Genomic DNA, 53,417 nt, shown 5'->3' on the forward strand with positions numbered 1-53,417 from the left:
TCGCGCCAATGATAGTGAGCTTCCGCTCGCGAAAGTAGGTCAACGCCAGACTCCCTCTCTAAAAACCCCCTCCGGATATCCGGTGGGGGTTTTTGATTTGCAGATCACCAACGAAAACCGGCAGTCTCGGGCTTTGCCAAGGCCTCATTTGCCTATTCAGGCCCCGGGGTCGATGAAGGTCAGCAGGTCGCTTGCAAAGCGTTCGCGCTGCCATTGGTGCGGCGAGTGATCGGTGCCTTCATAGACGTGGAGTATTGCGTCGGGAATCTGGCTGGCGACGAATTGTGCCGTGTCCAGGCGGTAGAAATTGCTTTCGCCGCCATAAACGAGCATTGCCGGGATGTCGATTTTCGCGAGTACGTCGCGATAATCGGCCGCGGTAAGGCTGGCCCAGCAGTCGATCAGCGGACCGGCTGCCTGGGCGCGCAGCGCCGCACGTGACTTTTCCCAGCCGCTTGCGCCGGCGAGGTACTTTTCACGGGCCCGCCCATTCAGGCCGAAGGCCGTCAATTTGAGTACGGCCTCGGCGAAATCCTCTTTCAGCCACGACATCATTTCTCTCGAACGGGCCTCGTCGAAATCTCCGTAGATGCCGTGCGCCCAATGCGGGTCGGTTACCAGCTTGGGTGACTGGTCGATGAAGCAGACGCGCGACAAGGCCTGGGTGCCGAAGTCGCGTATGTATTGCCAGAGTGTCAAGGCGCCCATCGAGTGGCCGACGGCCGTGGCATTTTCGATCTGGTAGTGCTCGATCAGATTGGCCAGGTCACGCGCCATGCGCTGGGCCGTTGGCGCTGCCTTGCCGTCGAGATCGTGGCCGCCGTGTCCGCGAGCATCCCAGCGATAGACCCGGTGCCGGGCATTGAGCGCCCCGAGGAAGGGAAACCATTCCTGGTGACTGGATGTCCATCCATGCAGCATGATCAATGGCGATCCCTCTCCGGAGGTCTTGAGGTGGATTTTCGCGCCGTCGTCGGCCAGGAAATGGGTCATGGTCGTGGAAGTCCTTGGGGGTCAGCAAGTATAATGCGTGCCGACAATACGGAGGAGTATGGCGATGTTTGACTGGAGAGACTACGGAAACGGGATCGTCGCATTCGATGCCGGTTACGTTCGCCCGATTCTGGCTGCCATCCACATGGTGGTCGAAGAGGGACGGGTCGCGTTCATCGATACCGGCAGCAACGATGCCCTGCCCAATGCCCTGGCGGCGCTCGGCAAGCTGGGCCTGGACGTGTCGGCGGTCGATTATGTCATCCTGACCCATATCCATCTCGATCATGCCGGCGGCGCCGGCAGCCTGATGCGCGCTTTCCCGAATGCCCGCCTGGTGGTTCATCCGCGCGGCGCCCGGCACATGGCCGAACCGTCCAAGCTGGTTGCCGGCGTGACGGCCGTCTATGGCGCGGAATACGTGGCGCGCGTCTATGGCGACATCCTGCCGATTCCTGCCGAGCGCATTGTCGAGGCAGGGGACGGTCACGTCATCTCCCTGAATGGCCGCGAACTGCTGTGCCTGGATACGCCGGGACATGCCCGCCACCATATCTGCATTGTCGACAAGAAGGCCGGGGCGGTGTTCACCGGCGACATGTTCGGCCTGTCCTATCGCGAACTCGATGTCGATGGCCGGCAGTTCATCTTCCCGACGACGACGCCGACGCAATTCGAGCCGGAAGAGATGCGGGCGTCGATCAATCGCTTGCTGGCCCTGCGGCCGGAAGCGATGTACCTGACCCACTACAGCCGGTTGCCGGACGTTCAGGCCCAGGGCGCCGCGCTGCTGCGTCATCTCGATGCCCTGGTCGCGCTGGCCGAGGCGGAGAAGGATGCCGGGGCCTTGCGGCATGAGCGGATCAAGAAGGGCATGAGCGCCTATCTGCTCGCCGAAATCCGCAAGCATGGCTGCCAGTTGTCGGAGGCGACGCTGCTCGATATCTGGGCGACCGATCTCGAACTGAACGCCCAGGGCCTGTGCGTCTGGCTCGACGGCCGCAAGTCCTAAACGTAGCGCCGTCGCCAGAACAGCAGGAGCATGATGGTGGCGATCAGCCCCATCAGCCCCAGGGCATAGAAGAAACCATCGGGGGCTTCGAGCCAGGGCATGACCTTGAAGTTCATGCCGAAAATGCCGGCGATCAGCGTCGCCGGCATGAAGATCGTTGCGACGACGGTCAGCGTACGGACTTCGAGGTTGACGCGGTGGCTGACGGTGGACAGGTACACATCCAGCAGGCCGGTCGCCAGGTCGCGAAGGTCTTCCAGCGATTCGAGGATGTGCACGGTGTGATCGTAGACATCGCGGATGTAGAGCTGGATGTCGGCCCGAAAGAAATCTCCCGCGTCGCGATGTAGCGTCCCGAGCACTTCCCTGAGCGGATGCAGGTTGCGCCGGAGCTGGGATACGCAGCGCTTGAGCTGGTGGATGCCTTCCAGCGTGGCCGGCCCTGGATGGCCGAGGATCTTGTCCTCGAGGGCTTCCGCGTAGTCGTTCAGCTGCTCGATGACGCCGAAGTAGCTGTCGACCACGGTATCGATCAGGGAATAAGCCAGCATGTCGACGCCGCCCTTGCGCAGGATGCCCTGGCCGCTGCGCAGGCGCTGGCGGATGGGCTCGAAGGTTTGCGACGGGCGTTCCTGGAAGGTCAGCACGTAGTCCCGGCCGATGACCAGACTGATCTGGTCCTGGGCCAGTTCGAGCGAGTCTGTCTTCAACTCGTAGCGATGAAGGACCAGGTAGAGGTAATCCTCGTAGCTGTCCAGCTTTTGCCGCTGCGCGGTGTTGAGGATGTCTTCCTGAACCAGCGGGTGCAAGCCGAAGGTCGTTCCGATGGCCGCCAGGTCCGCCGGGGCGCTGGCGCCGTACACGTTGGCCCAGCGCGTGGCGTGCAGGCGGGGCTGCTGGGACAGGGCGGCGGCGTCGTGCAGGCTGCCTTCGCGCAGGCCTTGTTCGTCGAAATCGATGAACGAGAACGCGGCGTGGCTCGTTTTCTTCTCGCCGATATGGACCAGCGTCCCCGGGGGAAGTCCGGCCTTGCGCGAGCGCAGCTTGCGGGGTTTGTTCATGCCTTGGCGATCAGGTTGATGACCTGGGCGGCGGCCGTCATCCCGAAAATGGCGGTGATGCACACCGACGAGCCGAAGCCGGCGCAATTGAGGCCGGCCGGACCGCGCTCGGCATCGCAGGCGGCTGTGCTGTCGGGATAGCGGAGGGGCTCGCTGGAGAAGACGGCCGGCACCCCGAACCTCTTCCCCGTGTCGCGCGTGAAACCGTGGTCGCGGCGCAGGCTGGAGCGGACCTTCGCCAGCAGCGGATCCTGCACGGTCTGGCTGAGGTCGGCTACGCCGATCCGGGTCGGATCGACTTGCCCGCCGGCGGCGCCGGCGACGACGATGGGCAGCTTGTGGCGGTGGCAAAAGGCGATCATCGCCACTTTGGCTCGCACCTGGTCGATCGCGTCGATCACGGCGGTAAAGCCGCGGTCCAGCATGCTTGCCACGTTGTCGGGGGTGACGAATTCCTCGATGCAGTGGACCTCGCATTCCGGATTGATGGCGCGAATGCGTTCGGCCATGGCATCGACTTTGGCCTTGCCGTAGATGTCGCCCAGGGCGTGTATCTGGCGATTGGTATTGGATTCGGCAACCATGTCGAGGTCGATCAGCGTGATCCGGCCGACGCCGGTCCGGGCCAGCGCTTCGGCCGCCCAGGAGCCGACGCCGCCGATGCCGACGACGCAGACATGGGCCTGGCGCAGCGCCTCGGCACCGGTCGGGCCGTAGAGGCGGGCTACGCCGCCGAAGCGACGTTCGCGGTCAATGTTCATCAGGCCTCGATGGTCTTGCGGATGACGGCGTTGAACGGGGCGATCCACTCCGGCGCGAACTGGTTGTCGCAGGCGTTGATCTCGGCGATGGCGCGCAGAACCGAGCGGTTCTTGCCCCGGTGGATGTGCTTCAGCATGACGGCCTCGAAGGCATCGACGATGGCCAGAATCTTGGCGCCCGGGCAGATGTCGGCGGTGGACAGCTTGTTCGGGTAGCCGCCGCCATCGGGCATTTCGTGGTGCTGGGCGACCATGTCGGCGGCCGCTTCCCAGCCCGGCATGCGCAGGAGCAGTCCGGCGGCGAAGCCGGGATGGTTGCGCAAGGCGATCTTGTCCTCCGGCGACATCTTGCCCATCTTGAGCCAGATCGACTCCGGCAGCAGCATCATGCCGACATCGTGCAGGTAGACCGCCGCCTCAAGCTGCAACGGGTCGACGATATTCTGGGCGGCCTTGTTGGTTTCCAGCGCCAAGCGGAGGATGCGCATCGTCCGCCCCTTGAACAGCGGCGAGCGGCCCTCGAACTGCAGCGCCAGCGAGCGGAAGAACTGCAGGTCGGCGCTGGCGTTCTTCTGCTCGTCCCGGGGCGCCGAGCTCCTCGGGGCCCGGCTGGAGATGTCGGGCAGCACCGGCGGGAAGCCGGTGACGGCTTCGATCAGGTCGGCGCTGCTGGCATCGATCTGCCCGGCAATTTCCTGGGCGACCTCCTCCAGCCCCTGGACGAGGACCGGCAGGCGCAGGTTGTCCAGCGGTTTGTTCAGGATCAGGGAGTCGGTGGCCAGTTCCAGTCGGTCCACCGCCAGCAGGATCAGCTCGGCCAGCAGGTCGGAGAAGGGAATCTCGCCTTCCCGGAAGCGCGCCATCATGGTTTCGATGGGATGGGCGATGGCGACGCCAAGCTCGAACTTGCACAGGGCGGCGTCACCCTTGATGTTATGCACCGCCCGGAACAGGCTGGCGGTAATGTCGCGGTCGTTGGGCGTCTTGCGCAGGCGGGCGACATCGCGTTCGATTTCCGGGGCACGGTCGGTCAGCGCATCGGCGAACTCCTCGAGCAGTTCTCGATCCTGAATCACTGGTGCGACGATCGAACTCTTGTCCATGCCCCCTCCGCCTGTTTTGATCTAATCGCAGGAGTTTAGCAAAGTGGCGTCGAAACAGCGTGCATCCTTGATTTGCCGACCTTGACTGGGCACCGCCAGAACCCTAAGATTCCGCGCTTCTTCAAGGAATTACCTGCCGTGACTCTGGAACAGCTTTATGCCCTGATCGGGCCCGACATGAAGGCCGTCGACGCGGTGATCCGCGATCGCCTCTATTCCGATGTGGCGCTGGTCCGGCAGGTTGCCGAATACATCATCGGCAGCGGCGGCAAGCGCATGCGTCCGGCGCTGGTGTTGCTGGCCGCCGGCGCCCTGGGTTACGAGGGCGAGCGGCATCATGAAATGGCGGCGGTCGTCGAATTCATCCATACCGCCACGCTGCTGCACGACGACGTGGTCGACGAGTCGGCCCTGCGCCGCGGCCGCGATACCGCCAATGCGATGTTCGGCAACGCGGCCAGCGTGCTGGTCGGCGACTTCCTGTATTCCCGCGCCTTCCAGATGATGGTGGCGGTGGACAACATGCGGGTGATGCAGGTGCTGTCGAACGCCACCAACATCATCGCCGAGGGCGAAGTGCTGCAGTTGATGAACTGCCACGACGCCGACGTCGACGAAGCGCGCTACATGCAGGTCATCCACTACAAGACGGCCAAGCTGTTCGAGGCGGCAGCCCAGCTCGGCGCCATTCTCGGCCAGGCCTCCCCGGAGGTCGAGCAGGCGCTGGCGGCGTACGGGATGCATCTGGGCACCGCCTTCCAGCTGATCGACGACGTGCTCGATTACTCCGGGCAGGAAGCCGATACCGGCAAGCATCTCGGCGACGACCTGGCCGAAGGCAAGCCGACCTTGCCGCTGATCTACGTCATGCAGCACGGCACCCCGGCGCAGGCCGCCTGCGTGCGCAAGGCCATCGAGGAAGGCGGTCGCGACGACTTCCCGCTGGTGCTCGACGCCATCCGCCAAAGCGGTGCGCTCGACCACGCGCGAGCACGCGCGCTGCAGGAAGCCGAATTGGCCAGATCAGCAATTCAGTGCCTGGGGGATTCCCACTTTCAAAAAGCTCTGCTACAATTGCCGCTCTTTGCAGTTGAGCGGAATCATTAGCCAGTTGCAAAAGAACCTCGGAGTGTAGCTCAGCCTGGTAGAGCACTGCGTTCGGGACGCAGGGGTCGCATGTTCGAATCCTGTCACTCCGACCAATTGGAACCCCAGTAACTCAATGAGTTACTGGGGTTTTTCAATTCCGGCGACGGTTTTCGCTGCATTGACGCCGCAGCCGGCGAGCCCGGCTCAGGACTCGTCGGCGATCCAGTTCTTGCGCGGCGGCAGCTTGATTTGCGGAATCGGGCCGCGCTCGGCGGCGATCACCTTGTCCATGACTTCGTAGAGTTCCTGGATCAGCTCCGCGCCGAAAGCCTGTTCGATCACCTTGTATTGCTCGACGATCAGCGGCCCCAGTTCGGCCACCAGCTTTTCCGCCCTGGGCGTCATGCGGACGATGACGCGGCGCTGGTCTTCCTCCATGCGCGTGCGGGTGACCAGCCCCATGTCTTCCATGCGCGACAGCACGCCGGTCAGGCTGGGGCTGAGAATCTGGCAGATCTCGCAGATCTCGCGCGGCTCCAGTTGATCGTATTCGCCGATGGCGCGCAGGATGCGCCATTGCTGCTCGGTCAGGCCGAAATGGGTGATGATCGGGCGGAAGTGGCAGAGCAATTCTTCCCGGGCGCGCAGGAAGAGCTGGGGAAGGTTGCGATAGGCGAGTTTGCGGGACATGACGGCAATTCCGGAGTGGTGCGGGAGCACATGAAGAGCCCCGATCATAGCAGCAACATGTCTAATATGTTAGAGAGTCCGGGGCGCGGCCCGCGCAGCGCGCCGTCCGTACGGTCTTCCGGCTTGCCATGAGGTAAGCTGACATCCTTCTTGGTGGAGCGCTGAGGGCACTCATGACGGCGACGGCGGTTCAGGCGATTCCGGACATCCATATCGGGCGGGTTTACGACCAGCGCGACCCGGAGTGCGAGATCCATTACGAGACTTTCGGCCGGCTGGCCGATTTCTTCGGCCGCAACACGCCGCCGCACCGGCACTACTGCTTCTTCCAGGTGCATCTGCTGGTGCGCGGCAGCATCCGCCTCAACCTGGATGGCGAGGTCTATTTCGGCCAGGCGCCGCTGGTCATCTTCACGCCGCCGACCATTCCGCATTCCTTCTATTCCGAGGAGGATACCGACGGCCATGTGCTGACCGTCCGCCAGGAGGTCGTTCGCGCCTGGTACAAGGCGATGCCCGGGCAGTGGCCGGAAGCCCTGCTGCGCCAGCCGGCCTTCGTCGAAATGTCCGGCCTGCCGCCCGAGTTCGCGGCCGACTTCGACGGCATGCTGGCCTCGGTCGCGCTGTTGCAGCAGGAGTTCGCCCGCGATGCCCGGGGCCACCTGGCGCTGTTGCAGGCCCTGGGGCAAAGCAGCTTCATCCACCTGAGCCGCCTGCTGGTGGCGCACGAACCGGTGTCGGCGCAGCGCCCGGAGCGCAGCGAGGACCTGCGCATCTTCCTCAACTTCTGCGACTTGGTCGAAGCCCATTTCCGGGATCACCTGACGCTCAGCGAATACGCCAGCCGGCTGTCGGTGACCGAGGCCCGCCTCAACGACATCTGCCGGCGCATGGCCGAGCGGCCGTCCAAGGAAGTGGTGCATGAACGCCTGCTGCAGGAGGCGCGCCGCCTGCTGCGGTATTCGGCGGTGCCGATCACCGAGATCTGCTACCAGCTCGGCTTTGCCGATCCGGCCTATTTCTCCCGCTTCTTCACCAAGCGCACCGGGGTGCCGCCCAGCCAGTTCCGCCGCGAGGGGCAGGGCTGAGCAGGCCTGCTTACGAAAAGTACAAGTCATTTCCCCAAATGTCCATTCATTAATATCTTAGTAAAAGATTTAATGTCCCTCATCAGAGAACTGCCGCAAGGCGGTCGAGGAACGAGGAGCGAGACGTGGCGGAAGGCAAGTTCGACATCACCCGCAAGTTCGTGCGCGTCATGCGCACCCTGCCCAACGGGCTGATCGAATTCGAGTTCGCCGTTGGCGACCCGGACGTGGCGGCTGAACTGGTCATGCCCAAGGCGGCGTTCGACGAATTCTGCCAGGCCAACCAGGTCGAACTGTTGACCGATGCCAAGCCCGAGCCGGCCGACGCCGATGCTTCCGACGCCGATTTCAACTGGAACCTGCACCAGGCGACGCACCAGCGCTTTCGCTAATCATTTGGCTTTCCGGTGCGGCCAAGCGCACCGATTGGGGATTTTAAGGAGACAAGCATGGCAATCGATTTGAGGACGGTGAGCATCACGCCGCTGCGCCAGACCTTCGGCCACCTGGCCCGCCGCATGGGGGCCGACAAGCCGGCCTCGCGCTACATCGAAGCGACGATGGACCTGCAGCCGGTCGAGAACTATCACTATCGCCCGACCTGGGAGCCGCAGTACGACATCTTCGACACCACCCGCACCGCGATCACCATGAAGGACTGGTACGCGCTGAAGGATCCGCGCCAGTACTACTACGGCGCCTGGACCCTGGCCCGTGGCCGGATGCAGGAAGTGGCCGAAGGCGATTTCGACCTGGTCGATGAGCTGGGCCTGGCCGCCGCCTACCCGGCAGCCGGCAAGGAGCAGGCGCTCAAGGTCTTCCTGCCGCTGCGCCATGTCGCCTGGGGTTCCAACCTGAACAAGGCCTACGTTTCTTCGTATGGCTACGGCATCGCCATTTCGCAGGCCGCCTGCTACGCCAGCATGGATCAACTGGGCGTTGCCCAGTACGTGACCCGCCTCGGCGTCGCCTTCGACGACCTCGACGCATTGGCCGCCGCCAAGAGCGCCTGGCTGGAAGGCGCCGAATGGCAGGAACTGCGCCGCTATGTGGAAGACCTGATGGTCGAGAAGGACTGGTTCGAAGTGCTGGTCGCCCAGGATTTCGCCCTCGAAGGCCTGCTCTATCCGCTGATCTACGAGCGCTACAACGAGAAGCTGAACGCCGCCTACAGCCCGGTGTTCTCGATGCTTACCCGCTTCCAGCGCGAATGGTTCGGCGAAACGACAAAGTGGCTGGATGCTGTGCTGAAGTCGGCCGGCGCCGACAACCCCGGTAACAAGGAACAGCTGGCCGCCTGGATCAAGAAGTGGCGCGACCGCGCCGTCGTCGCCCTCAAGCCGGTCGCCGCCCTGGCCTTCGGCGGCGAAGCCGACGCCATCATGGCCGAACTGGTCCAGAACCTGAACGCCCGCGCCGCCAAGGCCGGCATCGCCCTGTAAAGGAAATCGCATGTCCAACGCATTCATCGCCTTCCAGAAGAACGACGACTCCCGCTGCATCGTCGAGGCCATCCTCGAGGACAACCCGAACGCCATGGTCGACGACCAGCCGTCGATGGTGAAGATCGACGTGCCGAACCGCCTGGTCATCAAGCGCGAAACCGTCGAGGAAAAGATGGGCCGCTCGTTCGACCTGCAGGAGCTGCAACTGCACCTGATCACCATCTCCGGCAATCTCGACGAGACCGACGACGAATTTACCCTGAGCTGGAACTCCTGATTCCAGCTAGCAAGGAGCGAACACCATGGATATGAAAGCAAGCAAGAAGCTCGGCCTCAAGGAACGCTACGCACTGATGACGCGCGATCTGGCCTGGGACACGACCTACCAGAAGCCGGCAGACGTTTTTCCGCAGACCACCTACGAAGGCATCAAGATTCACGACTGGGACAAGTGGGAAGACCCCTTCCGCCTGACCATGGATGCCTACTGGAAATACCAGTCGGAAAAGGAGCGCAAGCTGTACGCCATCCTCGATGGCTTCAACCAGAACAACGGCCACCTGTCGGTCACCGACGCCCGCTACATCAACGTGCTGAAGCTGTTCCTCGGCTCGACCCCGCCGCTGGAGCTGATGGCCGCCCGCGGCTTCTCGATGATGGGCCGCCAGATGAACGGCGCCGGTCCGCGCGTCGCCTGCCAGATGCAGGCGGTGGATGAGTACCGTCACTTCCAGACGCAGATCCACTCGATCTCGAACTACAACAAGTACTACAACGGGATGGACGAGTTCGCCCACCAGCAATCCCGCATGTGGTACCTGTCGGACGGCAAGTCCTTCTTCGACGACGCGATCACCGCCGGCCCGTTCGAGTTCATGGTCGCCATCGGCTTCGCCTTCGAATACGTGCTGACCAACATCCTGTTCGTGCCTTTCATTTCCGGTGCCGCCTACAACGGCGACATGGCGGCGATGACCGTCGGCTTCTCGGCGCAGTCCGACGAAGCGCGCCACATGACGCTGGGCCTCGAGTGCATCAAGTTCATGCTCGAGCAGGACCCGGACAACCTGCCCATCGTCCAGCGCTGGATCGACAAGTGGACCTGGCGCGGCACCCGCAAGCTGGCCTCGGTCGGCATGATGATGGACTACATGCTGCCCAAGCGCATCATGAGCTTCAAGGAAGCCTGGGAAATGTACGTCGAGGAAAACGGCGGTGCCCTGTTCAAGGACCTGGCCCGCTACGGCATCACCATCCCGAAGTGCTTCAGCCAGACCATCGAGGAAAAGGAACACGTCTCGCACCAGTCGTGGATCGGTTTCTACATGAAGCCGCAGGCGACGCCCTTCCACACCTGGATTCCGACGCCGGACGAAATGGACTGGCTGTCCGAGAAGTACCCCAACACCTTCGACAAGTACTACCGTCCGGTGCTGGAATTCTTCGACGCCCAGGAAAAGGCCGGTAACCGCTTCGACAACAAGACGGCGCCGATGAACTGCCAGGTCTGCGTCAGCACCATGAAGTTCAACGAGCCGGGCGACCCGATGGAAATGTGCTTCCGCGAGTCGGTCTACCAGGGCGAGAAGTTCCACACCTGTTCCGACCACTGCAAGGAAATCTTCGACAACGAGCCGGAGAAGTACGTCCAGACCTTCATCTCCTCGCACCAGGTGCTGCAGGGCAACTGCGAGCCGGAAGGCGTGGATACGAATGCGGCGGGCTTCAAGCCGGGTCAGGACATGCTCGGCTACTGGAAGCTCGACAAGCGCGCCCTCGGCGACTTCAACGGCTCCGAGGACCAGAAGAACTTTGCCGCCTGGCGCGAGCAAGCGACCAAGAACTAAAAGGAGACAGCCATGACCATGTTGAAAACCCTCGCTCCGTACGAGTTCAAGTCGCGCGACGCGGTCGAGAACTACAAGGGACGCCAGCTGCTGTACGTGAACTGGGAACGCCACCGCATGTTCTCGCGTCCCTTCGTGCTGGCCATGAAACCGGAAACCCCCTTCGCCGCCGTGCTCGACGAAATGGCCGCCTGCTTCAGTTACCACCCGGACTGGCAGCACATCGACTGGGACAAGGCGATCTGGCAGAACGGCAACACGCCCTTCACGCCGGACCGCGCCAAGACCCTGGCCGAGAACGGCATCGGCCACAAGGACCTGATCCGTTTCCGGACGCCGGGCCTGGATGGCATCGCCGGTACCGGCTACTAAAATCAACGGGGCGCCGCGCCGGTCGCGGTAGCCCCGACCAGACCTGCAGAGAGACCAGAACATGAGCTACGAACTGACCATCGAGCCGCTCGGCCGCAGCATCGAAGTCGAGGACGGCCAGACCATCCTCGACGCCGCGCTGCGCGCCGGCATCTACCTGCCGCACGCCTGCGGTCAGGGCTATTGCGCCACCTGCAAGGTGTGCATCACCGACGGCGAGGTCGATCACCAGAACGCCTCCAGCTTCGCGCTGATGGATTACGAGCGCGAGGAAGGCAAGGCGCTGGCCTGCTGCGCGACGCTCGAAGCCGATACCGTCATCGAAGTCGAGATGGAAATCGACGAGGACGCCCGCGATATCCCGGTCAAGGATTTCCACGGCACGGTCAGCCGCATCGAGAACCTGACGCCGACCATCAAGGGCATCTGGCTCAAGCTGGAAAACGGTGAGGCACTCGATTTCCAGGCCGGCCAGTACGTCAATTTCAACCTGCCCAACGACCTGGGCCACCGCGCCTTTTCGTTGGCCAACGCGCCGTCGACCGGCGACGAGATCGAACTCAACATCCGCATCGTGCCCGGCGGCGCCGGCACGACCTGGATCCACAACGAGCTGAAGGCGGGCGACAAGGTCACGGTTTCCGGCCCCTACGGCCGCTTCTTCGTGCACAAGTCGGCCGAGGTGCCGTCCTTGTTCATGGCCGGCGGCTCGGGGTTGTCCAGTCCGCGCTCGATGATCCTCGACCTGCTGGAGCAGGGCTGCGCGCAGCCGATCACGCTGGTCTATGGTGCGCGCAACCAGGGCGAGCTGTACTACCACCAGGAATTCGTCGAGCTGGCCGCCAGCCATGCCAATTTCACCTACGTGCCGGCGCTCAACGACGAGCCGGCCGACAGCGGCTGGGCCGGCTTCCGCGGTTTCGTGCACGAAGCGGCCAAGGCTCATTTCGACAACGACTTCCGCGGCAACAAGGCCTACCTGTGCGGCCCGCCGGTGATGATCGAGGCCTGTATCACGACCCTGATGCAGGGCCGCCTGTTCGAGCGCGACATCTACACCGAGAAGTTCTTCTCGGCCGCCGATGCCCAGCAGGTGCGCAGCCCGCTGTTCAAGCGGGTGTAATCCCTTTCCTCTGCACCACCCCGTTCAAGGCCGCGTTCGTCGCGGCCTTTTTTGTTTACGGGGAGAGCGTGCTGCGCAGCCAGTCGGGCAATGCCCCGGGGCATTCCAGGAAGGCGGAAAGGTCGAGCAGGCGTCGGGTGCCGCCGCTTTCCAGCACGAAGGATGGAAAGCCGTCGGCGCCGACCTGGCTCATGAAATGGCGCGTCTCGCGGATATGGCGGTGCACCGGCTCGCCACGCTGCTCGGCCAGGGCGCCGGCGAAGGCGTCGGGATCGAGCCCGATCGCTACCGCCGCGGCGAGCAGGGTCGATGTCTCGGCAATGCGCCTGCCCTCGACGTAATGGGCGACTTGCAGGCGTTCGACGAGGTCGAGGCCGCGACCGGCCAGGCGCTCGGCGGCCAGCATCGCGGCGATGGGCGGTTCCGAATCGAAGACGGCGGCGCTGTCGCGCAGCAGGTCGTCGAAGTAGGCATCGCCGAAGAATTGCCCAGTCAGCGCGGCAATGCGCCGGTCGTGCTGCATCACGTAATCGCGCAGTTGCGGGGTGACCTGCTGGCGGCCGCTGCCGCTCATCATGCCGCCGCCGTGGGGGCGGACGGCGACGATGCCGCGGGCTGCCGCGACCAGCGGCGCGGCGCCGTAGCACCAGCCGCACAGCGGGTCGTAGAGATAGTGCAGGACGGGCGCGCTCACCATTTCATCTCCCCCTTGTTGACCTTGGCGCCGATGTCGAGCGAGAGGTCAGGGGCGATGTGCGGATAGGCCCGCTGCATGGCGGCGATCAGCTCGGCGGCGTTGCCGGCCCTGGCGGCCTCGGCCTCGAAGCGGCGCAGGTAGTCGCGGGTATAGCGGACGGTGCCGACATCCAGTGCCGTGCCCGGCGTCATGTGCCCGGGAACCACCGTGGTCGGCTGCAGGGCCTCGATGTCGTCGAGCTGGGCCAGCCAGGCCTGGCGTTCGGAGGGTTTCTGCGTATCGGCGGTCCACACGTGCTGGTTGCCGAAGACGGCGATGTTGCCGGCGATGGTGCGGATGGCCGGAATCCACACATAGGGGCGGTGGGCCAGTTCGCCCTGGGTGCCGCGCAGTTCGACCTTCTCGCCGTCGACGCTCAGGGTGGTGCCGGCCAGGGCGTCCGGCACGATCGGCTGGCGCGGCGCGTTGGCGCCCATCTTCGGCCCCCAGAAGGCCAGCTTGCCGGCCAGCTTGGCCTGGATTTTGTCGCGCACGGCCGGTGTGGCCACCACCCTGGCCTGCGGGAACACTTCCTTGAGCGCTTCGGCGCCGAAATAGAAATCGGGGTCGGCGTTGCTGATCAGGATGGTCTTCAGGGCCTTGCCGCTGTCGAGCACGTTGGCGGCGATGCGCAGGGCGTCGGCGCGGGTGAAGCCGCTGTCGATGACCAGCGCTTCGCTCTTGCCGCTGACCACTACGGCATTGACGTTGAAGCTGCGGGCGTCGGCGTTGTAGACCTTGATGTCGAGCGGTGCCGCGCCCTGGGCGGCGGCGCCGGAGGCGGCGACGATGCCGAGGGCGAGGGCGGGGAAGAGGCGGCGGGCGAATTTGCCGATCGGGTTCATGGTGATCTCCTTGCGTTGTTTGGGGCGAAACGAACTTTAGGTTTTGCGGAATGGTTGATAAAGTCCGTATCGGTTGAATATTTATTGCATGGATCGGTGAAATGGACAGGCTGACGGCGGTACGTGTGTTTGTCGAAGTGGTCGATCGCGGCAGCCTGACCCAGGCGGCCGACCGGCTGGACATGTCGGCGGCGATGGTCAGCCGCTACCTGGCGGCGGTCGAGGCCTGGTTCGACGCCCGCCTGCTGCACCGCACGACGCGCAAGGTCAGCCTGACCGAGGCCGGTGTGGCGGCCCTGCCGGCTTGCCGGCAGCTGCTGGAAATCGCCGAGGACGTGCAGCATCTGGCTGCCGCCCGCAGCCGCACCCCGGCCGGGGTGTTGCGGGTGACGACCGCCAGTTCCTTTGCCGATGCCCAGCTGACGGCCGCCCTGGTCGACTTCCAGCGCCGGCACGAGCAGGTCGAGATCGTGCTGTCGGTGTCCGACAAGGCGACCGACCTGGTCGCCGAGCGCGTCGATCTGGCGGTGCGCATCACCAATGCGCTCGATCCGGCGATGATCGCCCGGCCGCTGGCGGTCTGCCGCTCGCTGCTGTGCGCATCACCGGACTACCTGGCGCGCCACGGCACGCCGCGCACGCTGGCCGATCTGGGCGAACACCGCTGCATCGCCCATGCCTTCGGGGTCGGCCGCCATTACCGCTTCGGGCAGGCTGGGCAGATGCGGGAGGTGCCGGTGCGCTGGAGTTTCCATACCAACGAAACGGCAGTCCTGCGCCGGGCGGTGCTGGCCGGGGCGGGCATCGGCATGCTGCCGACCTACTATGTCGGGGATGCCTTGCGCCAGGGGCGATTGGTCCGCCTGCTCCCCGACTGCGAGCCGGAAACGCTCGGCATCCATGCCATCTACCTGTCGCGCCAGCACCAGCCGCTGGCCTTGCGCCTGCTGGTGGATTTTCTCGCCGAACGCTTCGGCGGTGCCATCGCGCCCTGGGACTCCGCTCTGGCCGGCTGAGCGCAGCGATGCCCGCGCTGGTGCGTGCGCGCACCGGAATGCGGCAGGGCGACGCCGGTCGCCTTTTTTCCGGCGCCAGCACATCGCCATGAAATCAGTCGCTTGACGCTGTTTTGCGCCGCCGGCCGGGGGCGGGCATGGGCCTTGCTCACCTGCTATGGGCAGGCATCGGGTTTCTCTAAGAGTAATTCGTTGACTAATACGTATTATTGGCTAATATATTCGTAAAATAGCGACCTTGTCGAAAAAGGCGCCCCGACGGAGACCAGACATGAACCATCTTTGCGAATCGGCAACCGGGCCCAGCCTGGTTTCGCGTCGTGCGCTGCACAACGGCGACGTCGACCTCCAGGCGCGGGCGCTGATCTATGAGAACTGGGACCAGCGCTACGACCAGTTGTCGGGTGGCCGTTTCGACGGCTCGATGCAGGAAATCCGCTTTCCGTCCTTCACGCTGATTCGCGAAACGAGCAACCGCGTGCTGTTGCAGAAGGGCTGCACGCCGCAGGGCGTGTACGCCATCGGCACGCTGCTCACCCTGGGCGAGAGCGGCTATCACTGCGGCGAGCTGATGGCGACGCGCACCGCCGCGCTGCTCGAGCCGGGCACCGAGTTCGAGATCCGCACGCCGGAACGCTTCGACCTGGTCGCCGCCGTCTTCTCGCCGCGCGACCTGGCCACCAACCTCGACGGCCCGGTGCTCGACTACCTGGAGCTGGAAGCCGACCTGCGCCGCTCGTCCAAGACCATCGGGCCGGCCAACGCCGGTCCGCTGACCGATTTCCTGCAGCGCGTCCATGACTGCGCACAGAACGCCGCGGATTTCCTGATGATCCCCTCCAACCTGCATCAGCTGGAGGAGGAGTTCTACAGCCTGCTCATCGAAACGCTGCGCTTGGCGCGCGGCCCCGAGGTGCATGCGCTGTGTCCCAACCGCGAGCGCATCGTCCGCCGTTTCCGCGCCCTGCTCGATGCCTCGCCGGAGTCGGCGCTCAGCATCGTCGACATCTGCGACGAGATCGGTGTCACCCGTCGCACGCTGCAGAACGCGACGCAGGAAGTGTTCGGCATTTCGCCGCAGCACTACCTCAAGGCCATCCGCCTCAACGCCTTCCGCCGTGCCCTGAAGCTGCGCGAGCCGCAGCACGAGTCGATCGGCGACGTGGCGGCGCGCTGGGGCTTCTGGCACCTGTCGCAGCTGGCCCAGGATTACCGCAAGCTGTTCGGCGAGCTGCCGTCGCAGACGCCCTGCATCCACGTCTCCTAGGGACGACCGGGGGTCATTCCAGCAAGACCCCGTTGCGGCTCACCACGCTCAGGCCGACCGGGACGGACAGCGTTCTCCGGCCGTTGGGAAAGGCGACCGTGAAATCGTCGATGTGATATTCGTTCTGGAGCAGGGCCCGGGCGAGGGCCTGCCTGTCGGCGACGCCCCGCTCCGCCAGCTGGGTCAGCAGGCGACCGACCAGGTAGATTTCCAGTTGGCTGTATTCGTAGGGCAGGTTGAACGTCGCAAACGATGAGATAGCCTTCTGGTACGCCTTCGCCAGCCTGGACTTGGCCAGGTCGGGGTTGGGCATGCTGTGGGCAACCAGCATTCCGGTCGATATGCCCTGGGTCTGCTGGAGCCAGCGGAAGGGCTCGACGGTCGACAACGCCGCCGCCAGGGCGCCGGGTTGCCGTTGCCGCAGCGAGCGGCTCGCCGCCACGGCATCCGCGTTGTTCAGGAAAAAGACATGCGCCTCGTCCGGCCGGCCGGTCGCACCCGGGAAGGCGGGCGTTCCTGCTGCCTTGCCGGGCTGGTGCCGGGAAACCGCCAGCTTGTGGGCCTCGAAGACGGCGGCCACGTCGGGGGCGTAGCCGGCCAGCTCCTCCGATAGCCACAGATGCACGCTGCGCGCGCCGAGCGTCCCGAGCTGGCGGGCGATCGCTTCGGCCTCCGCGGCGTAGGGCGTGTGAAAGCAGAAGGCGAGGGATTTTTCCCGGCACACCGCCGCATTGGCATTGACGGCACCCAGCAGCGGCACCTGGTGGCGCCGGGCGACGGCCTCGACGGCGGCACATGCCGCCTCGCCGACGCAGCCGACCAGGGCCTGGACCTGGCCTTGGACTATGAGTCTTTCGGCGTTCCTGGCGGCGGTCGCCGGATCGCCTCCGTCGTCCATAAGCTCCAGCCGGATGCGTTTGCGCAGCGCGGGACCGGCCTCCATCAGCGCGACCTGGAGCCCGTCCTGGACCATTTGTCCCTGTTCCAGGCGCGGCCCGCTCAAGGGCAGCGTGGCGCCGATGCTCAGTTCCGGCGGGGCCGCATGGACGCCGGTGGCAAGAAGCAGGAGGAGGATGGTCCGGATGGCTGGCATGGTTTCCCTTGGTCGGTTGCGCGGGGCGCCGCCAGTCTGGGGCGGTATGCCGGATGAGAGATATCAAGAATCGGAAAAGCGGCATGCCGACCGGGCGCTGTCGGTGCCCGAAGCGCTTTTTGCCGATTCTTGATACAGCCCGCGACGGACCTCGCCGGATACTGGCGGCACGCTCCCTAACGCGTCGATAGAGGTCAGAACATGAACAACATTTCCCTGCGGCGGGCCCTGCTTGCCCTGCCGCTCTGCCTGGCGGCCGCCATGGCGCAGGCCGGCAAGGACCGGCCGCCGCCCCTCCCCGAGGAGGAGATCACGCTCGAACGGCTGACGCCGCCGGACGGCAATCGCCTGTACGTCACCGATTTCGTGTTCAATCACATGGCCGATGGCCGCATGCATGTGGTCGATGGCAGCGCGGCGCGCTTCCTCGGCATGGTGATGACCGGATTCGGCGCACTGACCACGGTGTCGCCGGACGGCAAGGCCATCTACGTCGCCACCACCTATTACCCGCGGCTGTACCGCGGCCAGCGCAGCGATGTCGTCGAAATCCACGATGCCGCAACGCTGGAGCTGAAGGCCGAGATCGACATTCCTGCCAAGCGCGCCCAGGCCGTCTCCTATCGCAGCATGCTGGTGCCGAGCGCCGACGGGCGTTTCCTGTATGTGCAGAACGCCACGCCGGCCACCTCGGTGACCGTGGTCGACCTGCGCAGCAAGAAGTTCGTGGCCGAAATCCCGACGCCGGGCTGCTGGTCGATCCAGGGCTGGGACAAGGGTTATCGCTTCTCGACCATCTGCGGCGACGGCACCCTGCTCACGGTGACGCTGGACGATGTCGGCCAGGCCGTCGGCCGCGAGCGCAGCCAGCGCTTCTTCGACCCGGACAAGGACCCGATCTACGTCCATCCGGAAATGCTCGGCGAGGATCGCTACTTCGTTTCCTATTACGGCAACGCGTACAAGGTCACGCTGAGCGGCGACAAGCCGGCCTTTGCCGCGCCGTGGTCGCTGCTCGATGCCCGCGACCGCAAGGCCAACTGGCGGCCGGGCGGCATGGCGGTGACGGCGATGCACCGGGCCAGCGGCACCCTCTACGTGAACATGCACGACAAGGGCGAGGAGGGCTCGCACAAGAACCCGTCCAAGGAAATCTGGGCCTACGATGTCGCCAGCCAGAAGCGGGTGGCGCGCATCCCGTCGAACGGCGCGATTTCGCTGGTCGCCAGCCAGGGTGCGGAGCCGCTGCTCTACGGGCTGAACGTCGAGAAGGGCGAGATCGTCGCCCGCAAGATCCAGAAGGGCTATCCGCTCGCCCGGACGATCTCGGGCATCGGCGAAACCCCGCTGTTCCTGGAGGTGCGCTGACATGGGCGCGACCACTTTCCTTTTCGACCCGGTCGTCGTCCATGCCGCCGCAGCCGCCATGGGGATCATCCTGATCGTCGGCGCGCTGGGCAAATTGCGCGACCTGGAACTGTTCCGCTACGCCGTCGAGAACTACGGCCTGCTCGGCAGCACGGCCTCGGCGCTGGTCGCCCGCGTGCTGCCGGCGGTCGAACTGCTGGCCGGCCTGGCGCTGATCCTCGAAACCACCCGCCTGCTCGGCGTCCTGCTCGGCCTGGCCGTCATGGCGCTGGTCACCGGGGCGGTGGCGATCAACCTGCTGCGCGGCATGGGGCGCATCGAATGCGGCTGCGGTACCGGCGGCCAGCGCATCTCGTGGGGCCTGGTCGGGCGCAACCTCTTCCTCAGTGCCGCGCTGCTGCTGGCCGCCGCCGACGAGCTGCCGCGCAGCCTCGGCGCTATCGATTATTTCAGTGTGGCGGGCGCCATCCTGGCCTTGCTGGTTCTCTACGCCAGCGCCAACCAGCTGCTTGCCAATCAACCGCTTCTGAAGGAGTTGCAATCATGATGGATCCGCTCGCCCTCTCCGTAATCGCCCTGTGGGTCGTCGTCGTCGCCCTCGGCATCTGTGTCCTGGCTCTTTCCCGCCAGATCGGCATCCTCTACGAACGTGTCGCGCCGATGGGGGCGCTGATGATGGACCACGGCCCCAAGGTCGGCGAACTGGCGCCGCCGGTCGAAGTCACCACCTGGGAAGGCCAGGGCCTGACCATCGGCACGGCCACCGCCAGGAGCACGCTGCTCTTCTTCGTGTCGCCGACCTGCCCGGTGTGCAAGAAGCTGCTGCCCATCATCCGTTCCGTGCAGCAACGCGAAAGCAGCTGGCTGAACGTGGTGCTGGCCTCCGACGGAGACCGCCCCGAGCATGCGACTTTCCGCGACAAGTACCAGCTGGCCGACTTCCCCTACGTGCTGTCGCAGCCGCTGGGCATGGCCTACAAGATTTCCAAGCTGCCGTATTGCGTGCTGCTCGATGCCAAGGGTTTCGTCCGCGCCAAGGGCCTGGTCAATTCCCGCGAGCAGGTCGAAAGCCTGATGACGGCTTACGAAAGCGGCATCGCCTCGGTGCAGGAACATATCGACCGCCAGTTGCTGGCCGCCGAAGCCCATCCCGAAAAGAGCTGAGCCATGGACTTCCTCAAACTACTCGACCGCTTCACCGAACGCCGGACGCGTTCGGTGGCCCAGAATGCGACGCGGCGCGGCTTCCTGGTCGGCGTCAGCAAGCTGCTCGTCGCCGGCGCCTTCGCGCTGCCCGTGCTGCCTTTCGACCGCACCAACAGCGCCCATGCCGCCGGTGGCCACGGGGCGCCGAAGAAGAAGGGCGAGCCGACCGATACCGATTGCGATTACTGGCGCTACTGCAGCGTCGACGGCTTCCTGTGCTCCTGCTGCGGCGGCACGATGACGACCTGCCCGCCGGGTTCGACGCCGTCGGCGGTGTCCTGGGTCGGCACCTGCCACAACCCGGCCGACGGCCGCGACTACCTGGTCAGCTACAACGACTGCTGCGGCAAGACCTCCTGCGGGCGCTGCTTCTGCAACACCAACATCCGCGAACGGCCGGGCTACCGCATGGGCGTGCACAACGACATCAACTGGTGCATGGCCAACCAGAGCAGCCACTACCACTGCACGGTGTCGATCATCGTCGGCCTGGAAGAGGGACAGTCATGAAGCGTTTGATGTGCAGCCTGACCCTGGCGCTGGTCGCCGGGCTTGCCGGGGCCAACGATGGCAAGGCGATCTACGACGCCAACTGCGCCGCCTGCCACCAGCCGGATGGCGCCGGGGCGCTCGGCCTGGCGCCGCCGCTGGCCGGCACGCTGGGCAAGCGCATGGCGTTCGCCGAGGGGCGCAAGTACCTGCCGGGGATCGTCATCGCCGGCCTGGCCGGCAAGATGGAGTCGAAAGGCGTGATCTACGAAGGCCTGATGCCGTCCTGGCAGCAGTTGTCGGATGGCGAGCTGGCCGCCGTGCTCAACCATGTGCTGAGCACCTTCAATGCGCCCGACCTGCCCGCCGATTTCCAGGCCATCGCGGCCGACGAACTGGCTGCCGCGCGCGCCAAGAAGCCGACGGCCAAGGAGTTGCGCGCCTGGCGGGCGGCTTCCCAGTAAGCCGCGCCGCGCTTCATTTCTTTCCCGCTTCCAAGGAGACGGCCATGGCCATCGCCCCCCTGATCCGCTGCGGCCTTTTGCTGGCCGGCCTGTCGGGCCTGCTCGCCGGCGAGGCCGCGGCGGATGCCGCGAAGAAGAACTACCGCCTCTTTTGCATGGGCTGCCACCAGAGCGACGGTACCGGTTCGCCGGAGAACGGCATCCCCAGCATGCGCGACGAGGTCGGGCATTTCCTGCGCGTGCCGGAGGGCCGGGCCTACCTGTCGCAGGTGCCGGGCACCCTGAACACGCCACTCGGCGATGCCGAGACGGCTGACCTGCTCAACTGGGTGATGAGCAATATCGGGCGCGGCAGCATCCCCGCCGACTTCAAACCCTACACCGCCGACGACGTGAAGGCCTACCGCGCCTCCGTGCCGCAGGACATTCCCGGCATGCGCGTCAGGCTGCTCAAGCAACTCGAAACCGTCCAGCTCGGATCGGCTCGCTAACCGGAGTTTCCATGAACAATTTGCAAGGTCTGCGCCGTGGCCTGATCGCCACGGCAGGGGTGGTTTTTGCCTCGCTTTTCGTCTGCCTGCAGGTCAGCCCGGAATGGCTGACCGGTTGGGGAACCGTCGTCCTGGTCGCCATGGTGCCGACGCAGATCGTCATCAGCCTGGTCTGGCACAGCGACTATCCGAAGGCGCTGGCCGATCTGCCCCAGCCGGCACGCGGCCTCGCCTTCACCGCGCTCAATGCGCTGGTCGGCGCCGGCGTCGCCTATGTCGCCTGGCAGACGGTCGGCGGCGGCCTCGATGTGCCGACGCCTTTCCTGATCATGTTCCTGATCTTCAGCGTCGAGGTGCTGCTGGCCCTGGTCGTGCCGCTGCAATGCTGGCCGTTCGCCCCGGCGATCCGGCATCCCGGGCTGATGGGCGTCGCCCTGCTGCTGGCCGCCTACGGCCTGGCCTATGCCCTGTTCGGCTGGCTGTTCGATTTCGGCTTCCTGGCCGGGGCGCCTTTCTACCGGATCGAGCTCGATCCGCAGGGCCTGTTCATGGCCTGGATTCCGCTGGCTTTCGCCGTTGCCATGCTGGTGCCGCTGCTCGGCTTGATCCTGTTCGATTTCTGGCCGGTCGGCGTCCTCGCCGGCAAGGTGCCTGCGATGGCCCGGCAGCCGTTGTTCGGGATCGCCGCGCTGCTTCTGATCGTCGCGGTCACGGCCGGCCTGTGGGCGGTTTTCGTCGGGCGGGGCATGGACATGGTGGCGTTCATGGTGCGCATCTGCGTGACGGTCGAATTCGGCTATTTCATCCTGCTGGTGATGTTCGAGGGCGTGCCCCAGCTCAAGCTGCCGCAGCCGTGGCGCGGCCTGGTGCTCAACGCGCTGGCCGTCGGCCTGGCGGCCGCCATGCTGCAGCTTTACGAAAAGATGGCGCTGGACCGGTTTCCGCTCAGCTCGGGCGGGCCGACCTATCCGCTCGAACTGTGGCTGGGCTCGGCCATGCTGTCGGTGACCTTCCCGCTGATGGTGGTGGTCGGCAGCTACTTCCAGTTCTGGCCGCTGACTTCCCGGGGCGCGGCCGACGGGGTTGGCCAGCCCGCCAATCAGGAAGCCGCTTGAGCGGCGCGGCATGACTCTCAAATTCCGTCTGTGGGCGATCACGCTGCTATCGGCCCTTTCCCTGCTGCTCGTCGGCGGCGCCGGCTATCACGTGGCCAGCCTGCTCGGCGACAGCCTGGGCTCGATGATCAATCTGGCCGTCCCGAGCATACGCTTGTTGACCGACAGCGAGCAGGAGCTGGCTGCCGTCCGCATCGCGCTGCTGCAACATGTCGTCGAGTCCGACCCGGCGAAGATGACCCAGCTCGAAAACCTGGCCGAGCAGGCGAACCGGAAGGCCGAGGCGGCCCTCAAGCAGTACGGCGGCTACCTCGATCCGGCGTCGGATGTCGACCGTCAGCTGTGGCTCGCCGACCAGCGCGCGCTCGGCGAGTTCCATGCCGTGGCCCAGGATATCTTCGCCCTGTCGCGCCAGGACAAGGCGGTGGCGCGCGACCATTTCGCCAGCCAGGGCGCCGCCAGCAGCGCCGCGGCCAGCCAGGCCATCGCCGAGCACCTGAAGCTCAATTACCGCCTCTCGGCGGAATACGGCGAAACCTCGCTGGCCAACGCGACGCAGGCTACCCGCGTGGCCGGCGTGGTGACCCTGGCGGCTCCCATCCTTTTGCTGCTGGTTGTGCTGCCGCTGATCGGGAAGATCAACGCCAGCCTCGGCGCATTCCGCACCGCGACGACACGGATCACCGGCGAGCTCGATTTCACGACGCGCATCGCCTTGTCGGGCAAGGACGAGCTGAGCCTGCTGGCGGGCGACCTGAACACGCTGACCGGCAAGACGCAGCACAGTCTGCGGGAAATTTCCGCACGGGCCGGCGAAGTCGTCGGCGCGGCGGACGATCTTTCCCGGCATGCCGGGCAACTGGCCGGGGCCTCGGCGCAGCAGAGCGACGCCGCTTCCGACATCGCCGCCAATATCCAGCAGATGGCCGTGAGCATCGGCCAGGTCGCCAGCCAGCTCGGCCAGGCCAACCAGTTGTCGCTGGAGTCCTGTTCGGTCGCCAGCGCGGGGCGCCAGGCCATCGAGGAGACGGTCGGCGATATCCGCAACATCGCCGGCACCGTGCGCAACGCGGCGGAGATGATCGACCTGCTCGAACGCCAGAGCCACGAAATCTCCCGGGTCGTCGGGGTGATCAAGGACGTGGCCGAGCAGACCAACCTGCTGGCGCTCAATGCCGCCATCGAGGCGGCGCGCGCCGGCGAGCAGGGGCGCGGCTTCGCGGTGGTCGCCGACGAGGTGCGCAAGCTGGCCGAACGCACGGCGCTGTCGACGCGGGACATCAGCGCGACCATCGATGTCATGGCCGCCAATACCCGCGCCACGGCGGACGCGATGCAGCACGCGGTGCGCCAGGTCGAGGCGGGGGTCGATCGGGCCGGCAACGCCAATGCGGCGATCGAGCGCATCGGCAACAGCAACGCGCAGATCACCCGCACGGTTGCCGATATTGACGCCGCCTTGCAGGAGCAGGGGCGGTCGAGCGCGGCCATCGCCGGGCGCATCGAGCAGATTGCCCACATGTCGCAGCAGAACGATCGCGTCGCCGAGGCCACCTCGGCGGCGGCCGTGCAGCTCGAAGGCCTGGCCCGCCAGACGCAGCAGATCGTGGCTTGCTACCGGCTGGACTGAGCGAGCTATTTCAGATGCGTCGCGCGCGCTCTGATCTGGATCAAGAAAACTTGCCGATTTTTGATAACGGGCACCGTGGGGCGATTTCTACACTGTCTCCAGCCAGTGACATTGGTTGCGGCCGGCCGGAGGGGTTGGCCTCTTTTCACCACCAAGGAGGTTGAAATGATGAAGTTCAAGAAGGCCGGGGCCGCAGCGATCCTTGCTGCCGTATTTTCCGCGTCGTTTTCCGTGCAGGCTGCAACCGACGCTGATGCCGCCAAGCTGGGCAAGGAGCTGACCCCGGTCGGCGCCGAGAAGGGCGCCAACAAGGAAGGTTCCATTCCCGCCTGGGGCGGCAACGAGCCGCAGGCTTCCGGCTGGAGCTACGGCAAGAGCCGCGCCGATGCCTGGAAGCACAAGGGCGACAAGCCGCAGTACACGATCGATGCGAGCAACGTCGACAAGTACGCCGCCCAGCTGTCGCCGGGCCAGGTGCAGTGGATCAAGCAGACCAAGGGCTACAAGATGGATGTCTATCCGTCCCGCCGCACCTGCGGCAACCCCGATTTCGTCGCCGACAACACCAAGAAGAACGCCACCGCCGCCAAGCTGGGCGCCGACGGCTGGAGCCTGAAGGAAGCCACCGTGCCGGGCATCCCCTTCCCGCTGCCGAAGACCGGCACCGAGGTGATGTGGAACGCCAAGATGAAGTACGCCGGCGTCGGTTTCGAGTGGCCGACCCTGTACACCGCGCTGTCGCCGCGCGCCGGTTCGAGCGAGTGGATCGCCGCCACCTCGACGCAGACCTATTTCTTCCCGTGGGGCAAGAAGGGTTCGACCCAGCTGTCCTCGCTGCCGCCGGTCGAGTATTTCACCTACTTCTCGTACAAGTCGCCGACCGCGCTGGCCGGGCAGTCGCTGGCGATCACCAACTTCCTCGACAAGACCAACGAGGTCTTCTACTACTTCCCGGGCCAGCGCCGCGTCCGCCGCATGCCGACCTACGCCTACGATGCGCCGCAGATCGGCTTCGAGAACCAGTACACGATGGACGAGCCGCGCATGTTCAACGGCACCATCGAGCGCTTCGACTGGAAGCTCGTCGGCAAGAAGGAGCTGATCGTCGGCTACAACGCCTTCGGCATGTACGACCCGAACGTCAAGTTCAACGACGTCGCCAAGGATGACGGCGTGGCCAGCGCCAACCGCCGCTACGAGCTGCACCGCGTCTGGGTGGTCGAGGCCACCGTCAAGTCCGGCGTCCGCCACGTTGCGCCGAAGCGTACCTTCTATATCGACGAGGACAGCTGGGCCATCGTCGTCGCCGAGGACTACGACGCCCAGGGCAAGCTGTGGAAGCTGCGCGAAGGCTTCGTCATCCCGGTCTACGAGACGGGCAGCTGCGACAACCCGGCTTTCGTCCAGTACAACCTGATCGACAACCGCTACCTGGTCGACCAGAGCTCGCTGGGCGGCGGCAAGGACATGCGCTGGTTCGTCGAAGCCAACGATCCGAAGCTGAAGGAAAGCTACTACACCTCGGACAACCTGCGCGCCATCAGCGAACGCTGATCGGACAGAACGACAACGGAGGGTAAATCCATGCACAACATCTTCAAGAAAACAGTTCTGTCCATCCTGATCGGCTACGTGGGGGCGGCTTCGGCCTTCACCTTCGAGACGGAAAGCATTTCCGGCAGCTTCGATTCGACCGTCTCGCTGGGCACCGGCGTCCGCACCCAGGGGCCGTCGAGCGACCTGGTCGTTTCCGGCGCCACCGGCAACGGCGCGCCGAACGGCAACACCACCTACCAGGGCGTCGGCGACCAGGGCAACATCAACTACGGCAAGGGCGACGCCTTCACCACCTACCTCAAGGGCACGCACGAACTGCTGCTCAAGATGCCGGACGACTGGAAGTTCATGGGCCGCATCAGCTGGCTGCGCGACTTCACGGCGACCAAGACGACCGGCTACGTCAGCGCGGCGACCGGCCCCAACGGCTACACCGCGTCGCTGTCCGACGATGCGCGCGACGACCTGGAGTTCAAGACCCGCGTCCTCGACCTGTGGGTGAGCAAGGAATTCTCGGTCGGCGAGCAGCGCGCCCGCGTCCGCGCCGGCAACCAGGTGATCAGCTGGGGCGAGAGCCTGTTCCTGCCCGGCGGCATCAACCAGACCAACGCCATGGACATCATGCGCCTGTCGCAGCCCGGCACGCAGCTGAAGGAAGTCTTTCTGCCGGCGCCGATTGTCAGCTTCGCCACCGGCCTCGGCCACGGCGTGAACGTCGAGGCCTACTACCAGGCGGCGTGGAACGCCAACTATTTCCCGCCGACCGGCAGCTACTGGTCGCAGGTCAACGGCCTCGGCGTCGGCGACAGCACCTACGGCATCAACCGCATCAAGGCCAAGGATTCCGGCCAGTACGGCGCGGCCGTGCGCTGGCAGCCTGCGGGCACCCAGCTCAACCTCGGCTTCTACGCCATGGCCTACCATGACAAGGCGCCGCAGCTGGCCATCGATCCCAATTCCACGACCTTCACCTGGCAATACGCCGAAGATCGCCGCCTGTACGGCGTTTCGGCCAACTTCCCGGTGGGCGACTGGGCCATCGGCACGGAATTGTCCTATCGTCCGAAGGATGCCGTTTCGCTCAATCCGGGTCTCGACCTGTGCGCCGCCAACGGCGGCAAGTGCTGGGTGGACGAGAAGAAGTTCCAGTGGCACGTGACCGGCCTGCTGAGCATGACGCCGGGCGACTACGGCGGCATCCTGAAAGCGCTGGGCAACGCCTCGACGGCGACCTTCATGATCGAAGGCGTGGCCAGCTACTACCCCAAGCTGAAGAAGTACTACGGCACCGAGCCGGTCGGTGCCGGCGTTTGGGCCTGGGGCCAGGAGTACAACCTCGGCAACACGGCCGAGGCCGTCGGCGACAAGCTGTCCTGGGGCTACAACCTGGACTTCAGCTGGACCTACGACGGGAACCTGATCCCGGGCTGGCAGGTCACGCCGGAGATCTACTACTTCCAGGCTGTCAGCGGCCGCACGCCGAATTCCTCCGCCCTGTTCATGGAAGGCGCAAAATCGGCCAACTTCATCGTCAGCTTCACGCAAAACCCGGCCAAGTGGCAGGCGGGCGTGAACTACGCCAAGTTCTGGGGCGGTTCGCGGGTCTACGATCAGCCGTACAAGGATCGTGACTTCTTCGGTGTCTACGTGTCGCGCAATTTCTAAACCGATTGCCGCCGGGGGAGGGCAACCTCTCCCGGTTTCAAACCATAAGAACAAATCATCCCCGCAGGACAGCCCATCATGCTCAACCTCTTCAGCGTCGTCGATGTCGACAAGTACCTGACCCGGATGCTCTCCGGTCTGGAGAACTTCTGCTTCAAATTCCGGACGCCCTTCCTGATCTGGCTGGCCGTCTTTACCGCGGTGATGGGTTATTTCGCCCTGCAGCTGCGCATGGAAGCCGGCTTCGAGAAGCAGATGCCGACCGGCCACGAATACATCGAGACCTTCCACAAGTACCGCAACGACGTGCTCGGCGCCAACCGCCTCAACGTGGTGGTCAAGGCCAGGAAGGACAACATCTGGACGCAGGCCGGCCTCAAGCGCCTCTACGACGTGACCCAGGCGGTGATCTACCTGCCCGGCGTCGACCGTCTCGGCGTGCAGTCGCTGTGGACGCCGAACAGCTTCGTCAATGAGATCACCGAGGAAGGCTTCCGCGCCGACCCGCTGATCCCCGGCACCGTGACGCCGGAACAGCTGAATTCCGAGATCATCGCCGGCATCCAGCGCTCGGCCAGCCAGGGCGGCTTTGTCGGCACGCTGGTCTCGCGCGACCAGACCAGCGCCATGATCGTCGCCGAACTGGCCGAGGTGGACAAGGACGGCAACAAGATCGACTACGTCGCCTACAACGACAAGCTGGAAGGCCTGCGCAAGCAGTTCGAGGACGCCGATTTCGAGATCCAGATCATCGGCTTCGCCAAGCAGATCGGCGACATCGCCGACGGCGCCTCGTCGGTGCTCGAATTCTGCGCCGTGGCGCTGCTGCTGACGGCGGGGGCGGTGTATTGGTACTGCCATTCGCTGCGCTTCACGCTGCTTCCCATCATCTGCTCCTTCACCTCGCTGGTCTGGCAGTTCGGCGCCCTGCGCCTGCTCGGCTTCGGCCTCGACCCGCTGGCCGTGCTTGTGCCCTTCCTGGTCTTCGCCATCGGCGTCTCGCACGGCGTGCAGCAGATCAACTTCATCGTCCGCGAACTGGCGCACGGCAAGACCACCGAGCAGGCCGCCCGCGCCAGCTTCTCCGGCCTGCTCATTCCTGGCGTGCTGGCCCTGGTCACCGCCTTCGTGTCCTTCATCACGCTGATCCTGATTCCCATCCCGATGGTGCGCGAACTGGCGATCACCGCCTCGCTCGGCGTCTTCTTCAAGATCACCACCAACCTGGCGATGCTGCCCATCGCTGCGTCCTACTTCACCTTCAGCAAGGAATACGCCGACACGGCGATGATGAAGCGCGACAAGCGCGCCCGCTGGCTGCGCACGCTGGCCCGGGTCGCCGAGCCGCGCAACGCCGCCATCGTCATTGCCCTGACCACGGCCGTCTTCGCCGTGTCGGTGTGGCAGAGCAGCGACCGCGTCATCGGCACCCTGCAGCCCGGCGCCCCGGAACTGCGCGCCGAAGCCCGCTTCAACCGCGACGCGGTGGCCATTTCCGAAGCCTACGACACCGGCCTCGACTGGCTGACCGTCGTCTTCGAGGCGGCGCCCGAGTCCTGCGAGAACGTCGCCATCGGCCTCTACCAGGACCGCTTCGTGTGGCACATGCAGAACACCGAGGGCGTGCTGTCGGCCATTTCCTTCTCCGGCCAGTTGCGGACCTACAATGAGGGCTACAACGAAGGCAACCCGAAGATGAACGCCATTCCCATCGATCCGGGCAACTACGCGGCGCTGGCCACCGAGATCGGCCGCATGCGCGGCTACATGAAGAAGGACTGCAGCATGACGGCGGTGCACCTCTTCCTCAACGACCACAAGGCGACGACCATCAACCGCGTCATCGACAAGGTCAAGGCCTTCCGCGCCGACAACAAGCTCGACGGCGTGACCATCCGCCTGGCGTCCGGCAACGCCGGCGTGCTGGCGGCGGTCAACGACGAGGTCGAGCACAGCGAATGGCCGATGATGATGTACGTCTATGCCGCCATCGTCTTCCTGGTCGCCATGGTCTATCGCGACTTCCGCGCCGTGCTCGCCTGCTGCCTGCCGCTCACCGTCGGCACCTTCATCGGCTACTGGTTCATGAAGGAGCTGCAGATCGGCCTCACCGTCGCCACGCTGCCGGTCATGGTGCTTGCCGTCGGCATCGGCGTCGATTACGCCTTCTACATCTACAACCGCCTGCAACTGCACCTGTCGCGGGGCGAGAACATCGTCAAGGCGCTCGAGCACTCGATCCTCGAAGTCGGCACGGCGACCATCTTCACCGCCATCACGCTGGCCATCGGCGTCGCCACCTGGGCCTTCTCCGACCTCAAGTTCCAGGCCGACATGGGCAAGCTGCTCGCCTTCATGTTCATGGTCAACATGGTGATGGCCATGACCGCGCTGCCGGCCTTCGCCGTGTGGCTCGAAAAGCTGTTCCCGCGCAAGACGCCGGTGCGTGCGCCGGGCATCCTCAACCACTGATAGCGAGCTGAACATGAACAAGCAAGCCATGAAGCTCCGTACTTCCACCGTGATCGCCGCATTGCTCGGCAGCCTGCTCGCCGCGCCGGCCCTGGCCCAGGCGCCGGCCGCCCCGGCACCGCTGCAGGCGCAGCCGGCCCAGAAGAGCGCTGCCGCCGCGCAGGCCCCGATCCAGGGCGCCGCCCATGCCGGCAGGCGCCTGGTCACGGTCGGCGACTACGGCACCATCCTGCTTTCCGACGACGGCGGCAAGAGCTTCCGCCAGGCCGCCTCGGTGCCGGTCTCCTCGACGCTGACCGCCGTGCATTTCGCCGACGACAGGAACGGCTGGGCGGTCGGCCAGTGGGGCGCCATCATCCATACCGCCGACGGCGGCGAGAACTGGACCATCCAGCGCCTGGAAACCCAGGAGGACCGGCCGCTGTTCTCGGTGCATTTCACCAGCGCCCGGGAGGGCATCGCCGTCGGTTTGTGGTCGCTGCTGCTGCGTACCCAGGATGGCGGCAAGACCTGGATGCCGCTCGACCTGCCGGCACCGCCGGACGGCGGCAAGGCCGACCGCAACCTGTTCCGGATCTTCGCTTCGGCCAAGGGCGAGCTGTTCGTCGCCGCCGAGCGCGGGATGGTGCTGCGCAGCGCCGACCGCGGCCAGAGCTGGCAATACCTGAATACCGGCTACAAGGGCTCGCTGTGGACCGGCGTCGCGCTCAAGGACGGCACGCTGCTCGTCGGCGGCCTGCGCGGCTCGCTCTACCGCAGCACCGATGACGGCAAGAGCTGGTCGCCGGTGGTCAGCGGCAGCAAGAGCTCGGTCACCGACCTGGTCGAAGGCGACGGCCACGTGTACGGCACCAGCCTGGACGGCGTGCTGCTCGACAGCACCGACGGCGGCGTAAGCTTCACCTGGAAACAGCGCGACGATCGCCTGTCGCTGACCGCCGCATTGGCCGGCAGCCAGGGGCTGGTCCGCTTCTCGCGGCGCGGTGTGGTCACCGACAGCTTCGGCACCCCATAAAACAACCCGACAACAGGAGACATCCATGCAAACCATTTCCATGCAGATCGACGGCCAGGCCGTCCAGGCGGTGACCACCTTCCCGGTCATCAACCCGGCCACCGGCGAGGCCTTCGCGCTGGCCCAGGCCGGCAACGCCAGCCATGTCGATGCCGCGGTCAAGGCCGCGCAGGCCGCTTTCCCGGCCTGGAGCCGCAAGCCGGATGCAGAGCGCCAGCAGTTGATGCATGCGCTGGGCGCCGCCCTCGAAGCCAACATGCCGGAGCTGATGCGCCTGGTCACGCTGGAAACCGGCAAGCCGCAGGGCGGCCTGAACGGCGTCGGGGCGGGCATGGAAGTCGGTGGCTCGATCGCCTGGACGCACGTCACGGCCGACCTGGAATTGCCGGTGGAAGTGGTGCAGGACAACGCCGAGGCGCGCGTCGAGGTGCATCGCAAGCCGCTCGGCGTGGTCGGCTCGATCACGCCGTGGAACTGGCCGCTGATGATCGCCATCTGGCACGTCATTCCCGCGCTGCGCGCCGGCAATACCGTGGTCCTCAAGCCGTCCGAGATGACGCCGGTGGCCACCGCCCGTTTCGCCGAGCTGGCCAACGCCATCCTGCCGCCGGGCGTGCTCAATTTCGTCACCGGCGCCGCCGGTTCCGATGTCGGCCCGGCCATGACCGGCCATCCGGGCATCGCCAAGATCGTGTTCACCGGCTCGACGGCGACCGGCAAGCGCATCATGGCCAGCGCCTCGGGCAACCTCAAGCGCCTGACGCTGGAACTGGGCGGCAACGATGCCGGCATCGTGCTGCCGGATGTCGACGTCAAGGCCATCGCCCCCAAGCTGTTCGGCGTCACCTTCCACAACAACGGCCAGACCTGCGCCGCGCTGAAGCGCCTCTACGTGCATGACAGCATCTACGACGAACTGTGCGGCGAACTGGCCAGCCTGGCGCGCAGCGTCGTGGTCGGCGACGGCATGAGTCCGGACACCCAGCTCGGCCCGATCCAGAACGCCGCGCAACTGGCCAAGGTCGAGGAACTGGCCGAGGACGCCCGCGCCCACGGCGGCCGCTTCCTCTGCGGCGGCAAGCGCAAGGCCGGCCCCGGCTACTTCTACGAGCCGACCATCGTGGCCGATGTGACCGACGGCCTGCGCCTGGTCGACGAGGAGCCGTTCGGCCCCATCCTGCCGATCATCCGGTACAGCGATATCGACGAGGTCATCGCCCGCGCCAACAACAGCCCGAACGGCCTGGGCGGCTCGGTGTGGTCGAAGGATACGGCCAGGGCCGCGGCGCTGGCCATGCGCCTGGAGTGCGGTTCCGCCTGGGTCAACGAGCACGGTGCCATCCAGCCCAATGCCCCGTTCGGCGGCGTCAAGCAGTCCGGCATCGGCGTCGAGTTCGGCGAGCACGGCCTGGCCGAATACACCTCGATCCAGACCCTGAAGGTCATGAAGTCCTGAGTTCTCCCTGCGTTCATCTCTCCTCTGCGGAGTTTCCGGTCGCCGCGTGCGGCCGGTTTTTTTTGGTGCTTCAACCATGAGCCAATTCGAGATACCGACCCGGATCGAATCCGACCGCCTGATCCTGCGCCAGTTTCGCGAGGACGACTGGCGCGGCATGCATGCCCATTACAGCAACCCCGAGTGCACCCGCCATACGCTGGGCCGGGTGCTGAGCGAGGGCGAAAGCTGGCGGCTGACGGCGACCCTGGCCGGGCACTGGCTGCTGCGCGGCTACGGCCCCTATGCGCTGGAGGACAAGGCGAGCGGGGTGATGGTCGGCACCGCCGGCCTGTGGTATCCCGCCGATTTCCCCGAGCGCGAGATCAAGTGGGCGCTGCTGCCCGAGTTCCAGGGGCGCGGCTATGCCAGCGAAGCGGCCCGTGCGGTGCAGGCAATGGCGGCCGCGGCCTATCCGGGACAGCCGCCGATCAGCTTCATTCATCGCGACAACCAAGCCTCGATCCGGGTCGCCGTGGCCGTCGGCGCCGGCCTCGAAAACGAGGTTGATTTTCGCGGCGGCCGCTTCCGGATCTACCGCCATCCCGCCGGCTAAAAAAAGTTCGGAGAGCTGTTGACTCGCTAACATCGTAGTGATTTAATTTGATCACTAACATGTTAATAAACGTGGGTCCGACCCACATCTCGTCGAGGAGATGTCGAATGAACTACCGTCACTTTGCCCTGATCGGCGCCATGGCCGTTTCCGTCCCGGCCTTCGCCCAGGAAGTCACCTTCAAGATCGCCCACTTCCTGCCCTCGGCCGCGCCGACCCAGCAGAAAGTGCTGCAGCCGTGGTGCGACGAGATGGGCAAGCTGTCCGCCGGCCGCATCAAGTGCCAGTTCTACCCGGCCATGCAGCTGGGCGGCACGCCGGCCCAGCTCGCCGACCAGGTCAAGAACGGCGTCGCCGACGTGGTGTGGACCGGCCCCGGCTATTCCGCCGGCCGCTTCCCGGCCATCGAGGCCTTCGAGCTGCCGTTCATGGTCAAGGATGCGACCTCCAGCTCCAAGGCGCTGTGGAAGTATTACCAGCAGAACGCCCAGCAGGAATTCGCCGCCTACAAGGTGCTGGCCTTCCACACCGACGGCGGCCAGGCGGTGCATACCGCCAGCAAGCAGATCGCCGGCCTGACCGGTTTTTCCGGCCTCAAGCTGCGCACCTCGACCCGCGTCGGCGCCAAGACCCTGGCCGCGCTGGGCGGCCAGCCGGTCGCCATGCCGCCGGCCCAGGTCACCGAAGCCATCGCCAAGGGCGTGGTCGACGGTTCGCTCGGCGCCTGGGAACTGGTTTATCCGACCAAGCTGTCGGAAGTCACCAAGTTCCACCTGCAGCCGGACAACGGCGTCGCCCACCCGACCGCCACCGTGCTCACCGTGCTGATGAACAAGCAGAAGTACGACGGCCTGCCGGCCGACCTCAAGGCCATCGTCGACAAGACCAGCGGCGAGGTCATGGTCGGCAAGTTCGGCGCCATGTTCGACGAGGTGGCGGCCGATACCAAGAAGCGCATCGCCGCGCAGGGCAACAAGATCACCACGCTGAGCGCGGTCCAGGTGACGGCCATGAAGCAGGCCACCGCCAGCGTCGAGGACGAGTGGGCCAAGCAGGTCGGCGACAAGGGCCTGGACGGCAAGAAGCTGATTGCCGCCGCCCGCGAACTGACCGGCACCACCAAGTAAAACAGGGATCGAGGAGAACAGCATGCAAGATCCGATGGGCATGCCCCATGAGCTGGTGGAGCACGACAAGGTCGAGCACTACCTGATCGTGGCCGGCAAGGCGATGGCGATTTCAGGCGGCGTCCTGTTCATCGCCCTGATCGCCATGTCGCTGGTGTCGATTGTCGGCCGCAAGCTGGGCTTCGGCTCGGTGAACGGCGACATCGAGCTGATGCAGGCCGGCACGGCGGTCGCGGCGACGGCTTTCCTGCCGTACTGCACCCTGCTCGGCGAGCATATCAAGGTCGATTTCTTCACCGAGAACATGCGCGATTCCTTGAAGCGCGCCATCGACGGCGTCGCCGAGCTGCTGCTCGGCGGCATCTCGGTGGTGCTCGCCTGGCGCACCGTGCTGTCGGCCATCGCCACCCACGAATCGCAGGAGGTGACGACGCTGGTCTCGCTGCCGCTGTGGATTCCGACGGCCTTGCTGGTGCCCGGCATCGTGCTCATGGCGGTGTGCGCCTTCTATCGCGCCTACGCCCATTTCCATCCGACCAAGAAAATTCCGGGAGCCCACAAATGAGCGGTACTGCCATCGGCCTGATCGGCTTCGGCTGCCTGCTGGCCATGCTCGCCGTGCGGGTGCATATCACCATGGCGATGTTCATCACCGGTGCCGGCATCTATCTGGTGATGAATGCCGGCGAGACCTCCGGCCTGCTGTACACCCTGAACAACCTGGTCTATGCCCGGGTGTCGAACTACGACCTGGCGGTCATTCCGCTGTTCATCCTGATGGGCCAGTTCGCCACCCACGGCGGCCTGTCCAAGGCGCTGTTCAAGGCGGCCGGTACGCTGATCGGCCACTGGCGCGGCGGCCTGGCCATGGCCTCGACGGCCGCCTGCGCCGCCTTCGGCGCCATCTGCGGCTCGTCGCTGGCCACCGCCGCCACCATGGGCCAGGTCGCGCTGCCGGAACTCAAGGCCAACGGCTATTCCGGCAAGCTGTCCACCGCCACGCTGGCCGCTTCCGGCACGCTGGGCATCCTGATCCCGCCGTCGGTGCCGCTGGTCATCTACGCGGTGCTGACCCAGGAATCCATCGGCAAGCTGTTCGTTGCCGCCGTGGTTCCCGGCATCATCGCCGCGCTGGGCTACATCCTGGTCATCGCCTTCATCGTCCGTCGCGACCCGAATGCCGGCCCGGCCGGCAAGAAGGTGCAGTTCGGCGACATGATCAAGGCCCAGATCAACATCATCCCGGTGCTCTGCGTCTTCCTGGTGGTCATCGTCGGCATCTACGGCGGCTGGGCCAACCCGACCGAGGCTGCGTCGATCGGCGCCGCCGCCTGCGGCATCATCGCGGCGGTGTCCGGCGGCATGCGCAGCAAGGATTTCCTGCAGAGCGTCTATGGCACCGCCCACGCCACCGGCATGATCTTCATGGTGCTGATCGGCGCCGACCTGCTCAACTCCAGCCTGGCCCTGTCGCAGATGCCGACCGAACTGGCGCTGTGGGTGCAGAACAGCGGCCTGCCGGCCCTGGTGGTGCTGTTCGCCATCCTGCTCATCTACATCCTGCTCGGCTGCGTGATGGATTCGCTGGCCATGATCCTCTTGACCATCCCCATTTTTTATCCGATGGTCATGGGGCTGGATTTCTTCGGCATGGCTGTCGAGGACAAATCGATCTGGTTCGGTATCCTGGCCCTGATGGTCGTCGAGATCGGCCTGGTCCATCCGCCGGTCGGCATGAACCTCTACGTCATCAACAAGATCGCCAAGGATGTCCCGATGAAGGATACCGCGTTCGGTGTCATGCCTTTCCTGGCCTCCGACTTCATCCGCATCATTGCGCTCGTCTTCTTCCCGGTCCTGTGCCTCGGCCTGGTCCACTATCTCGGCTGATCGGAGTCTTCACAGCATGATCAAACAGAAAGTCAGCGGCACGGTGTACGGCGTCATCCTCAATGACAACGCATCGCTGCAAAAAATCGGTTCCCTCGACGAGGCACCCTACAAGGGCGCGCCCAAGGCGCCGGTGCTCTATATCAAGCCGGCCAACACCCGCGTCGCCTGCGGTTCCGCGGTCGAGCTGCCGGCCGGGGCGGACAGCGTCGAAGTCGCCGCCACCATCGGCCTGGTCATGGGTCGCGCCGCCGGCCGCCTGGCCGCCGGCAACGCGCTGGATGCCGTGGCCGGCGTCGTGCTCGCCGCCGACCTCAGCCTGCCGCACGCCAGCTACTACCGCCCGGCCATCCGCGAGAAGTGCTTCGACGGCGCGCTGCCCGTTTCCTCGGTCAAGCCGCTGGCCGACCTGGCCGGCCTGGTGCTGACCACCGAGATCGACGGCGAGGTGGTCGATAGCCGTTCGCTGAACGACCTGGTCCGCTCGCCGGCCAGGCTGCTGGCCGACGTCACCGAATGGATGACGCTCGCCCAGGGCGACGTGCTGCTTGTCGGCATCCGCTACCAGGCGCCGCAGGCCAAGGCCGGCAGCGTCGTGTGCATCGGCGCCGAAGGTCTCGGCAGCCTGCAATTCACCATCGTCCAGGGAGCACAAGCATGAAGCACGGACGCATCGCGTATCAGGGCGCCGTTCACCAGGTGACCGAAGCCCGGGGCAAGGTTCGCCTGGCCGATGGCCGTCTTCTGAACGAAGGCGACTTCCAGTGGCTGCCGCCGGTCGAGGTCGGCACCGTCTTCGCGCTCGGCCTGAACTATGCCGACCACGCCAAGGAACTCGCCTTCAAGGCGCCGGAAGTGCCGCTCGTCTTCCTCAAGGGGCCGAACACCATCGTCGGCCACAAGGCGCAGACCCGCCGCCCGGCCGACGCCACCTACATGCACTACGAGTGTGAGCTGGCCGTGGTCATCGGCAAGACCGGCAAGAACGTCAAGAAGGCCGACGCCATGGGCATGGTCGCCGGCTACACGGTGGCCAACGACTACGCCATCCGCGACTACCTGGAAAACTTCTACCGCCCCAACCTGCGCGTCAAGAACCGCGACGGCTGCACGCCGCTCGGCCCGTGGCTGGTCGATGCCGCCGACGTGCCGAACCCGATGGCACTCAAGCTGACGACGCGGGTCAACGGCAAGACGACGCAGGAAGGCACGACGGCCGACATGATCTTCGACATCCCGACGCTGATCGAATACCTGTCGTCCTTCATGACCCTGAACCCGGGCGACGTGATCCTGACCGGCACGCCGGAAGGCCTGGCCGATGTGAAGGCCGGCGACGTCATCGAAACCGAGGTCGAAAACGTCTGCTGCCTGGTCAACACCATCGTCGACGACGCCACCTATTTCGCCAACGCTTAAGAGAAAGCGAGAACAGCCCATGATCAAGCACATCATCAACGGCGAAAAAGTCGCCAGCAAGGAAGTCTTCGAGACCATCAACCCGGCCACCGGCGAGGTCATCGACACCGTCGCCAGCGGCGGCCAGGACGAAATCAACGCCGCCGTCGCCGCCGCCAAGGCCGCCTTCCCGGGCTGGGCCGCGACGCCGGTCAAGGAGCGCGCCCGCCTGGTGCGCCGCCTGGGCGAGCTGATCGCCGCCAACGTCGAGCCGATCGCCGACATGGAAACCGCCGACTGCGGCCAGGTTACCAACCAGACCAAGCGCGTGCTGATCCCCCGCGCTTCCGACAACTTCAACTACTTCGCCGAGCTGATCCAGCACATGCACGGCGAAACCTACGATTCCGACACCGGCCACCTGAACTACACGCTGTGGCAGCCGGTTGGCGTCTGCGCGCTGATCTCGCCGTGGAACGTGCCGTTCATGACCGCCACCTGGAAGACCGCGCCCTGCCTGGCTTTCGGCAACACCGCCGTGATGAAGATGTCCGAGCTGTCGCCGCTGACCGCCAACCGCCTCGGCGAACTGGCCCTCGAGGCCGGCATCCCGGCCGGCGTCTTCAACGTCGTCCATGGTTTCGGCGACAAGGCCGGCGAGCCGCTGGTGTCGCATCCGGATGTGCGTTCGATCTCCTTCACCGGCTCGACCGCCACCGGCAACCGCATCGTCAAGGCCGCCGGCCTGAAGAAGTTCTCGATGGAGCTGGGCGGCAAGTCGCCGTTCATCATCTTCGACGACGCCGACTACGAACGCGCCCTCGACGCCGCCATCTTCATGATCTTCTCGAACAACGGCGAACGCTGCACCGCCGGTTCGCGGATCATCGTCCAGGCCGGCATCTACGACAAGTTCGTCGCCGATTTCGCCGCCCGCGCCTCGCGCCTGACGGTCGGCGACCCGATGGACCCGAACACCGTGATCGGCCCGATGATCTCCAAGGGTCACATGGACAAGGTCAATTACTACATCGAGCTCGGCAAGCAGGAAGGCGCCAAGGTCGTCGCCGGTGGCGGTACGCCGGTCGTTGCCGACAAGTTCAAGAACGGTTTCTGGGTGCAACCCACCGTCTTCGCTGACGTCGACAACAAGATGCGCATCGCCCAGGAAGAAATCTTCGGCCCGGTGCCCTGCATCATCCGCTTCAAGACCGAAGAGGAAGCCGTCGCCATCGCCAACGACACCATCTACGGCCTGTCGTCGTACTTGTGGACCAACAACACCGGCCGCGCCATCCGCCTGGCCAAGGCCATCGAGTCGGGCATGACCTTCGTCAACAGCCAGAACGTCCGCGACCTGCGCCAGCCCTTCGGCGGCTCCAAGGCCTCGGGTACCGGCCGCGAAGGCAACCACTACAGCTACGAAGTGTTCTGCGAAGCCAAGAACATCGCCGTGTCGTACGGCAGCCACCACATCCCGCGCTGGGGAGTCTAAGCCATGGGCAAACTCGTACTCGCCGCCAAGATCACCCACGTTCCGTCGATGTACCTGTCGGAAATGGACGGGCCGCACAAGGGCTGCCGCCAGGCGGCCATCGACGGCCACAAGGAAATCGCCCGCCGCATGCGCGAAGCGAACGTCGACACCATCGTCGTCTTCGACACGCACTGGCTGGTCAATTCCGGCTACCACATCAACTGCGCGCCAGCGTGGGAGGGCATCTACACCTCCAACGAGTTGCCGCACTTCATCAAGAACATGCCGTTCTCGTACGAAGGCAACCCGGCCCTCGGCCATGCCATCGCCGAGGTGGCGACTGCCGCCGGTGTGCACACCCGGGCCCACGATGCGACCAGCCTGGCGCTGGAGTACGGCACGCTGGTCCCGATGCGCTACATGAACGAGGACAAGAAGTTCAAGGTCGTCTCGATCTCCGCGCTGTGCACCGTGCATAACCTGGCCGACTCCATCGCCCTGGGCCGTGCCGTGCGCCAGGCCATCGAGCAGAAGTTCGACGGCAACGTCGCCGTGCTCGCTTCCGGCTCGCTGTCGCATCGCTTCGCCCAGAACGGCGTTTCCGAGCAGTTCCTGCACAAGGTCTGGGACCCGTTCCTGGAAACCGTCGATCACCACGTCGTCGAGCTGTGGAAGAACGGCGACTGGAAGACCTTCTGCGGCATGCTGCCCGAGTACGCGGTCAAGTGCCACGGCGAAGGGATGATGCACGACACGGCGATGCTGCTCGGCGTGCTCGGCGCCGAGGACTACCAGGGCAAGGCGGAAGTGGTCACGCCGTATTTCGGTTCGTCCGGCACCGGCCAGATCAACGTCGTCTTTCCCGTCTGACAATAGAGCGTAAAGCCATCGACAACCCGACAGAGAAACTCTAATCCATAGACCAAAGGAGACAGATTCATGGGTGAAATCGTCATGGCCATCAAGTGCACGCACGTGCCGTCGATGCTTATTTCCGAACAGCCGGGCCCGGCGCACGGCTGCCGCCAGGCCGCCATCGATGCCGAGCGCGAACTCGGCCGCCGTGCCGCCGAACTGGGGGTCGACACCTTCATCGTGTTCGACACGCACTGGCTGGTCAACGCCGGCTACCACATCAACAACAACGCGGTGCACAAGGGCAACTACACCAGCCACGAGTTCCCGCACTTCATCCAGGACCTGCCCTACGAATTCCCGGGCAACCCGGAGCTGGGCGACCTGATCGCCGAGGAAGCCACAGCCATGGGCGTCAAGACGCGCGCCCACCGGGTGCCGTCGCTCGATCTCGAATACGGCACCATCCTGCCGATGCGCTACATGAATCCGGAAGGCAGGATCAAGGTCGTCTCGATCGCCGGCTGGAGCACCTTCGGTTCGCTGGAGGAGTCGCGTATCCTCGGCGAGGCGCTGGCCAAGGCCGTCGCCCGCAGCAATTGCCGGGTGGCCATTGTTGCGTCCGGCTCGATGTCGCACCAGATCTGGGAAAACCGCCTGGTCGAGCAGGGCTTCAACAGCATCAGCCGCGAATTCAACAAGCAGGTCGACCTGCGCGCCCTGCAACTGTGGGAAGGCGGCGAATGGGCCACCTTCCTGCGCATGCTGCCCGAATACGCCCAGTACTGCACCGGCGAAGGCAAGATGCACGACACCGCCATGCTGTTCGGCGCCATCGGCTGGGACCAGTACGAAGGCAAGGCGGAAGTCGTCTGCCCCTACTTCGAAAGCTCGGGCACCGGCCAGGTCGTCGTCAATCTGCCGGTCGCCGGTATCCCGCCGCTGACCCGCGGCGTCGGCATGGAAATGCCGGTTTCCTGATTCACGCAAGGAGCGAGGAATGCCCCATCTGATCTATGAAATCACCGACAACCTCGATACGGCGGAAGCCGACATCAAGGGCTTGTTGCAGAAATCCAACCAGGTGCTCATCGAGCAGGGTGGGGTATATCCGACCGGGGGCATCCGCTCCCGCGTCATCTGGCTCAAGGACTACTGCGTCGCCGACGGCGCCCAGTCCAGCGACGCCTTCGTGCATGCGACGCTGAAGATCGGCGCCGGGCGTTCGGACGAGGCCAAGAAAAAGACCGGCGACGAGTTGTTCGCGATGCTGAGCGACCACTTCGCCGCCTTCTTCGGGCGCCACGGCCTGGCGCTGTCCATGGAGATCGCCGAGTTCAGCGAGGCCGGCACCTGGAAGAAAAACAACATTCACCCCCGCTACAAGAAGAACTGACAGAGAGGAGAGTCACCATGCTCAGCCAAGACATCATCGAAGCAGCCGCCCGTCGCCTGCACGAGGCCGAAAAGGCCCGCCAGCCGGTGCGCCAGATTTCGCTGGACCACCCGGAAATCACCATCCCCGACGCCTACGCCATCCAGAAGGCCTGGGTGCAGATGAAGCTGGCCGAGGGCCAGAAGATCGTCGGCCACAAGATCGGCCTGACCTCGCGCGCCATGCAGATGTCGTCGCAGATCAACGAGCCGGATTTCGGCACGCTGCTCGACGAGATGGTCTACAAGGACGCCGCCGAGATTCCCTGCTCGCGCTTCATCGACCCGATGGTCGAGGTCGAGCTGGCCTTCATCCTCAAGGACCGCCTGGAAGGCGAGAACGTCACCATCTTCGACGTGCTGTCGGCCACCGACTACGTGACCCCGGCGGTCGAGATCATCGACGCCCGCTGCCACCGCATCGACCCCGAAACCAAGCGGCCGCGCAAGGTGATGGACACCATCTCGGACAACGCCGCCAACGTCGGCATCATCCTCGGCGGTCGCCCGATCAAGCCGCTCGATATCGACCTGCGCTGGGCCGCCGCGCTGCTCTACAAGAACGGCATCATCGAGGAAACCGGCGTCGCGGCCGGCGTGCTGAACCACCCGGCCAACGGCATTTCGTGGCTGGCCAAGAAGTTCGCGCCGCACGGCGTGGCCTTGGAACCGGGGCAGATCATCCTGGCCGGTTCCTTCACGCGGCCCGTCAAGGTCGTGCCGGGCGATACAATCCATGTCGATTACGGCCCGCTGGGCAATATCAGCGCCCGCTTCGTCTGACCAGGAACCCGCCCCATGGACATGCCCCTCAACGCCTTCAAGCGCGCCCTCGCCGCCGGTGAAACCCAGATCGGCCTCTTTCTCGGCATGGCCAACGCCTATGCCGCCGAAGTGGTCGCCACAGCCGGTTTCGACTGGCTGCTGATCGACGGCGAGCACGGCCCCAACGACCTGCGCTCCATCATCGAGCAACTGCAGGTGCTCGGCCAGTACCCGGTGCGGCCGGTAGTGCGCACCGTCGATCACGACGTCGCGCGCATCAAGCAGCTGCTCGACGGCGGCGTGCAGACGCTGATGGTGCCGATGGTCGAAAGCGCGGCGGATGCCGAAAAACTGGTCCGCGCCATGCGCTATCCGCCGCACGGCATCCGCGGCGTCGGCACGGCGCTGGCCCGCGCGGCACGCTGGAACGGTGTCGACGGCTATTTCGCCAAGGCCGACCAGGAAATGTGCCTGATCGTACAGATCGAATCGACGGCCGGGCTGGCCGGGCTTGATGCGATCCTGCGCGTGGAAGGCGTCGATGCGGTGTTCATCGGGCCGTCGGACCTTGCCGCGTCGATGGGCTACCTGGGGAATCCGGGGCATCCGGAGGTCAAGGCCGCCGTCGAGGGGGCGATCCGGAAGATTGCCGCTGCCGGCAAGGCGGCTGGGGTCTTCTCGGCCGATCCGGTGGCGGCGGAGGCTTATCGGCAGATCGGGGCGAGCTTCCTGCTGGTTGGGGTGGATGCGCTGTTGTTGCGGAATGCTTCCGTTGCGCTGGCGGACAAGTTCAAGTCGGCTGGGGCGGCGCAGAGCGGTGCTGCGTACTGATGGGCGTGTCGCCTTTTCGACCGTTGTTTTCCGCCCTCAAGGCGGAAAGCAGCGCTTGAAAGCCGCAACCAACACCGACATAACCTGAATACGCTCAAACACGAACACCCCAAGAACACCCAAGGAGAACAATCATGCTGTCCCTGAAAGACCCGAACCTCCTCCGTCAAGCCTGCTACATCAACGGCGCCTGGACCCCCGCCGACAACGGCGAGACGATCGCCGTCACCAACCCTGCCACCGGTGACACCATCGCCACCGTCCCCCGCTGCGGCGCCGCCGAGACCGAGCGCGCCATCCAGGCCGCCGACGTGGCGCTCAAAACCTGGCGCGAAACCACCGCCGCCGAGCGTTCGCGCATCCTGCGCCGCTGGTTCGACCTGCTGATGGCCAACCAGGACGACCTCGCCGCGCTGATGACGGCCGAGCAGGGCAAGCCGCTGGCCGAGGCCAAGGGCGAGATCGCCTACGCCGCCGCCTACGTCGAATGGTTCGCCGAGGAAGCCAAGCGCGCCTACGGCGAGGTCATTCCGTCGCCGTTCAAGGACCGCCAGATCGTCGTCACCAAGGAGCCGGTCGGCGTCTGCGCCGCCATCACGCCGTGGAACTTCCCGTCGGCGATGATCACCCGCAAGGTCGCCCCGGCGCTCGCCGCCGGTTGCACCATCATCCTCAAGCCGGCCGAGCAGACTCCGCTGTCCGCGCTGGCCCTGGCCGAACTGGCCGAGCGCGCCGGCGTGCCGGCAGGCGTGTTCAGCGTCGTCACCGGCAAGGCGTCGGCCATCGGCGGGGTAATGACGGCCAGCCCCATCGTCCGCAAGCTGACCTTCACCGGCTCGACGCCGATCGGCCAGTTGCTCATGCAGCAGTGCGCCGGCACGGTCAAGAAGATGTCGCTGGAGCTGGGCGGCAACGCACCCTTCATCGTTTTCGACGACGCCGATGTCGATGCCGCCGTTGCCGGTGCCTTGGCTTCCAAGTACCGCAACGCCGGCCAGACCTGCGTCTGCTCCAACCGTTTCCTGGTCCAGGACGGCATCTACGAGACCTTCGCCGCCAAGCTGGCCGCCGCCGTCGCCGGATTGAAGGTCGGCAACGGCATGGAGGCGGGCGTCACGCAAGGTCCGCTGATCGACGACGCGGCCATCAGCAAGGTCGAGGAACTGGTCAAGGACGCCACCGACAAGGGCGCCCGCGTGGTGACCGGCGGCAAGCGCCATGCGCTGGGCCGCACCTGGTTCGAGCCGACCATCCTGGCCGACGTGACGACCGGCATGGCCGTGGCGAAGGAGGAAATCTTCGGGCCGGTGGCGCCGCTGTTCCGCTTCAAGACCGAAGCCGAGGCGGTGCAGATGGCCAACGATACCGAATTCGGCCTCGCCGCCTATTTCTTCTCCAAGGACCACGGCCGCGTCTGGCGTGTGTCGAAACAGCTCGAATACGGCATGGTCGGCGTCAATACCGGCATCATCTCGACCGAAGTGGCGCCGTTCGGCGGCGTCAAGCTGTCGGGCGTCGGCCGCGAGGGTTCCAGCCACGGTCTGGACGAGTACATGGAAACCAAGTACCTGGCGCTGGGCGGCATCTGACTTGACGCCCTCCGCCCTGAACACGGCCCGCGAGGGCCGTTTCATTTTGCTGCTCGGCGCGCTGGTCGCCTTCGGGCCGCTGGCCATCGACCTTTATTTGCCAGCCTTGCCGGCCATCGCTGTCGGCCTGGCGGCGTCGGCCGAGGCGGTGCAGGCGTCGATCACCGTCTTCCTGGCCGGCTTCGCGGTCGGCATGCTGTTCTACGGGCCGATCTCCGACCGTTACGGCCGCCGCGTCGTGATGCTGACCGGCATTGCGTTGTTCGCGGTGGCCAGCCTGGCCTGCCTGCTGGCCACGGCGGTCGAGCAACTGATCCTCGCCCGCTTCGTCCAGGCGCTGGGCGGCGGCGCGGCCTCTGTGCTGGCCCGGGCCGTGGTCCGCGACGTGTATTCGCCGACCGAGGCCATCCGCAAGCTGTCGCTGATGGCGATGGTGACGGCCATCGCGCCCTTGCTGGCCCCGTTGCTCGGCAGCGCGCTGCTCGCCGGGTTCGGTTGGCGCGGCACCTTCGCCGCCGTGCTGGCCTGGGGGCTGCTCAGCCTGGCGGTGGTCTGGCGCATGCTGCCGGAAACCCTGCCCGCCGAGCGCCGCGGCCAGTTGTCGCTGGCCGCTGCCTTCGCTGCCTACGGCCGGCTGGCCTGCGATCCGGTGGCCATCGGCCTGCTGCTGGCAGGCGGCATGTCCTTCGCCGCGATGTTCGCCTACATCACCGCCAGCCCCTTCTATTTCATCGAATTGCAGCAGCTGTCGCCGGCGGCCTACGGGGCGCTGTTCGCGGCCAACGCGCTGGGTATCTTCGCCGCCAACTACGCCAACAGCCGCCTGGTGAAAAGCCGGGGCGCCGCCGCGATGGCCGGCGTCGGCTGCGTCAGCGGCCTGCTCGGGGCGCTGCTGCTGTGGGCGGCGGTGGCGGCCGGCGATGCGCTGCCGGCGGTCATCGCCGGCTTGTTCGTCGTGGTCGCCATGACCGGCCTGCTCGGCGCCAATTGCGTCGGCCTGCTCATGGCGCGCTATCCGCAGAATGCCGGGGCCGCCGCCGCCCTGTTCGGGTCCAGCCAGTTCGGCTTCGGCATGTGGGCGAGCGCGGCGGTCAGTTACACTCACGACGGCAGCGGCCGGCCCATGGCCTGGGTCATCGTGGCGACCATGACGATCTCGGTGTTCGGCTACCTGCTCTACCGGCGCGCTGCGCGCTGATTCGAACACCGATCGCGAGGCTTATCCATGCATCCTGTCGTCATCCATTGCACCGCTGCGCTGGGCGTGCTGTTGTTCCTGCTCGGCCTGGCGGTGTCGGTCCTGCGCTTCCGCAGCCGCGTCGGTTCCGGCCAGGCGGCGGAAAAGAACGCGCCGCTCAACCGGGTGATCCGGGCCCATGCCAACACGGCGGAGTTCGCCCCGTTCCTGGCGGTGCTGTTCCTCTACTTCGGCTGGCGCGGCCCGTCCGAACTGGCGGTCTGGCTCATCGTCGCGGCTACGGTCTGCCGCTTCCTGCTGGTCATCGGCCTGATCGCCTGGCCGAGCATGTCCCGGCCGAACCCGGCCCGCTTCATCGGCGCGCTCGGCACCTATGTCTGCGGTGCCGCGCTGTCGATCTTGATGGTGGCGGGCGGATGAGGCGGGCGATGCCGTTCGCCGCATGAGCGCGATCGCTCCAAGAACGCGCCTGCCCGCCGGCATGCGGGCGCTGGCGCATCGCAATTTCCGCCTCTATTTCGCCGGCCAGGCGGTATCCATTCTCGGCTCGTGGATCCAGCAGGTGGCGCTCGCCTGGCTGGTCTACCGGCTGACCGGCTCGGCCGCGCTGCTCGGTGTGACCGCTTTCTGCGGGCTGATTCCGCAGTTGCTGGTCGGGCCGCTGGCCGGGGCCTGGATCGACCGCCAGGACAAGAAGAAGTGGCTGATCGGCGTGCAGGCGCTGATGGCCGTGCAGGCCTTCGTGCTGGCCGGGCTGACCTGGGCCGGCTGGATCACGACGCCCTTCATCGTCGCCATGGCCCTGCTGCTCGGCACGCTGAGCAGCTTCGACGCACCGCTGCGCCAGTCGCTGATCGGCAGTTTCGTCGGCAGCCGCGACGACCTGCCCAACGCGCTGGCGCTCAATGCCATGCTGTTCAACTCCGGCCGCTTCGTCGGCCCGCCGATTGCCGGCCTGCTGCTCGGCACCACGTCGGAGGCCTTCTGCTTCGCCATCAACGGTTTTTCCTTCCTGGCGCTGATCGCCGGCATCCTGCTCGTTCGCGGCACGCCGCCGCCGCGCGCCAAGGGCTCGATGGGCGAGGTGTTCAGGGAGGGGCTGGACTACGCCTGGCAGACATGGAGCGTGCGCACCCTGATCCTGACGCTGGTCGCCCTCAACCTGACCGCCTCGACCTACGCCGTGCTGCTGCCGGTCTTCGCCCGCGACGTCTTCGCCGGCGACGCGACGACGCTCGGCTGGCTGTGGGGCGCGGCTGGCTGCGGCGCTTTCCTGTCCACCATCTACCTGGCCACCCGCAAGGCGGTGCCGGCCGTGGTGTCGGCCATCGTCGCCGGGGTGGCGATCAGCACGCTGGCGCTGTTCGCCTTCGCGCTGACCACCTGGCTGCCGCTCGCGCTGGCCGGCATGGTCGGCCTCGGCTTCGGCATCTCGGTGTGCAATGTCGGCATCAACATGGTGCTGCAGAGCATCGCCCCGGAAACGCTGCGTGGGCGCATCGTGTCCTTCTTCACCTCGGCCCGCTTCGGCTTCGACGCGCTGGGCGGCCTGCTCGCCGGCTTCGTCGCCTCCTGGCTGGGGGCGGGGCATACGCTGCTGCTCGAAGGCGGAGCGCTGCTGCTTTTCGTGGTTTTCCTCTTTTCCCGGCGACAGCGCCTGCTGGCGCAGGTCGCCGCCGCTCATGGAGATTCGCATGGACGTTGACATGATCGCCTCGCTCGGCCTCGGTAGCGCCGAACAACTCGCCGACGCAGCACTCTCTGCCGCCAGCGAAGCCGGCGTCAAGATATGCGTCGCGGTCGTCGATCGCGCCGGCTACCCGTTGGTATTCAAGCGCCACCCGGGCGCATACTTCCACGCCATCGACATTGCGCTCGATAAGGCCTACACGGTGGTCAGCTTCGGCCCGGCCACCGCCAAGTGGGACGCCCGCCTGGCCAAAGGCACGGAGATGCTCCGCCACGGCCTGATGCACCGTGACCGCTTCGTCGGCTTCGGCGGCGGTCTACCGGTCAAGCACGAAGGCGTGCTGGTCGGGGCGATAGGCGTTTCAGGTGGCAGCGAGGCTCAGGATGTGCAGTTCGCCGAGGCGGCGCTGGCGAGGTTGGCTGCCGGCGGGTGATTCATGTCTGTAAGCCGCCGTGGTTGCGCATCCCGCTGAATACGGCTTCTGCTACATCCATGGGGAAGTCTGCCGGCAACAGCTTGTCCACCTCGCCAATCACGAATTCCGTGGCCTCAATCACTTCCTCTATCAAGCGCTCCGCTGCCGCCGCTCCTAGCCCGACCTGCTGTGCCTGGGCCAGCCAGTGCCGGCGCTGGATTTTCTCGATCAGGTAGTAATTGGTGCTGCCACGCACGGCCATGGCCAGTTTGGCTTTGTGCGGGGCAATCCGGTTCTTGCCTGTCCCGATCACCGGATGGGCAGAAAGCACGTCGTAGATTGGCGTGGCACGGTAGCGGCCGCCGGGGAGGTGGGCGATGCTGAAGTTCTTGCCATGGCCGTCGGTGGCGGCCAGCAGCCAGAAAATGATCTGGGTTTTGAAGAAGTTGTTCCGATCCTGGTCGGCATTCTCCGAACCGAGCAGCACGTCCATGATGTGGGCGATGCCCGGGCCGCCGTCCGACTGGTATTTGCGTAGTGGCGATGTACCCGTTGCCTGGCACATGTCTTCCTGGGGCCGGCGGACGATCCAGCTGCCATCGCTGGCCAGGCTGCGGTCGAAGCGTTCGACGACAAGGGCTTTCTGATCCTCGAAATGCTCGATTTCGCAGCGTGCGATAGGGATTCCGTAAGCCGCCATGATTTTCGCGCACAACCATTCGTTCTCTACCGAGGTACGCATGTCGGCCTGCATGTGGCCGACCAGGCCCAGCGGCAGCTTGAAGATGTGGGTGGTCGGGGTGCTGCCATGAGGCAGCAGCCATTGGCCTGCATGGCGGAGCAGGGCAGTTTTTTCCTGCGCGCCGGCGATCGACAGCCGCAGATCGGCGTCGTGATCCAGTTGCCCCAGGGCTTGAGCCGAGGTGGCGTTGCGCAGTCGCTGCGCGATCCCTGCCGTAGTCAGTGCCTCGCCGTTGATTGCGTAGAGGTCCGACGGCGTCTCGCCTTCTGGGAGGAGTTGGATTGCACCCGCACAGTCCCGGCCCAGTTTGGCCAACAGTTGGAAGGGTGCGGTGCCGCCCGCTTGGTAACGTTGCGCCAGGCGGCGGCGAATGGCGTCGTTGTCGGGCAGCAGGTTGTCGAAATAGTCGGTGACGATTTGGCCCTGGTAGGGCGTATTGCCCGGTACGAAGGGCAGCGACAGGGAGAGAGGCCGGGATTGCTCGTGCGTGAGCCATTCCGGGAGGTAGGCCAGGCGTTCGCCTTGCCGAGTCGTTTCCCAGTAGCCCACCGGGATGCCGTTCATCCAGATGTTCAGCCTTTGCGTCTTGGCACGGCGTCCCATGCTTACCAACTTTCCTTCTGAGCACTTGGCGGAATGGCCGAGGGCTTGGTCTTGCCGGTTGCCGGCGAGGTTTCGTTCAGTGAAATCTCGACATCCAGCAGGCGCAGTACCGTATGGAGCCGCTCCAAGGTAGCAGTCGCTGGATTGGCTTCGAAATGGGCATAGCTTTGCTGAGTAATCCCCAACCTTTCGGCCATGGCTGCCTGGGTCAGTCCCTTTTCCTTGCGAAAGCCCTTGAGGATCAGCGGGAGCTGGCTGAGGGTCTTGATGGGATAAATCACTTTTGCCTCCGTTCATCGCACCTGTGGCAATACAGGTAATGGGCTGTAAATTGCAATAACAGTCTATTGTTTGTAGGCTGTATTTACAAGCTGTGGGTTGTAAATACAGCCTGTGGCTGCCGATGATCGCCTGATCGTGCCCCGCGCTTCTGACGAAGGCGTGCGTAATTCGGTAACATCGCACCTTTATCTTTACCGCTTCACTCCACGGAAAGCTCACCATGCAATACGGCGCGTACTCGACCGATTCCCTGATGACCATCACCAGCCGTCCCGAGCTCGTTTTCGAGCGCGGCGAAGGTTCGTGGCTCTACGACCATCAGGGCAAGCGCTATCTCGATTTCATCCAGGGCTGGGCGGTTAACTGCCTCGGCCATTGCCCGCCGGAAATCACCGCCGCGCTGACCGCGCAGGCCGGCAAGCTGCTCAACCCCAGCCCGGCCTTCTACAACGGTCCGATGGTCGAACTGGCCGGATTGCTGACGGCCAACTCCTGTTTCGACCGCGTCTTCTTCGCCAACACCGGCGCCGAGGCCAACGAAGGGGCGATCAAGCTGGCCCGCAAGTGGGGCCAGCTGAACCGCGACGGCGCCTTCGAGATCGTCACCTTCGGCCATTCCTTCCACGGGCGCACGCTGGCCACCATGTCGGCCTCCGGCAAGGCCGGCTGGGATACGATCTTCGCGCCGCAGGTGTCGGGCTTCCCGAAGGCGGTCTATAACGACATCGCCTCGGTCGAGGCGCTGATCGGCCCGAAGACCGTCGCCGTCATGCTCGAACCGGTGCAGGGCGAGGGCGGGGTGATCCCGGCCGACCTCGAATTCCTCAAGGCGCTGCGCGCGCTGACCGCTGCGCACGGCATCCTGCTCATCGTCGACGAGGTCCAGACCGGCGTCGGCCGTACCGGCAAGCTGTTCGCCCACGAGCACGCCGGCATCGAACCCGACATCATGACCCTCGGCAAGGGCATCGGCGGCGGCGTGCCGCTGGCCGCGCTGCTCGCCCGCGAGGCCATCTGCTGCTTCGTGCCGGGCGACCAGGGCGGCACCTACAACGGCAACCCGCTGATGACGGCGGTCGGCGTCGCGGTCGTCCAGCGCATGCTGGCCCCCGGCTTCCTGGCCGAGGTCGAGGCCAGCGGCCAATACCTTTCCCGCTGCCTGCTCGAACTGTCGGCCAAACATGGCTTGCAGGGCGAGCGTGGCTCGGGCCTGCTGCGCGCGCTGATCCTCGACGACGAGCGCGGTCCGGACATTGTCCGTCGCGGCCTGGAACTGGCACCGACAGGCCTGCTGCTCAACGCGCCGCGCCCGAACCTGCTGCGCTTCATGCCGGCGCTCAACGTCAGCGCGGCGGAAATCGACCAGATGATCGACCTGCTCGACGGCTTGCTCAAGAAATAATGACCGGGGCCGGCGCGGCAGCGCCGGTCGCGGCGATTCCCCCGCGCTGATCCGGGGGGCGGCTGCCGCCTCAGCGGATGAAGCGTTTCAGGATGTCGCGGAACAGCGGCGTATTGGCGCGTTCGAGCCATTCGAAGGCGACCATTTCGCGGCTGACGATGGTCGCCCCGTTCTGCTGCATGCGCTGCAAGGCGAGTTCCTTGTCGCGCGGCCGGCGCGAACCGACCGCTTCATCGACGACAAACACCTCGCGCCCGGTGGCCAGCAGGTCGAGCACGGTTTGCAGGACGCAAACGTGGGTTTCCATGCCGGCGACGATCCATTGTTTGCGCTCGGCATTGGGGGCCTGCAGCAAGGCTCCTTCGCTGACCGCGGAAAAATGTTCCTTGTCGACGATGGCTTCCGGAGTGAAGCGCTGGCGCAGCCGTTCATCGGTGACCCCGATGCGGCCGGGGCAGTGTTCCGTGGCCAGGGCCGGGATGCCCATCGCCTGCGCCACGTCGAGCAGCCAGGCGGTGTGGGCGAGCACCGATTCGCCGCCGTCGATGGCGGGCAGCAGGGCGCTCTGGATATCGACGACGAGCAGCAGGGATCGCTGGGCTTGAATACGCATGTCGGGCTCTCACGGTGATGAGGCATTATGCGCCAGGGGGCGATGAACCGACAGGGGCGCAAGGGGGGGAGGGGAAACCGCCGGAGCGGTTTCCCCGTGGGCTTACATCCCGAGGTAGGCGGCCCGGACCTGCTCGTTGCTGATCAGCTCCTGGCCGGTGCCGGTCAGCGTGATGTTGCCGGTTTCCAGCACGTAGCCGCGGTCGGCGATGGCCAGCGCGGCGAAGGCGTTCTGTTCGACGAGGAAGATGGTCATGCCCTGGGCCTTCAGTGCCTTGACCACGTTGAACACTTCCTCGACGAGCAGCGGCGCGAGGCCCATCGACGGTTCGTCGAGGAGCAGCATCTTCGGGCGGCCCATCAGGGCGCGGCCGATGGCCAGCATCTGCTGCTGGCCGCCGGACAGCGTGCCGGCCGGCAGGGCGCGCTTTTCCTTGAGGATGGGGAACATCGCGAAAACCTTCTCCATGTCGCCGTCGACCTGGCTTTTCGGCTGGGTGTAGGCGCCCAGGCGCAGGTTGTCCTCGATCGACAGCGGCCCGAAGACCTGGCGGCCTTCCGGGCTCTGGCAGATGCCGCGGCGCATGCGCAGGTCGGAACGCAGTCTGGAGATGTCCTCGCCGTCGAACATGATCTGCCCGCCGCTCATCGGCTGCACGCCGGAGAGGGTGCGCAGGAAGGTGGTCTTGCCGGCTCCGTTGGCGCCGACCAGGGCGACCAGTTCGCCCTTGCGGACTTCGAGGTCGATGCCCTTGAGCGCCTTGATGCGGCCGTAGCAGCTTTCCATGCCCTTGACCGAGAGCAGCACGTCGCCGCCGGCGGGGGCGGCGCCGGGCTGCAGGGTGCCGGCGCTGTGGGCGCCGAGGCCGATGGATTCGGGTGCCAGGCTGGCGATGCGGTGGAACAGCTCGCGGAATTCGGCGCGGGCCTTGCCGCCGAACAGCGGGTCTTCGTTGTCGAGGAAGGCCTTGTCGATCTCGGCCCAGTCTTCAGCGGTGAGGACGTCGCGGGCCAGCGGCATGGCGTCCTTCTCCTCGCTGCGGATATGGCCCTTGAGGCCTTGCGTGTAGTTGCGCAGGGCGCTGGTGAAGGCGGCGTTGTTGTCGCCGCCGCCGGCCGCCGCGGCCAGCTTGGCGCGCAGCTCGCGAAGCAGTTCGGGGCCGTTCCGGTGCTCGGCCTGCAGGCGGTCGAGGATGGCGGCGGCCTCGGCGGAGCGCTGGCGCAGCAGGCGGAACAGGAATTCGTCCTCCTTGGCGTGGTGGGCGCGGTCCATGAACTGTTCGATGTAGTCGAAGACCGACGAGAAGAAGGGGGCCTCGACCTTGCCGCCGGCGTCGATCTCGTCGGCGACCATGTCGAGGGTGGTGGCGATGCGCCACAGGTTCTGGTGTTCTTCGGTGATGATGCGCAGGGATTCCATGTTTTCTCCTCTTCTTATGCATGAGCGCCGAGATAGGCGGCAATCACATCCGGGTTCTTGCGGATTTCCTCTCCCGTGCCTTCGGCCAGCTTCTTGCCGTAGTCGAGGACGAGGATGCGGTCGGAGAGGTTCATGACCATCTTCATGTCGTGCTCGACGAGCACGACGGTGACGCCGGAATCGGCGATCTTGCGCACCAGGTGGTCGACCTCGATGGTCTCCTTGGGGTTGAGGCCGGCCGCCGGCTCGTCGAGGAAGATCAGGCGCGGCTTCATGGCCAGGGCGCGGGCTATCTCCAGGCGCTTCAGGGCGCCGTAGGACATCGCGTCGGCGCGGGCCTCGACGTACTGGCCGAGGCCGACGAAGTCCATCAGCTGCGCCGCTTCGGCACGCAGTTCGCGGTCGCCTTTCTTGAGCCCCGGGAAACGCAGCGCGGCCTTGACCAGGTTGCGGTCGAGGCGCAAGTGAGCGCCCACCATCACGTTCTCGACGGCGCTCATGTTCAGGCAGATCTGCAGGTTCTGGAAGGTCCGGGCGACACCGCGCTGGGCCAGCTGGTTGGGCGACTTGCCGTGGATGGCCTCGCCGTCCAGCTTGATCTCGCCGGTGGTCGGCTTATAGAC

The 53,417-nt window shown here is 65.5% G+C and carries 55 protein-coding genes and 1 tRNA gene; 43 read left to right on the forward strand and 13 right to left on the reverse strand.

Going from position 1 to position 53,417, the window contains the following annotated elements; genetic code table 11:
• Positions 1–156: 156 nt before the first annotated feature.
• On the reverse strand, positions 157–993 hold the full coding sequence (locus tag Q0P59_RS14390; protein ID WP_295007448.1) for an alpha/beta hydrolase: 837 nt from the start codon (positions 991–993) through the stop codon (positions 157–159).
• 58 nt (positions 994–1,051) lie between these two features.
• Here Q0P59_RS14390 and Q0P59_RS14395 point away from each other — a divergent pair, with 58 nt between their 5' ends.
• Positions 1,052–2,005, forward strand: a complete 954-nt coding sequence (locus Q0P59_RS14395; RefSeq protein ID WP_295007450.1) for an MBL fold metallo-hydrolase — start codon at positions 1,052–1,054, stop codon at positions 2,003–2,005.
• Here the strand turns inward: Q0P59_RS14395 and corA are convergent.
• Genes corA through Q0P59_RS14410 form a run of 3 tightly spaced genes read right to left on the reverse strand, consistent with a single transcriptional unit; the run spans position 2,002 to position 4,930 of the window.
• A complete protein-coding gene (corA, locus tag Q0P59_RS14400; RefSeq protein ID WP_295007452.1) occupies positions 2,002–3,066 on the reverse strand; it encodes a magnesium/cobalt transporter CorA in 1,065 nt (354 codons plus the stop codon). The two genes, Q0P59_RS14395 and corA, sit on opposite strands and share 4 nt — an antisense overlap.
• On the reverse strand, positions 3,063–3,827 hold the full coding sequence (gene tcdA / locus Q0P59_RS14405; protein WP_295007454.1) for a tRNA cyclic N6-threonylcarbamoyladenosine(37) synthase TcdA: 765 nt from the start codon (positions 3,825–3,827) through the stop codon (positions 3,063–3,065). Before tcdA ends, corA begins: the two co-directional genes overlap by 4 nt.
• A complete protein-coding gene (locus Q0P59_RS14410) occupies positions 3,827–4,930 on the reverse strand; it encodes an HD domain-containing phosphohydrolase (protein WP_295007456.1) in 1,104 nt (367 codons plus the stop codon). The genes tcdA and Q0P59_RS14410 overlap by 1 nt, the downstream gene beginning before the upstream one ends.
• A 138-nt stretch (positions 4,931–5,068) precedes the next feature.
• Here Q0P59_RS14410 and ispB point away from each other — a divergent pair, with 138 nt between their 5' ends.
• Positions 5,069–6,037: an octaprenyl diphosphate synthase gene (gene ispB / locus Q0P59_RS14415; RefSeq protein WP_295007458.1), complete on the forward strand. Its 969-nt coding sequence runs from the start codon at positions 5,069–5,071 to the stop codon at positions 6,035–6,037.
• Positions 6,038–6,055: 18 nt separating this feature from the next.
• Positions 6,056–6,132, forward strand: a tRNA-Pro gene (locus Q0P59_RS14420).
• A gap of 91 nt (positions 6,133–6,223) precedes the next feature.
• On the opposite strand, the gene hpaR is transcribed toward Q0P59_RS14420, so the two are convergent.
• Positions 6,224–6,709, reverse strand: coding sequence for a homoprotocatechuate degradation operon regulator HpaR (hpaR, locus tag Q0P59_RS14425; protein WP_295007460.1), 486 nt, complete (start codon positions 6,707–6,709; stop codon positions 6,224–6,226).
• Between the two features lie 173 nt (positions 6,710–6,882).
• On the opposite strand from hpaR, the gene hpaA reads away from it, so the two are divergent.
• The 7 genes from hpaA (at position 6,883) to Q0P59_RS14460 (ending at position 12,584) form a co-directional block, all read left to right on the forward strand.
• Positions 6,883–7,797, forward strand: coding sequence for a 4-hydroxyphenylacetate catabolism regulatory protein HpaA (hpaA, locus tag Q0P59_RS14430; RefSeq protein WP_295007462.1), 915 nt, complete (start codon positions 6,883–6,885; stop codon positions 7,795–7,797).
• 125 nt (positions 7,798–7,922) lie between these two features.
• A complete protein-coding gene (locus Q0P59_RS14435; protein WP_295007464.1) occupies positions 7,923–8,189 on the forward strand; it encodes a phenol hydroxylase subunit in 267 nt (88 codons plus the stop codon).
• 57 nt (positions 8,190–8,246) lie between these two features.
• Positions 8,247–9,239, forward strand: a complete 993-nt coding sequence (locus Q0P59_RS14440; RefSeq protein WP_295007466.1) for a phenol hydroxylase — start codon at positions 8,247–8,249, stop codon at positions 9,237–9,239.
• Positions 9,240–9,249: 10 nt separating this feature from the next.
• On the forward strand, positions 9,250–9,519 hold the full coding sequence (locus tag Q0P59_RS14445; RefSeq protein ID WP_150430686.1) for an MmoB/DmpM family protein: 270 nt from the start codon (positions 9,250–9,252) through the stop codon (positions 9,517–9,519).
• A gap of 25 nt (positions 9,520–9,544) precedes the next feature.
• Complete coding sequence (locus Q0P59_RS14450) at positions 9,545–11,089, forward strand: YHS domain-containing protein (RefSeq protein ID WP_295007470.1); 1,545 nt, start codon at positions 9,545–9,547, stop codon at positions 11,087–11,089.
• Positions 11,090–11,101: 12 nt separating this feature from the next.
• Entirely contained in the window at positions 11,102–11,461 is a 360-nt protein-coding gene (locus Q0P59_RS14455) for a phenol hydroxylase subunit P4 (RefSeq protein ID WP_295007472.1), read from the forward strand.
• Between the two features lie 61 nt (positions 11,462–11,522).
• Positions 11,523–12,584: a phenol 2-monooxygenase domain-containing protein gene (locus Q0P59_RS14460; RefSeq protein WP_295007474.1), complete on the forward strand. Its 1,062-nt coding sequence runs from the start codon at positions 11,523–11,525 to the stop codon at positions 12,582–12,584.
• Positions 12,585–12,639: 55 nt separating this feature from the next.
• Here the strand turns inward: Q0P59_RS14460 and Q0P59_RS14465 are convergent, their stop codons facing one another.
• Together Q0P59_RS14465 and Q0P59_RS14470 are read right to left on the reverse strand one after the other, a co-directional pair.
• The gene (locus Q0P59_RS14465) at positions 12,640–13,278 is read right to left on the reverse strand and encodes a DsbA family protein (RefSeq protein ID WP_295007476.1); all 639 of its coding nucleotides are present in this window, start codon (positions 13,276–13,278) and stop codon (positions 12,640–12,642) included.
• Positions 13,275–14,165, reverse strand: a complete 891-nt coding sequence (locus tag Q0P59_RS14470; RefSeq protein ID WP_295007478.1) for an MBL fold metallo-hydrolase — start codon at positions 14,163–14,165, stop codon at positions 13,275–13,277. Before Q0P59_RS14470 ends, Q0P59_RS14465 begins: the two co-directional genes overlap by 4 nt.
• 101 nt (positions 14,166–14,266) lie before the next feature.
• Between Q0P59_RS14470 and Q0P59_RS14475 the strand changes: the two genes are divergently transcribed.
• Together Q0P59_RS14475 and Q0P59_RS14480 are read left to right on the forward strand one after the other, a co-directional pair.
• On the forward strand, positions 14,267–15,181 hold the full coding sequence (locus Q0P59_RS14475) for a LysR family transcriptional regulator (RefSeq protein WP_295007481.1): 915 nt from the start codon (positions 14,267–14,269) through the stop codon (positions 15,179–15,181).
• Positions 15,182–15,452: 271 nt separating this feature from the next.
• Positions 15,453–16,448 carry a helix-turn-helix domain-containing protein gene (locus tag Q0P59_RS14480; RefSeq protein WP_295007483.1) on the forward strand — a complete coding sequence of 332 codons (996 nt, stop codon included), beginning with the start codon at positions 15,453–15,455 and terminating at the stop codon, positions 16,446–16,448.
• Positions 16,449–16,461: 13 nt separating this feature from the next.
• On the opposite strand, the gene Q0P59_RS14485 is transcribed toward Q0P59_RS14480, so the two are convergent.
• A complete protein-coding gene (locus tag Q0P59_RS14485; RefSeq protein ID WP_295007485.1) occupies positions 16,462–17,541 on the reverse strand; it encodes an ABC transporter substrate-binding protein in 1,080 nt (359 codons plus the stop codon).
• 201 nt (positions 17,542–17,742) lie between these two features.
• On the opposite strand from Q0P59_RS14485, the gene Q0P59_RS14490 reads away from it, so the two are divergent.
• The 30 genes from Q0P59_RS14490 (at position 17,743) to Q0P59_RS14635 (ending at position 47,751) form a co-directional block, all read left to right on the forward strand.
• Positions 17,743–18,909 (forward strand): amine dehydrogenase large subunit, encoded by a 1,167-nt coding sequence (locus tag Q0P59_RS14490; RefSeq protein ID WP_295007488.1) that lies wholly within the window; start codon positions 17,743–17,745, stop codon positions 18,907–18,909.
• A gap of 1 nt (position 18,910) precedes the next feature.
• The gene (locus Q0P59_RS14495; RefSeq protein WP_295007490.1) at positions 18,911–19,456 is read left to right on the forward strand and encodes a MauE/DoxX family redox-associated membrane protein; all 546 of its coding nucleotides are present in this window, start codon (positions 18,911–18,913) and stop codon (positions 19,454–19,456) included.
• Positions 19,453–20,073, forward strand: a complete 621-nt coding sequence (mauD, locus tag Q0P59_RS14500; protein WP_295007492.1) for a methylamine dehydrogenase accessory protein MauD — start codon at positions 19,453–19,455, stop codon at positions 20,071–20,073. Before Q0P59_RS14495 ends, mauD begins: the two co-directional genes overlap by 4 nt.
• A 3-nt stretch (positions 20,074–20,076) precedes the next feature.
• On the forward strand, positions 20,077–20,625 hold the full coding sequence (locus tag Q0P59_RS14505; RefSeq protein ID WP_295007494.1) for a methylamine dehydrogenase light chain: 549 nt from the start codon (positions 20,077–20,079) through the stop codon (positions 20,623–20,625).
• A complete protein-coding gene (locus tag Q0P59_RS14510) occupies positions 20,622–21,068 on the forward strand; it encodes a cytochrome c (RefSeq protein WP_295007496.1) in 447 nt (148 codons plus the stop codon). Before Q0P59_RS14505 ends, Q0P59_RS14510 begins: the two co-directional genes overlap by 4 nt.
• Before the next feature lie 44 nt (positions 21,069–21,112).
• Positions 21,113–21,559: a hypothetical protein gene (locus Q0P59_RS14515; protein WP_295007499.1), complete on the forward strand. Its 447-nt coding sequence runs from the start codon at positions 21,113–21,115 to the stop codon at positions 21,557–21,559.
• A gap of 11 nt (positions 21,560–21,570) precedes the next feature.
• Positions 21,571–22,674, forward strand: coding sequence for a hypothetical protein (locus tag Q0P59_RS14520; RefSeq protein WP_295007501.1), 1,104 nt, complete (start codon positions 21,571–21,573; stop codon positions 22,672–22,674).
• Between the two features lie 10 nt (positions 22,675–22,684).
• Complete coding sequence (locus tag Q0P59_RS14525) at positions 22,685–24,304, forward strand: methyl-accepting chemotaxis protein (RefSeq protein WP_295007503.1); 1,620 nt, start codon at positions 22,685–22,687, stop codon at positions 24,302–24,304.
• A 165-nt stretch (positions 24,305–24,469) separates the two neighbouring features.
• Positions 24,470–25,858 carry a DUF1329 domain-containing protein gene (locus Q0P59_RS14530; RefSeq protein WP_295007505.1) on the forward strand — a complete coding sequence of 463 codons (1,389 nt, stop codon included), beginning with the start codon at positions 24,470–24,472 and terminating at the stop codon, positions 25,856–25,858.
• A gap of 30 nt (positions 25,859–25,888) precedes the next feature.
• On the forward strand, positions 25,889–27,526 hold the full coding sequence (locus Q0P59_RS14535) for a DUF1302 domain-containing protein (RefSeq protein ID WP_295007506.1): 1,638 nt from the start codon (positions 25,889–25,891) through the stop codon (positions 27,524–27,526).
• Positions 27,527–27,604: 78 nt separating this feature from the next.
• Positions 27,605–29,998 (forward strand): MMPL family transporter, encoded by a 2,394-nt coding sequence (locus Q0P59_RS14540; protein ID WP_295007508.1) that lies wholly within the window; start codon positions 27,605–27,607, stop codon positions 29,996–29,998.
• A gap of 13 nt (positions 29,999–30,011) precedes the next feature.
• Positions 30,012–31,013, forward strand: a complete 1,002-nt coding sequence (locus Q0P59_RS14545; protein ID WP_295007510.1) for a YCF48-related protein — start codon at positions 30,012–30,014, stop codon at positions 31,011–31,013.
• Between the two features lie 25 nt (positions 31,014–31,038).
• Complete coding sequence (locus Q0P59_RS14550; RefSeq protein WP_295007512.1) at positions 31,039–32,469, forward strand: aldehyde dehydrogenase family protein; 1,431 nt, start codon at positions 31,039–31,041, stop codon at positions 32,467–32,469.
• Between the two features lie 76 nt (positions 32,470–32,545).
• Entirely contained in the window at positions 32,546–33,064 is a 519-nt protein-coding gene (locus Q0P59_RS14555) for a GNAT family N-acetyltransferase (RefSeq protein ID WP_295007514.1), read from the forward strand.
• Between the two features lie 107 nt (positions 33,065–33,171).
• Entirely contained in the window at positions 33,172–34,191 is a 1,020-nt protein-coding gene (locus Q0P59_RS14560; protein ID WP_295007517.1) for a TRAP transporter substrate-binding protein, read from the forward strand.
• A gap of 22 nt (positions 34,192–34,213) precedes the next feature.
• On the forward strand, positions 34,214–34,756 hold the full coding sequence (locus Q0P59_RS14565; RefSeq protein ID WP_295007519.1) for a TRAP transporter small permease: 543 nt from the start codon (positions 34,214–34,216) through the stop codon (positions 34,754–34,756).
• The gene (locus Q0P59_RS14570; protein ID WP_295007521.1) at positions 34,753–36,081 is read left to right on the forward strand and encodes a TRAP transporter large permease; all 1,329 of its coding nucleotides are present in this window, start codon (positions 34,753–34,755) and stop codon (positions 36,079–36,081) included. Before Q0P59_RS14565 ends, Q0P59_RS14570 begins: the two co-directional genes overlap by 4 nt.
• A 16-nt stretch (positions 36,082–36,097) precedes the next feature.
• The gene (locus Q0P59_RS14575) at positions 36,098–36,742 is read left to right on the forward strand and encodes a fumarylacetoacetate hydrolase family protein (protein WP_295007523.1); all 645 of its coding nucleotides are present in this window, start codon (positions 36,098–36,100) and stop codon (positions 36,740–36,742) included.
• Complete coding sequence (locus Q0P59_RS14580) at positions 36,739–37,500, forward strand: fumarylacetoacetate hydrolase family protein (RefSeq protein ID WP_295007525.1); 762 nt, start codon at positions 36,739–36,741, stop codon at positions 37,498–37,500. Before Q0P59_RS14575 ends, Q0P59_RS14580 begins: the two co-directional genes overlap by 4 nt.
• 19 nt (positions 37,501–37,519) lie before the next feature.
• Positions 37,520–38,974: a 5-carboxymethyl-2-hydroxymuconate semialdehyde dehydrogenase gene (hpaE, locus tag Q0P59_RS14585; protein ID WP_295007527.1), complete on the forward strand. Its 1,455-nt coding sequence runs from the start codon at positions 37,520–37,522 to the stop codon at positions 38,972–38,974.
• Positions 38,975–38,977: 3 nt separating this feature from the next.
• The gene (hpaD, locus tag Q0P59_RS14590; RefSeq protein WP_295007529.1) at positions 38,978–39,826 is read left to right on the forward strand and encodes a 3,4-dihydroxyphenylacetate 2,3-dioxygenase; all 849 of its coding nucleotides are present in this window, start codon (positions 38,978–38,980) and stop codon (positions 39,824–39,826) included.
• A gap of 69 nt (positions 39,827–39,895) precedes the next feature.
• Positions 39,896–40,792 carry a 3,4-dihydroxyphenylacetate 2,3-dioxygenase gene (gene hpaD, locus Q0P59_RS14595; protein ID WP_295007531.1) on the forward strand — a complete coding sequence of 299 codons (897 nt, stop codon included), beginning with the start codon at positions 39,896–39,898 and terminating at the stop codon, positions 40,790–40,792.
• A gap of 19 nt (positions 40,793–40,811) precedes the next feature.
• Complete coding sequence (locus tag Q0P59_RS14600; RefSeq protein ID WP_295007533.1) at positions 40,812–41,207, forward strand: 5-carboxymethyl-2-hydroxymuconate Delta-isomerase; 396 nt, start codon at positions 40,812–40,814, stop codon at positions 41,205–41,207.
• Between the two features lie 17 nt (positions 41,208–41,224).
• Positions 41,225–42,028, forward strand: coding sequence for a 2-oxo-hept-4-ene-1,7-dioate hydratase (gene hpaH, locus Q0P59_RS14605; protein WP_295007535.1), 804 nt, complete (start codon positions 41,225–41,227; stop codon positions 42,026–42,028).
• Positions 42,029–42,043: 15 nt separating this feature from the next.
• On the forward strand, positions 42,044–42,841 hold the full coding sequence (locus tag Q0P59_RS14610) for an HpcH/HpaI aldolase/citrate lyase family protein (RefSeq protein WP_295007537.1): 798 nt from the start codon (positions 42,044–42,046) through the stop codon (positions 42,839–42,841).
• A gap of 131 nt (positions 42,842–42,972) precedes the next feature.
• Positions 42,973–44,430, forward strand: a complete 1,458-nt coding sequence (locus Q0P59_RS14615; RefSeq protein WP_366090875.1) for an NAD-dependent succinate-semialdehyde dehydrogenase — start codon at positions 42,973–42,975, stop codon at positions 44,428–44,430.
• A 1-nt stretch (position 44,431) separates the two neighbouring features.
• Positions 44,432–45,628 (forward strand): Bcr/CflA family multidrug efflux MFS transporter, encoded by a 1,197-nt coding sequence (locus tag Q0P59_RS14620; RefSeq protein ID WP_295007541.1) that lies wholly within the window; start codon positions 44,432–44,434, stop codon positions 45,626–45,628.
• A 27-nt stretch (positions 45,629–45,655) separates the two neighbouring features.
• Complete coding sequence (locus Q0P59_RS14625; RefSeq protein WP_295007543.1) at positions 45,656–46,048, forward strand: MAPEG family protein; 393 nt, start codon at positions 45,656–45,658, stop codon at positions 46,046–46,048.
• A 22-nt stretch (positions 46,049–46,070) separates the two neighbouring features.
• Positions 46,071–47,333: an MFS transporter gene (locus tag Q0P59_RS14630; protein ID WP_295007545.1), complete on the forward strand. Its 1,263-nt coding sequence runs from the start codon at positions 46,071–46,073 to the stop codon at positions 47,331–47,333.
• Positions 47,323–47,751 (forward strand): heme-binding protein, encoded by a 429-nt coding sequence (locus Q0P59_RS14635; RefSeq protein ID WP_295007547.1) that lies wholly within the window; start codon positions 47,323–47,325, stop codon positions 47,749–47,751. The genes Q0P59_RS14630 and Q0P59_RS14635 overlap by 11 nt, the downstream gene beginning before the upstream one ends.
• A 1-nt stretch (position 47,752) precedes the next feature.
• On the opposite strand, the gene Q0P59_RS14640 is transcribed toward Q0P59_RS14635, so the two are convergent.
• Both Q0P59_RS14640 and Q0P59_RS14645 read right to left on the reverse strand, forming a co-directional pair.
• The gene (locus Q0P59_RS14640) at positions 47,753–49,078 is read right to left on the reverse strand and encodes a type II toxin-antitoxin system HipA family toxin (RefSeq protein ID WP_295007549.1); all 1,326 of its coding nucleotides are present in this window, start codon (positions 49,076–49,078) and stop codon (positions 47,753–47,755) included.
• A gap of 2 nt (positions 49,079–49,080) precedes the next feature.
• The gene (locus Q0P59_RS14645) at positions 49,081–49,359 is read right to left on the reverse strand and encodes a helix-turn-helix transcriptional regulator (protein ID WP_295007551.1); all 279 of its coding nucleotides are present in this window, start codon (positions 49,357–49,359) and stop codon (positions 49,081–49,083) included.
• 221 nt (positions 49,360–49,580) lie between these two features.
• Here Q0P59_RS14645 and Q0P59_RS14650 point away from each other — a divergent pair, with 221 nt between their 5' ends.
• The gene (locus tag Q0P59_RS14650) at positions 49,581–50,762 is read left to right on the forward strand and encodes an acetylornithine transaminase (protein WP_295007553.1); all 1,182 of its coding nucleotides are present in this window, start codon (positions 49,581–49,583) and stop codon (positions 50,760–50,762) included.
• A 70-nt stretch (positions 50,763–50,832) separates the two neighbouring features.
• On the opposite strand, the gene Q0P59_RS14655 is transcribed toward Q0P59_RS14650, so the two are convergent.
• From Q0P59_RS14655 to Q0P59_RS14670, 3 genes are all read right to left on the reverse strand, one after another.
• Complete coding sequence (locus Q0P59_RS14655) at positions 50,833–51,375, reverse strand: isochorismatase family protein (RefSeq protein ID WP_295007555.1); 543 nt, start codon at positions 51,373–51,375, stop codon at positions 50,833–50,835.
• Between the two features lie 102 nt (positions 51,376–51,477).
• A complete protein-coding gene (locus Q0P59_RS19690) occupies positions 51,478–52,794 on the reverse strand; it encodes an ATP-binding cassette domain-containing protein (protein WP_366090873.1) in 1,317 nt (438 codons plus the stop codon).
• 14 nt (positions 52,795–52,808) lie between these two features.
• On the reverse strand, positions 52,809–53,417 hold a 609-nt coding region (locus Q0P59_RS14670), incomplete at its 5' end, for an ATP-binding cassette domain-containing protein (RefSeq protein ID WP_295007557.1).

Source organism: uncultured Dechloromonas sp. (genome assembly GCF_945957265.1).
GTDB lineage: Bacteria > Pseudomonadota > Gammaproteobacteria > Burkholderiales > Rhodocyclaceae > Azonexus.

Excerpts from the sequence above, each read along its gene's own strand:
- Q0P59_RS14480 (WP_295007483.1), top strand. The coding sequence starts at position 15,453 with ATGAACCATCTTTGCGAATCGGCAACCGGGCCCAGCCTGGTTTCGCGT.
- Q0P59_RS14630 (WP_295007545.1), top strand. The coding sequence starts at position 46,071 with ATGAGCGCGATCGCTCCAAGAACGCGCCTGCCCGCCGGCATGCGGGCG.
- hpaD (WP_295007531.1), top strand. The coding sequence starts at position 39,896 with ATGGGTGAAATCGTCATGGCCATCAAGTGCACGCACGTGCCGTCGATG.
- tcdA (WP_295007454.1), bottom strand. The coding sequence starts at position 3,827 with ATGAACATTGACCGCGAACGTCGCTTCGGCGGCGTAGCCCGCCTCTAC.
- hpaH (WP_295007535.1), top strand. The coding sequence starts at position 41,225 with ATGCTCAGCCAAGACATCATCGAAGCAGCCGCCCGTCGCCTGCACGAG.
- mauD (WP_295007492.1), top strand. The coding sequence starts at position 19,453 with ATGATGGATCCGCTCGCCCTCTCCGTAATCGCCCTGTGGGTCGTCGTC.
- Q0P59_RS14495 (WP_295007490.1), top strand. The coding sequence starts at position 18,911 with ATGGGCGCGACCACTTTCCTTTTCGACCCGGTCGTCGTCCATGCCGCC.
- Q0P59_RS14580 (WP_295007525.1), top strand. The coding sequence starts at position 36,739 with ATGAAGCACGGACGCATCGCGTATCAGGGCGCCGTTCACCAGGTGACC.
- Q0P59_RS19690 (WP_366090873.1), bottom strand. The coding sequence starts at position 52,794 with ATGGAATCCCTGCGCATCATCACCGAAGAACACCAGAACCTGTGGCGC.
- Q0P59_RS14390 (WP_295007448.1), bottom strand. The coding sequence starts at position 993 with ATGACCCATTTCCTGGCCGACGACGGCGCGAAAATCCACCTCAAGACC.
- hpaD (WP_295007529.1), top strand. The coding sequence starts at position 38,978 with ATGGGCAAACTCGTACTCGCCGCCAAGATCACCCACGTTCCGTCGATG.
- Q0P59_RS14545 (WP_295007510.1), top strand. The coding sequence starts at position 30,012 with ATGAACAAGCAAGCCATGAAGCTCCGTACTTCCACCGTGATCGCCGCA.
- Q0P59_RS14535 (WP_295007506.1), top strand. The coding sequence starts at position 25,889 with ATGCACAACATCTTCAAGAAAACAGTTCTGTCCATCCTGATCGGCTAC.
- Q0P59_RS14470 (WP_295007478.1), bottom strand. The coding sequence starts at position 14,165 with ATGAACCCGATCGGCAAATTCGCCCGCCGCCTCTTCCCCGCCCTCGCC.
- Q0P59_RS14640 (WP_295007549.1), bottom strand. The coding sequence starts at position 49,078 with ATGGGACGCCGTGCCAAGACGCAAAGGCTGAACATCTGGATGAACGGC.
- Q0P59_RS14395 (WP_295007450.1), top strand. The coding sequence starts at position 1,052 with ATGGCGATGTTTGACTGGAGAGACTACGGAAACGGGATCGTCGCATTC.
- Q0P59_RS14560 (WP_295007517.1), top strand. The coding sequence starts at position 33,172 with ATGAACTACCGTCACTTTGCCCTGATCGGCGCCATGGCCGTTTCCGTC.
- Q0P59_RS14635 (WP_295007547.1), top strand. The coding sequence starts at position 47,323 with ATGGACGTTGACATGATCGCCTCGCTCGGCCTCGGTAGCGCCGAACAA.
- Q0P59_RS14530 (WP_295007505.1), top strand. The coding sequence starts at position 24,470 with ATGATGAAGTTCAAGAAGGCCGGGGCCGCAGCGATCCTTGCTGCCGTA.
- Q0P59_RS14575 (WP_295007523.1), top strand. The coding sequence starts at position 36,098 with ATGATCAAACAGAAAGTCAGCGGCACGGTGTACGGCGTCATCCTCAAT.
- Q0P59_RS14625 (WP_295007543.1), top strand. The coding sequence starts at position 45,656 with ATGCATCCTGTCGTCATCCATTGCACCGCTGCGCTGGGCGTGCTGTTG.
- Q0P59_RS14515 (WP_295007499.1), top strand. The coding sequence starts at position 21,113 with ATGGCCATCGCCCCCCTGATCCGCTGCGGCCTTTTGCTGGCCGGCCTG.
- Q0P59_RS14505 (WP_295007494.1), top strand. The coding sequence starts at position 20,077 with ATGGACTTCCTCAAACTACTCGACCGCTTCACCGAACGCCGGACGCGT.
- Q0P59_RS14510 (WP_295007496.1), top strand. The coding sequence starts at position 20,622 with ATGAAGCGTTTGATGTGCAGCCTGACCCTGGCGCTGGTCGCCGGGCTT.
- Q0P59_RS14445 (WP_150430686.1), top strand. The coding sequence starts at position 9,250 with ATGTCCAACGCATTCATCGCCTTCCAGAAGAACGACGACTCCCGCTGC.
- Q0P59_RS14600 (WP_295007533.1), top strand. The coding sequence starts at position 40,812 with ATGCCCCATCTGATCTATGAAATCACCGACAACCTCGATACGGCGGAA.
- Q0P59_RS14550 (WP_295007512.1), top strand. The coding sequence starts at position 31,039 with ATGCAAACCATTTCCATGCAGATCGACGGCCAGGCCGTCCAGGCGGTG.
- Q0P59_RS14475 (WP_295007481.1), top strand. The coding sequence starts at position 14,267 with ATGGACAGGCTGACGGCGGTACGTGTGTTTGTCGAAGTGGTCGATCGC.
- Q0P59_RS14490 (WP_295007488.1), top strand. The coding sequence starts at position 17,743 with ATGAACAACATTTCCCTGCGGCGGGCCCTGCTTGCCCTGCCGCTCTGC.
- Q0P59_RS14655 (WP_295007555.1), bottom strand. The coding sequence starts at position 51,375 with ATGCGTATTCAAGCCCAGCGATCCCTGCTGCTCGTCGTCGATATCCAG.
- Q0P59_RS14565 (WP_295007519.1), top strand. The coding sequence starts at position 34,214 with ATGCAAGATCCGATGGGCATGCCCCATGAGCTGGTGGAGCACGACAAG.
- Q0P59_RS14650 (WP_295007553.1), top strand. The coding sequence starts at position 49,581 with ATGCAATACGGCGCGTACTCGACCGATTCCCTGATGACCATCACCAGC.
- hpaA (WP_295007462.1), top strand. The coding sequence starts at position 6,883 with ATGACGGCGACGGCGGTTCAGGCGATTCCGGACATCCATATCGGGCGG.
- Q0P59_RS14570 (WP_295007521.1), top strand. The coding sequence starts at position 34,753 with ATGAGCGGTACTGCCATCGGCCTGATCGGCTTCGGCTGCCTGCTGGCC.
- hpaR (WP_295007460.1), bottom strand. The coding sequence starts at position 6,709 with ATGTCCCGCAAACTCGCCTATCGCAACCTTCCCCAGCTCTTCCTGCGC.
- Q0P59_RS14555 (WP_295007514.1), top strand. The coding sequence starts at position 32,546 with ATGAGCCAATTCGAGATACCGACCCGGATCGAATCCGACCGCCTGATC.
- Q0P59_RS14440 (WP_295007466.1), top strand. The coding sequence starts at position 8,247 with ATGGCAATCGATTTGAGGACGGTGAGCATCACGCCGCTGCGCCAGACC.
- Q0P59_RS14485 (WP_295007485.1), bottom strand. The coding sequence starts at position 17,541 with ATGCCAGCCATCCGGACCATCCTCCTCCTGCTTCTTGCCACCGGCGTC.
- Q0P59_RS14520 (WP_295007501.1), top strand. The coding sequence starts at position 21,571 with ATGAACAATTTGCAAGGTCTGCGCCGTGGCCTGATCGCCACGGCAGGG.
- Q0P59_RS14455 (WP_295007472.1), top strand. The coding sequence starts at position 11,102 with ATGACCATGTTGAAAACCCTCGCTCCGTACGAGTTCAAGTCGCGCGAC.
- Q0P59_RS14460 (WP_295007474.1), top strand. The coding sequence starts at position 11,523 with ATGAGCTACGAACTGACCATCGAGCCGCTCGGCCGCAGCATCGAAGTC.
- Q0P59_RS14450 (WP_295007470.1), top strand. The coding sequence starts at position 9,545 with ATGGATATGAAAGCAAGCAAGAAGCTCGGCCTCAAGGAACGCTACGCA.
- Q0P59_RS14525 (WP_295007503.1), top strand. The coding sequence starts at position 22,685 with ATGACTCTCAAATTCCGTCTGTGGGCGATCACGCTGCTATCGGCCCTT.
- Q0P59_RS14540 (WP_295007508.1), top strand. The coding sequence starts at position 27,605 with ATGCTCAACCTCTTCAGCGTCGTCGATGTCGACAAGTACCTGACCCGG.
- corA (WP_295007452.1), bottom strand. The coding sequence starts at position 3,066 with ATGAACAAACCCCGCAAGCTGCGCTCGCGCAAGGCCGGACTTCCCCCG.
- hpaE (WP_295007527.1), top strand. The coding sequence starts at position 37,520 with ATGATCAAGCACATCATCAACGGCGAAAAAGTCGCCAGCAAGGAAGTC.
- Q0P59_RS14410 (WP_295007456.1), bottom strand. The coding sequence starts at position 4,930 with ATGGACAAGAGTTCGATCGTCGCACCAGTGATTCAGGATCGAGAACTG.
- Q0P59_RS14610 (WP_295007537.1), top strand. The coding sequence starts at position 42,044 with ATGGACATGCCCCTCAACGCCTTCAAGCGCGCCCTCGCCGCCGGTGAA.